31 protein-coding genes are annotated in these 46,338 nt (G+C 70.7%); 25 read left to right on the top strand and 6 right to left on the bottom strand.

Going from position 1 to position 46,338, the window contains the following annotated elements; translation table 11 throughout:
* From ACFYPN_RS32215 to ACFYPN_RS32190, 6 genes are all read right to left on the bottom strand, one after another.
* A partial coding sequence (locus tag ACFYPN_RS32215) for a type I polyketide synthase (protein ID WP_389303252.1) occupies positions 1–1,868 on the bottom strand: 1,868 nt, incomplete at its 3' end.
* 32 nt (positions 1,869–1,900) lie between these two features.
* The gene (locus ACFYPN_RS32210; RefSeq protein ID WP_389303249.1) at positions 1,901–6,514 is read right to left on the bottom strand and encodes an SDR family NAD(P)-dependent oxidoreductase; all 4,614 of its coding nucleotides are present in this window, start codon (positions 6,512–6,514) and stop codon (positions 1,901–1,903) included.
* The gene (locus tag ACFYPN_RS32205) at positions 6,507–9,047 is read right to left on the bottom strand and encodes an amino acid adenylation domain-containing protein (RefSeq protein WP_389303247.1); all 2,541 of its coding nucleotides are present in this window, start codon (positions 9,045–9,047) and stop codon (positions 6,507–6,509) included. The genes ACFYPN_RS32210 and ACFYPN_RS32205 overlap by 8 nt, the downstream gene beginning before the upstream one ends.
* A 65-nt stretch (positions 9,048–9,112) precedes the next feature.
* The gene (locus tag ACFYPN_RS32200) at positions 9,113–9,721 is read right to left on the bottom strand and encodes a class I SAM-dependent methyltransferase (protein ID WP_389303244.1); all 609 of its coding nucleotides are present in this window, start codon (positions 9,719–9,721) and stop codon (positions 9,113–9,115) included.
* A gap of 303 nt (positions 9,722–10,024) precedes the next feature.
* A complete protein-coding gene (locus ACFYPN_RS32195; protein WP_358763792.1) occupies positions 10,025–12,016 on the bottom strand; it encodes a carbamoyltransferase C-terminal domain-containing protein in 1,992 nt (663 codons plus the stop codon).
* Positions 12,017–12,303: 287 nt separating this feature from the next.
* Positions 12,304–12,543 (bottom strand): acyl carrier protein, encoded by a 240-nt coding sequence (locus tag ACFYPN_RS32190; RefSeq protein ID WP_358763794.1) that lies wholly within the window; start codon positions 12,541–12,543, stop codon positions 12,304–12,306.
* A gap of 250 nt (positions 12,544–12,793) precedes the next feature.
* Here ACFYPN_RS32190 and ACFYPN_RS32185 point away from each other — a divergent pair, with 250 nt between their 5' ends.
* The 25 genes from ACFYPN_RS32185 to ACFYPN_RS32065 all read left to right on the top strand — a co-directional run bounded on the left by ACFYPN_RS32185 (position 12,794) and on the right by ACFYPN_RS32065 (position 45,861).
* Complete coding sequence (locus ACFYPN_RS32185; RefSeq protein WP_389303240.1) at positions 12,794–13,729, top strand: TauD/TfdA dioxygenase family protein; 936 nt, start codon at positions 12,794–12,796, stop codon at positions 13,727–13,729.
* Positions 13,730–13,954: 225 nt separating this feature from the next.
* Positions 13,955–15,163 carry a pyridoxal-phosphate dependent enzyme gene (locus tag ACFYPN_RS32180; RefSeq protein WP_358763795.1) on the top strand — a complete coding sequence of 403 codons (1,209 nt, stop codon included), beginning with the start codon at positions 13,955–13,957 and terminating at the stop codon, positions 15,161–15,163.
* A 79-nt stretch (positions 15,164–15,242) separates the two neighbouring features.
* Positions 15,243–16,385: an acyl-CoA dehydrogenase family protein gene (locus ACFYPN_RS32175; RefSeq protein WP_389303238.1), complete on the top strand. Its 1,143-nt coding sequence runs from the start codon at positions 15,243–15,245 to the stop codon at positions 16,383–16,385.
* 20 nt (positions 16,386–16,405) lie between these two features.
* On the top strand, positions 16,406–17,671 hold the full coding sequence (locus ACFYPN_RS32170; RefSeq protein WP_389303235.1) for a condensation domain-containing protein: 1,266 nt from the start codon (positions 16,406–16,408) through the stop codon (positions 17,669–17,671).
* 210 nt (positions 17,672–17,881) lie between these two features.
* Positions 17,882–19,618, top strand: coding sequence for an ABC transporter transmembrane domain-containing protein (locus ACFYPN_RS32165; RefSeq protein ID WP_389303233.1), 1,737 nt, complete (start codon positions 17,882–17,884; stop codon positions 19,616–19,618).
* Positions 19,615–21,372, top strand: coding sequence for an ABC transporter ATP-binding protein (locus tag ACFYPN_RS32160; RefSeq protein WP_389303230.1), 1,758 nt, complete (start codon positions 19,615–19,617; stop codon positions 21,370–21,372). The genes ACFYPN_RS32165 and ACFYPN_RS32160 overlap by 4 nt, the downstream gene beginning before the upstream one ends.
* A 48-nt stretch (positions 21,373–21,420) precedes the next feature.
* Positions 21,421–22,194 (top strand): alpha/beta fold hydrolase, encoded by a 774-nt coding sequence (locus tag ACFYPN_RS32155; protein ID WP_358763805.1) that lies wholly within the window; start codon positions 21,421–21,423, stop codon positions 22,192–22,194.
* 32 nt (positions 22,195–22,226) lie between these two features.
* A complete protein-coding gene (locus tag ACFYPN_RS32150; protein ID WP_389303227.1) occupies positions 22,227–23,891 on the top strand; it encodes a non-ribosomal peptide synthetase in 1,665 nt (554 codons plus the stop codon).
* Positions 23,888–25,900: an alpha/beta fold hydrolase gene (locus tag ACFYPN_RS32145; RefSeq protein WP_389303225.1), complete on the top strand. Its 2,013-nt coding sequence runs from the start codon at positions 23,888–23,890 to the stop codon at positions 25,898–25,900. The genes ACFYPN_RS32150 and ACFYPN_RS32145 overlap by 4 nt, the downstream gene beginning before the upstream one ends.
* Positions 25,901–25,905: 5 nt before the next feature.
* A complete protein-coding gene (locus ACFYPN_RS32140; RefSeq protein WP_389303254.1) occupies positions 25,906–27,093 on the top strand; it encodes a cytochrome P450 in 1,188 nt (395 codons plus the stop codon).
* A 34-nt stretch (positions 27,094–27,127) separates the two neighbouring features.
* Positions 27,128–30,175, top strand: a complete 3,048-nt coding sequence (locus tag ACFYPN_RS32135; RefSeq protein ID WP_389303222.1) for an amino acid adenylation domain-containing protein — start codon at positions 27,128–27,130, stop codon at positions 30,173–30,175.
* Positions 30,175–31,890, top strand: coding sequence for an amino acid adenylation domain-containing protein (locus ACFYPN_RS32130; protein WP_389303221.1), 1,716 nt, complete (start codon positions 30,175–30,177; stop codon positions 31,888–31,890). The genes ACFYPN_RS32135 and ACFYPN_RS32130 overlap by 1 nt, the downstream gene beginning before the upstream one ends.
* Positions 31,890–32,609, top strand: coding sequence for a hypothetical protein (locus ACFYPN_RS32125; RefSeq protein ID WP_389303218.1), 720 nt, complete (start codon positions 31,890–31,892; stop codon positions 32,607–32,609). Before ACFYPN_RS32130 ends, ACFYPN_RS32125 begins: the two co-directional genes overlap by 1 nt.
* Positions 32,594–33,616, top strand: coding sequence for a thioesterase domain-containing protein (locus ACFYPN_RS32120; protein WP_389303216.1), 1,023 nt, complete (start codon positions 32,594–32,596; stop codon positions 33,614–33,616). The genes ACFYPN_RS32125 and ACFYPN_RS32120 overlap by 16 nt, the downstream gene beginning before the upstream one ends.
* Positions 33,613–34,278 (top strand): 4'-phosphopantetheinyl transferase, encoded by a 666-nt coding sequence (locus tag ACFYPN_RS32115; protein WP_389303212.1) that lies wholly within the window; start codon positions 33,613–33,615, stop codon positions 34,276–34,278. The genes ACFYPN_RS32120 and ACFYPN_RS32115 overlap by 4 nt, the downstream gene beginning before the upstream one ends.
* 209 nt (positions 34,279–34,487) lie before the next feature.
* Entirely contained in the window at positions 34,488–35,876 is a 1,389-nt protein-coding gene (locus ACFYPN_RS32110) for a condensation domain-containing protein (RefSeq protein WP_358763820.1), read from the top strand.
* 34 nt (positions 35,877–35,910) lie between these two features.
* Positions 35,911–36,123 carry an MbtH family protein gene (locus ACFYPN_RS32105; RefSeq protein ID WP_389303208.1) on the top strand — a complete coding sequence of 71 codons (213 nt, stop codon included), beginning with the start codon at positions 35,911–35,913 and terminating at the stop codon, positions 36,121–36,123.
* Positions 36,120–36,872: an alpha/beta fold hydrolase gene (locus tag ACFYPN_RS32100; protein WP_358763824.1), complete on the top strand. Its 753-nt coding sequence runs from the start codon at positions 36,120–36,122 to the stop codon at positions 36,870–36,872. Before ACFYPN_RS32105 ends, ACFYPN_RS32100 begins: the two co-directional genes overlap by 4 nt.
* Before the next feature lie 54 nt (positions 36,873–36,926).
* The gene (locus ACFYPN_RS32095) at positions 36,927–40,367 is read left to right on the top strand and encodes an amino acid adenylation domain-containing protein (RefSeq protein ID WP_389303205.1); all 3,441 of its coding nucleotides are present in this window, start codon (positions 36,927–36,929) and stop codon (positions 40,365–40,367) included.
* A 25-nt stretch (positions 40,368–40,392) separates the two neighbouring features.
* Positions 40,393–40,968: a hypothetical protein gene (locus tag ACFYPN_RS32090; protein ID WP_389303202.1), complete on the top strand. Its 576-nt coding sequence runs from the start codon at positions 40,393–40,395 to the stop codon at positions 40,966–40,968.
* 200 nt (positions 40,969–41,168) lie between these two features.
* Positions 41,169–43,844: an amino acid adenylation domain-containing protein gene (locus ACFYPN_RS32085; protein ID WP_389303199.1), complete on the top strand. Its 2,676-nt coding sequence runs from the start codon at positions 41,169–41,171 to the stop codon at positions 43,842–43,844.
* Positions 43,845–44,084: 240 nt separating this feature from the next.
* On the top strand, positions 44,085–44,309 hold the full coding sequence (locus ACFYPN_RS32080) for a hypothetical protein (RefSeq protein WP_358763832.1): 225 nt from the start codon (positions 44,085–44,087) through the stop codon (positions 44,307–44,309).
* Positions 44,310–44,839: 530 nt separating this feature from the next.
* Complete coding sequence (locus ACFYPN_RS32075; RefSeq protein ID WP_389303196.1) at positions 44,840–45,040, top strand: hypothetical protein; 201 nt, start codon at positions 44,840–44,842, stop codon at positions 45,038–45,040.
* A gap of 42 nt (positions 45,041–45,082) precedes the next feature.
* Entirely contained in the window at positions 45,083–45,325 is a 243-nt protein-coding gene (locus ACFYPN_RS32070) for a restriction endonuclease fold toxin-2 domain-containing protein (protein ID WP_389303194.1), read from the top strand.
* A gap of 89 nt (positions 45,326–45,414) precedes the next feature.
* Positions 45,415–45,861, top strand: a complete 447-nt coding sequence (locus ACFYPN_RS32065; RefSeq protein WP_389303191.1) for a hypothetical protein — start codon at positions 45,415–45,417, stop codon at positions 45,859–45,861.
* The last annotated feature ends 477 nt before the right edge of the window (positions 45,862–46,338 follow it).

The following is a 46,338-nucleotide window of genomic DNA, read 5'->3' as shown; positions in this document are numbered from 1 at the left end:
CGGAGGGCGTCGGGGAGGGTGAAGACGCCGGCGAGGCAGGCGGCGGTCCATTCGCCGAGGCTGTGGCCGAGCATGGCGGTGGGGGTGATGCCCCAGGTTTTCCAGAGTTGGGCGAGGGCGTATTCGATGGTGAAGAGGGCGGGTTGGGCCCATTGGGTCTGGTCGAGTCGGGGGTCGTCGGTGAAGACGATGGTGCGGATGTCTTCGCCGAGGTGGGGGGTGAGGAGTTCGGCGCATTCGTCGACGGTGCTGCGGAATGCGGGTTCGTGTTGGTAGAGGTCGTGGGCCATGCGGGTGTGTTGTGAGCCTTGGCCGCTGAAGAGGTAGATCAGTGGTGTGGTGTCGCGGGTGGTGTGGCTGGTGGTGACGTGGGTGGGGTTGCGGGTTTCCAGGGCTGTGGCGATGGTGTCGGGTGTGGTGCCGGTGACGGTGCGGCGGTGGGGGAAGGCGCGGCGTCCGGTGGCGAGGGTATAGGCGGCGTCGGCGAGGTTGGGCTGGGCGCGGCGCAGGTGGGTGGCGAGTTGGTCGGTGGCTTCTTCGAGTGCTTGGGGGGTGCGGGCGGAGAGGATGAGGGTTTCGGTGGGGCGGGTGCTGGGTGGTGAGGGCGGGGTGAGGGGGGCTTCTTCGAGGATGATGTGGGCGTTGCTGCCGCCGAAGCCGAAGGCGCTGATGCCAGCGCGGCGGGTGTGGCCGGGGGTGCGGGGCCATGGGGTGGCGTGGGCTTGGACGTGGAAGGGGCTGTTGGTGAAGTCGATGTCGGGGTTGTCTCGCTGGTAGTTCAGTGAGGGGGGCAGGAGTTCGTGTTCGAGGGCGAGGGTGGTTTTGATCAGGCCTGCGATGCCGGCGGCGGCGTCGAGGTGGCCGATGTTGCCCTTGACCGATCCCAGAGCACAGGAGCCGGTACCGCCGAACGCCCGCGACAACGCCTGCACCTCGATCGGGTCACCCAGCGATGTACCCGTTCCGTGTGCCTCGATGTAGTCGATGTCCTCGGGGGTCAGGCCCGCGCTGCGGAGCGCGGCCGAGATGACGGCGGCCTGACCGGTGACGCTAGGGGCGGTGAAGCCGACCTTGACTCCGCCGTCGTTGTTGATGGCCGAACCCCTGATCACGGCGTGGATGGTGTCGCCGTCCGCCAGCGCGTCCTCCACCCGCTTCAGCACCACCATGCCGACGCCCGTGCCGAAGACCGTGCCCCGGGCATCCGCGTCGAACGGGCGGACGTGCCCGTCCGGAGAGACGAAGGACCCGTCCTGGTGCAGGTATCCCGTGCCCGGGTTCGGGTCGACGTGGACACCGCCCGCCAGAGCGAGGTCGCACTCCCCGGCGAGCAGGCTGCGGCAGGCCGCGTGGGCGGCGAGCAGTGCGGTCGAGCAGGCGGCGCGCAGCGAGACCGCAGGGCCCTTCAGGTCTAGCTTGTACGACACCCGGGAGGCCAGGAAGCCGAGCTCGTTCGCCACCAGGATCTGGGTCTGGCCCAGGGTGTCCACGATCTGCTGGTGCGAGTAGACGTGCTGGACGTAACGGTTGGCCCCCGCACCGCCGAACACGCCGATGCTGCCGTCGTACTGCTCGGCATCGTGGCCGGAGTGCTCCAGCGCCTGCCATGCGGTCTCCAGGAAGAGCCGGTGCTGCGGGTCCATCACCTCGGCCTCGCGGGCGGTGTACCCGAAGAACTCTGCGTCGAACAGGTCGCTGCCGGTGAAGGCCGGCGCGGCCTTGACGTAGTTCGGCTGCTCGTAGACTTCGGCCGGCACCCCGGCCGCCGTCAGTTCCTCGTCGGTGAGCGGAAGGATCGACTCCATACCGTCGCGCAGGTTCGACCAGAACTCCGCCAGGTCCCCCGCGCCGGGGAAGCGCCCCGCCATCCCGACGATCGCAACACCGCCACGCGCCGCCATCACCGGGCCGCCCGGAGGGCGTCGACGAGAGCGCCGAGGGTACGCACGGTGGGGCCCTCGTACACGATGGTCAGCGGTACAGCCACGCTCAGCCCCTGACGCAGTCGGTGGACGACCTGGAGACCGAGCAGGGAACTGCCGCCCAGCTCGAAGAAGTTGTCCTGGGCGCCGACGCTCTCCACGCCGAGCAGCTCCTGCCAGATCTCCGCCACCCGGTGTTCGGTCTCTCCGCTCGGTGCGACGAACGGGTTCCGCAGGTTGGGCCGCTCGTGCCGGGTGACGGGCGTCGCCGCCTCGGCGGACGGGTCGGACCACAGCTCCTGGCGCAGCGCCAGGTCACCCGTTGAGGTGATGATCTGCGCTTGCGGCGCCGCGTCGAGCAGGGCGTCGAAGACCTGCCGCCCCTCGGCCGGGGTGAGCGCCAGGTCGCGTACGGCGGCCCCGAGCTCGGAATCCGCCCGGTCCTCGGAGGAGAAGTACCAGGCCTCCCAGTTGACGCTGGTCCAGGGCAGGTCCGCGCTGTGGTGCTTCTGGGCGAAGGCGTCGAGCACGGCGTTCGCGGCAGCGTAGGCGCCGAAGCCGAGTCCGCCGAGCAGCGAGGCGATCGAGGAGCAGATGAGGGCGAAGTCCAACCGCTGGTCGGCGAGCACCTCGTGCAGCACCTGCGTGCCGTATAGCTTGGGCCCGAAGTGCCAGGATGCCTCCTCCTCGCCCAGGACCGAGACTTCCCGGTGGGCCGCCTTGCCGGTCGTGCCGGCGCAGTGAAGCACGCCGTCGATCGGCCCGAACTCCTCCAGGATGCGCGCCTTCAAGCCGAGCATGGCAGCGCGGTCGGAGACGTCCGTGGCGGTCACCAGTACCTCGGACCCGAGGGCCTCGATCTCCTGGACGGCGCGGACCGCCGACCGGATGGCTTCCGGGTGATGCGGATCGGCCCATTCCTCCCGGGGCGGCAGGCCCGTCCGCCCGAGCAGCACCAGGCGCACCTTCGCCCGGTCCGCGAGGGCGCGGGCCATGAGCAGGCCGATTTTCCCGAGGCCGCCGGTAAGCAGGTACACCCCGCCATCGCGGACCGGTGAGGCGTCTCGTGCAGGCGGCTCACCGGCTGCGTACGCGGGCGCCCAGCGGTGCCGGCCGCGCAGCGCGATCGTGCGCTCGCCCGGCGGGGCAGAGAGGTCTGCCAGCAGCAGTTCGACCAGCCCGGGCACGGACTGCGGGCCCTCGATGCGGAGGTCGAACTGGACGCAGCCGAGCGTGGGGTACTCCTGAGGCAGCACCCGGCACAGGCCCTGGACGGCGGCCTTCGGAGGGCAGAGCGGTTCGTCGCCGAGGACTGAATGGACCTCGGAGGACAACACATCCCAGCGCTGCTGCTGGGTCATGAGTTCGGCTTCGACGGCCTGGGCCCAGTGGACGAGGCTGTCGAAGGAGCGGTGCAGCAGGGCCCGCACGTCCTCGGGCGCCGCGGCCCGGTCCGCGTCGTCGCCGAGGCTCCAGCAGTGCACGACCCGGCCGGGCAGCGGCCCCTCGGCGCGCAGCGCCTCGGCGAGCCGGCCGAAGTGTTCCGCGCGGGCGGGGTCAAGGACATACTCGCGCTCGCCCTCCCGGTGCCAGCCAGCCCCGCAGGAGACCACACGCACGGTGGCGCCGAGGGCCTCGAGGCGGTCGGCGAGGCGGCGGCCCACCCCGGTCTCGTCGGCGAAGACGAGCCAGCGCTCCGCGGCCAGGTCGGCGTCGGCGTACCGGGGTGCGCCCGCCAGCCGCTGCCAGGACGGTGTGTAGAACCACTGGGGCAGGTCGCCGCGCCGCTGCTGGGCCGATCCGCCGCCGGGCTGGGCGGTGCCGGGCGCGAGCCAGTAGGTGCGCCGTTCGAAGGGGTACGTGGGGAGCGGGACCCGCCTGGCGCCGGCCGGGGCGGGAAAGGGGCGCTCCCGTCCGGCCAGCCAGAGGCGGCCAGCGGCGCGCAGGAGTGCGGTGCGGGCGCTCTGCCCGAGCATGGCGTCGGCCAGGGAGGGGACGACGACCCGGTCGGTGCCGGCGGCGGCGGGGTGCTGGAGGGCGCCGGGGGTTAGCGTCGGTGCGGGGCCGATCTCAACGATCGCAATGTCCGGGACGGACCACAGGGTGGCCAGGCCGTCCGCGAACCGAACGCTCTCCCGGACGTGCCGGGCCCAGTACTCGGGGCTGGTGGCCTCGTCCTCGGTGATCCATGTGCCGGTCAGGTTGGAGATGAACGGCACGGCCGGAGCGTTCAGCGGGACCGAGCGGACCAGTTCTGCGTACCGCTCGACGACCGGCTCCATCATGGGGGAGTGGAAGGCGAAGCGGGTGGTCAGCCGGCGGGTGGCGACATCCGCGGCCAGCAGCTCGCCGGCCACCCGCTCGATGCCCTCGACGGTGCCGGAGAGCACACAGGTCAGGGGGCCGTTGACCGCGGCGAGGCAGACGTCTTCGTCCGTGTACCTCGCGGCGGCTTCCTCGGAGAGCGGTACGGCGAGCATCGCGCCCTCGCCCTGCTCCTCGATCAGCCGCGCGCGCTCCACGACCAGGCGCAGGGCGTCGGGCAGCGAGAAGACCCCGGCCACGCAGGCGGCGACGTATTCGCCCAGGCTGTGGCCGATCATCATCTCGGACTCGACGCCCCAGGCGGCCCAGAGCTTGACGAGGGCGTACTCCAGGGCGAACACCGCAGGGTACCCGAAGAGGGGCTGGTCCAGCGGGTGTCCGCTGCGCTCCGGCTGAAGCAGCAGCCTGCGGAAGTCGAACGGCTGCTCGGGCGCGGCCGCGGACTCGCCGGCGGCGAGCAGGAACTCGCGGATGTCCGTGCCGAGCAGCGGCAGCAGCAGCTCGGCGCACTCGTCCAGGGCGGACCTGAACGCGGCCTCCTGGGCGTGGAGCTCGCGGGCCATGCCGGGGAACTGGGTGCCGAACCCGGTGAACATGAACGCCACAGGACGGTGCGCGGCCTTGGGCGCGGTCCCGGTCAGCAGCCGTCCGTCGTCGCGGGCGTCGAGCGCCGCCACCGCTTCCTCGCTGCTGCCGGCGACCAGCGTGCGCCGGTACGGGAAGGCCCGGCGGCCTCGCTGGAGGGTGAAGGCGACATCGGCGAGTTCGAGGTCGGGGTGGGCACGGAGATGGTCGTGCAGCTGGTCGGTGGCCGCCTCCAGGGCCTCCGGGCTCTTGGCGGAGAGCACCAGCAGCTGCTCGGTGCCGTCGGCCAGCCGGGGTTCGCGCGGCACCTGCGGGGCCTGTTCGAGAATGACGTGGGCATTGGTGCCGCCGAGCCCGAAGGAGCTGACCCCTGCGCGGCGCGGGCCGTCGCCCTCGGGCCAGGACAGCAGCTCGGTGTTGACGTAGAACGGACTGCCGTCCAGGGCGATGCGCGGGTTGGGCTTCTCGAAGTGCAGGGTGGGCGGAAGCTGCCCGTGCTCGACTGCCAGCACTGCCTTGATCAGGCCCGCGACGCCTGCGGCCGAGTCGAGGTGGCCGATGTTGGTCTTGACGGATCCGAGGGCGCAGCTGTGCTCCGGGACCCCGGAGTAGGCCGAGGCCAGCGCGGAGAACTCGATCGGGTCCCCGAGGATGGTGGCCGTCCCGTGTAGCTCGATGTAGCCGATGCTCTCGATGGGGACGTCCGCGTTGGCCAGCGCCGTGGAGATGACGGCGGCCTGAGTGGCCGCGCTGGGCGCGCTGAAGCCGGCCCGCCGGGAGCCGTCGTTGTTGAGCGCCGAGCCCTTGATGACCGCATGGATGTGGTCGTTGTCGGTGATCGCGTCCTTGAGGCGCTTGAGTACCACCATGCCGACGCCGTCGCCGCCAACCGTGCCCTGGGCGCGGGCGTCGAAGGTACGGCAGTGGCCGTCCGGCGAGAAGATGCCGTCCGGGCGGTAGACGTAGCCCTTGTTCCTGGACCCGTCGATGGCGACGCCGCCGGCCAGCGCGGTATCGCACTGGTAGGCCAGCAGCGCCTGGCATGCCTCGACCACGGAGGCCAGCGAGGTGGAGCAGGCGGACTGGATGTTGAGGGCGGGGCCCTCCAGCCCGAGCTTGTAGGAGACGCGGCTGGCGAGGAAGTCCGGCCGGTTGCCGATCACCGTCTGCTTGTCGCCGAGGATCTGCGCGGCGCCGGGTTGGGTGGCGATGTTGTGGATCAGGTAGGTGTTGTTGCCGGCGCCCGCGTAGACGCCGACGAGGCCGTCGTGGCGTTCGGCGTCGTACCCGGAGCTCTCCAGTGCCGCCCAGGCGCATTCGAGCAGTACCCGGTGCTGCGGGTCCATGAGCTCGGCCTCGCGCGGGGAGTAGCCGAAGAAGGCGGCGTCGAACTTCTCGCTGTCGGCCATGACGTAGCTCGCGCCGACGAAGTTCGGATCGGCCAGGGTGGCGGCGTCGACGCCGCGCGCCGCGAGTTCCTCCTCGCCGAAGCGGGTGAGGGAGGAGACGCCCGCCTTGAGGTTGCTCCAGTACTCATCGACCGTACGGGCGCCGGGGAAGCGGCCGGCCATGCCGACGATGGCGATGTCGAGGCCGTCTTCGTACTCGGCGAAGCCGTCGGCGGGCTCGGGGCCGGGCCGGACGCCCATGGCGGGATCGACTTCGGGGGAGTGCTCACTCATGGTGACCTCGCTTCGCTTGCAACTGCTGCTGACGGCGCCTGAGCAGGGCGTTCTGTTGAGCTCCTCTGCCGCGGGCGGTGCCAGGGGCTGTGCCCTGCTTCTGCTGCGAGAGCAGGTCGGCCTGGGCTCGGACGGTGGTGTGCTGGAACAGGTCGAGCAGTTCGATTTCCCGGCCAATCGCCATCTGGAGCCGGTGGTGCAGCTCGACCATGAGCAGGGAGTGGCCGCCCAGGTCGAAGAAGTTCTGGTCGGTGCCGACCGCCTCGGTGCGGAAGAGCTCCTGCCACACCTGGGCCACCAGCCGCTCAAGCTCGTTCCGCGGTTGCAGCGGTGCGGTGGCGGGTTCCACGGGCCGGGGCAGCCTGCTCCGGTCGACCTTGCCGTGCCCGCTGAGCGGCAGCCGGTCGAGCATCACCAGCGCCTGCGGCACCATGTGGGGGGAGAGCCGTTCCCGCAGGTGGCCCTCCAGCTCGGCGGTGGCGGTCCCGGTGTCGTGCGGCTCGACGTAGGCGACCACCCGCCGGTCGCCAGCCACGTCCTCGCGTACGACGGCGATGGCGTGGCGCACAGTGGGATGGCTCTTCAGCACGGCCTCGATCTCTCCCAGCGCGACCCGGAAGCCGCGGACCTTGATCTGGTCGTCGCGCCGGCCGAGGAAAGCGATCGTGCCGTCGGCCAGGCGGCGGACGATGTCGCCGGTGCGGTAGAGGCGGGAGCCGGGCCCGCCGCCGAGGGTGTCGGGGACGAATGCAGCGGCGGTGAGGTCGTCGCGGCGGTGGTAGCCGCGGGCGAGGGTGGCACCGCCGATCAGCAGTTCCCCGGCCACGCCGACGGGCGTGGGGCGGCCTTCGGGGTCCACGACGTGGGCCTGGGTCCCCGGGAGTGGCGCGCCGATCGGCGCGGTCTCCCACTTCGCTTCCGGATGGTCGGCCACGGCGAGGGTCAGCACGCCGACGGTGGTCTCGGTCGGGCCGTAGTGGTTGAAGACCCGGCAGTGGGGGACGAGGCGCTGCAGGGCGCGCAGCCAGCGCCAGTCGGACGCCTCGCCGCCGATGACCAGCAGGCGGCGCGGCAGGAGCTCGGCGAAGCGCGGGGAGGACTGCAGGGCGCGCAGGTGCGAGGGGGCGATCTTCAGGCAGTCGACCCTCCAGGTCTGCACCCAGTCGGCCAGCTTCCCGGCGTCCAGTACGACGTCCCGCGAGATCAGCTGTACTTCGCCGCCCGTGCACAGCGGCGGGGCGAAGGCGGTGACGCTGGAGTCCACGGTCAGCGGCTGCACCATCGCGAAGCTGAGCGGCCTGTCGATGCCGAGCCGCCGTACGATGGCACGGGTGTAGGCGACGAGCTGGCTGTGCTCGATCACGACGCCCTTGGGCTTGCCGGTGGAGCCGGAGGTGTAGAGCAGGTACGCGGCGTCCCCGCAGGCCGAGTGCTCGGGGGGCGGGTTCTCCGCCGGGCGGCCTGCCAGCACCTGCCACTCAGCATCGAGCTCGATCACCCGATGCCCGGTGTCGAGCGGTGCCGTCGCCACCACGGCGTGCACGGCTGCGTCGCCCAGGATGCCCTCCCGCCGCTCGACGGGGTCGTTGGGGTCCACCGGTACGTACGCGCCGCCCGCTTTGAGGATGCCCAGCACGGCGACCATCAGCCGTACGTCGCGATCGGCGCAGAGGCCCACGGTCACCTCAGGGCCGACGCCGACCTCGCGGAGCAGGTGGGCCAGCTGGTTGGCACGCGAGTTGAGCTCGCGGTAGCTGAGAGAGGTGCCCTCGGACCGGACCGCGACCGCCTCGGGGGTGCGGCGTACCTGGTCCTCGAAGAGCCGGTGGAAGCTCGGGCCGGCCGGCTCGCCCGCCACGTCGTTCAGCGCGGCGATGGTGCGCTCCTCCTCGGTGGTGAGCAGGGGCAGTTCGGCCACCGCTCGGTCCGGATCGGCCGTCGCGCCTTTGAGGAGCCGGAGCAGGTGGTCCACCGCGCGGCGGGCGGTGGAGGCATCGAGGACGTCTGTCGCGAACACCAGCTGCCCGGTCAGTTCGCCGTTGCACCATGAGAGTTGCAGGTCCAGGTCGCAGTACGTGGCCTCGGGCGCGGCACGCGGCGCGGACAGACAGGAGAAGCCAGGCCACAGGTGCGCCGGTGCGGCGTCGCCGGACTGCGCGGCCTGCGCGAGCCGGGTGCCCGCCGAGCGGACCAGCTCGCGGAAGTTGCCTCCGGCCTCGACGCTGACGGGCGTGGCCGATCCGGAGCCGTCCGCGACCTCGACCGTGAACTCGGACTGCCCGCCGTACCGGTGCAGCAGTGCCAGGTAGAGAGCGAAGGCCGCCGCGGGGAGGTCCGCCCCGCAGGCCTCGGCCAGCTGGTTCAGCGCGGCCGTTGCGGCGGCGGGGACGGTGAAGGGGACGGAGCCGGGCCGGTGTTCGCGCCGGGTCGGACGGGGCCGGTCCATGGGAAGCTCCGGAGCGGCGGGCAGCTCGGCCAGGTGCCCGCCAGCTTCCGGATCGGGCACGGGCGTTGCGGGGTGCGCGATTATCATGAGGGATGCCTTGAGGAGTTCGGACGGAGGACGTACGTCATCCGTCCTGCGGGAGCGGGCCACGGCTACGCGGAGCGCTTGGTACAGAGATAGATCTGGTTCCGGCGGTGGTCGGCGGGGACGTCGATGACCTCGACGGACTCCGAGAGGGAGTGCAGCAGTGCCTCGAACGGGCCGGCGGCGTAGCGGTTGAGCCAGATGTAGCCGTTGGCGGTCTCCCGCCGCAGCAGTACCTCGGACTCCTCCGGCACCTGGAACATACAGATCACCACGGTGCGGCGGGCGACCCGGAACAGCTCACGGACGGCGGTTTCGTAGTAGGGGAGGTGCTCGAGCACGTGACGGCAGTTCACCACGTCGAACGAGCCGTCGCGGAAGGCGAGGTCCGTGATGCTCATCTGCTGCCACCGCGCCTCGGGGTACAGCCTGCGGCAGTCGGTGATGGCGCCCTCGCCGATGTCGATGCCGGTGTAGTCCACCTCCAGGCCCGCCGTCAGCAGGTGGCGGTAGGTGACTCCGGAGATGACACCGCAGTCGAGCATCTCGAACGGCGCCCCCGGGTGCAGCGCTGCGATCCACTCGGTCACGGCCGTGTGCGAGGGGTGCGCGGCCCTGTACTCCTCACCCATGTGGGTCACATCCGAGGTCTGCGCCCAGAGCGATCCCGTGTTCACTGTGTCGATCCCCCCGTACTGCTGAAGCGAAGCCGGTCATGACAGGCACGGCCGTCATCCGGCTGAAGGCTGGTGTGTCGGAGAGCGGGACGCGTGCCGGAGTCCGCCCGTATGAAAGGGTCTGACGGCGGTTCGGTCGATCGGCAGGCGCGGAGAGCGGTTTGAATGACCGGTCCAGGGCTCCTCAACTGTGGTCCTAGGCATTCCATGACCTCCGGACCAGGGAAAACTGCGCAACTCGGCGGTGTCGGGGCGGACCTGCTGTCGAACGGGCCGCCCCGGGCGCCGTGCACCGGTGCCGCCTCAGAACACCGATCCCTCCGCGGATTCGATGTCGAAGACGGCGGCCGGCCCGAACATCCTGGCGTGCTTCGCCGCGGCGAGGGCGAGCGTGCCGCTCGCGTCTCGGGCGCTCGCGACCTCGGCCAGCTGGTTGACCATGGTGGGCTTCGCCAGCGACTGGTCGCGCAGCTCGGGGGAGCGGGACATCAGCACCATGGCCGCGGTGGTGTAGCCCGAATCGACCCAGGCGGCCCAGATCGCGTCGCGGTCCTCTTCCTGGTCCGCGAACAGGTCCTCGCGCCGTTCGTGCCGACGGGTGGGAACCGGGGGCCGGCCCTCGGCCTCCGTGCGCAGGGCAACCCGGCGGCCCGCGATGTAGGCGACGGCGGCGCCCTTGCGGATGGCGAAGTTCAGGGCCTGCGCCGCCGTGTCCACAACCGGCTCGCCCTTGTCGTTCAGCGAGGTGTTGCACACCATCGGCACGCCCGTGGCCTGCCGGAACGCTTCGATCGCCCGGTGGAGCAGGGGGTTGGTCCCGGCGGACAGGGTCTGGCGGCGGGCCGAATTGTCGAGGTGGAGGATGGCCGGGACCAGTTCGCGCTTGGACTCGACCACGTACGCCGTCTCGAGCATGTAGGGCGAGGGCCAGGGGTCCTCGAACCACTCGCCGCTGTACTCCTCCAGGACGATCGGGGCGACGGGGCGCCACCACTGCCTGCTCTTCCAGTCGTTGAGCAGCTCCTTCGACCGGGCCGAGCGGGGATCCGCGAGAATGCTCCGGTGGCCCAGCGCACGCGGGCCGATCTCGGCCGCACCGTCCGCCCACACCACCGGTCCGGCGGAGAGGTCCGCCACGAACCGGGCCTCGGAGAAGTCCTGGACGTCCTCGATGAAGTCCGCGAAGTGCCGCAGCGCGCTCTCGATGTCGGTCAGCTCGGCGCCGTGGTAGGCGGACTCAAGCCGGAAGCTGCCGTCCGGGAGCAGACCCTCCCCGAGCAGGCCGAGGAGGCCGATCCCGAGCGACTGGCCGGAGTCGTTCGCGCTCGGCGGAGTGAGCAGGCCCTTGAATCCGTAGCGGCGCAGGAGGAAGGAGTTGGTCGGACAGTTGAGGGCGAAGCCCCCGCTCATGGAGAGGTACGCCTGGGTCGGGTCCACCCCGGATGACTCGAGGAGCCGGTCGACGTTGCGCACCACGACGAGTTCGCAGGCCGTCTGGACGATCTTCATGACCGCGGACTGCAGGTGCTCCTGCTCGCTGAAGCGGCTGTCCAGTTCCATGGCGGGCAGCTGCGACTCCGCTGCGCGGATTACGGCCTGGACGAAGGGGAGCGTGTCGACCAGCGGTACCCGCCGGCCGCCGAACAGCTCCAGCTCCCGCACCGCCGCCTCGGTGTCGAAGGCGATCTCCGTGGGGCAGGCCGAAGCCAGGGCCATCAGGGTGCCCGGCTCCTTGTCGAACTCCGAGGAAGCGGCGTCGTAGATGGGGGCCGGCGACTCGACCGGGGCGAACTCGACATCGCCCCTGGTGGACACGCAGCCGGTGTACCAGTACTTCTTGCCCGTCTGGTCGAGGCCGAAGTCGGGCCGGCCGTCCAGGGCCAGTCCGATGATCGTCTCGTTGCGGAAGGCCTCGGAGTCGAGCAGCAGTCCGCTGTAGAGGTGGACGAGGCTGTGGATCGGGAAGTCCTCGGCGCCCGCCGGCACCTTGATGTCAGCGTGGTGCGGCAGACCGGGGGTGCCCCAGGACAGGCTCACGTCATCCATGGAAAGTCCCTCGGCCGCAAGCAGCTCGTTCAGGACCTTGGTGTACCGGTCGACGGTGAACAATGGCCAGAAGTGGTGCTTCTGGCCGCTGAAGCGCTCGAGCTCCCAGACTCTGACCAGTTCGACCCGCGAGTCGTGACTGCGCCAGAGTGCGATGTTCTGGTCATGGCGCGGTGCTATCACGGACAGGCCGCCGGGCGTGGAGATGTAGTTCGACAGGAAGTACTGCGCGGCTGGGTACGCGGTCACGATGTCTCTTTCGGCGGTGGGACAGTGGCTGCACTGGTTCCTTGGGCAGACGGTCCGGTGCCGTCCGCTCGGGCGGATCGCCGGGGTCGGTGCGACCAGGACTCGGGTGTCCACTGGTAGGGAGCGCTCGGGCCTCGGGCCGGAATGCCGGCGGGCGCGCATGCACGGGACTTCGGCCGTCTGCGAGGGCCTCGGGGTGGGAACGGCGGGGACGCATTCAGTTCCCCAGCGGTAGCAGCCGGCCCCGAGGCGAGCGAGGAGATCGCTCGGGTCCGTCCGTACCGGAACTACTTCGAAGCGGGAATCCGCTCCTCGACGAGCTGGACCAGTTCACCGACGTTGGTCACGGTGAACATGTCGACGACGTCGAGATCGACGTCGAACGTGCTCTGGATCGAGACCATCAAGCGGAGCAGCGACACGGAGGTGGCTCCGAGTTCGTCGAAAGTGCTCGCCAACGTGAATTCAAGCGGAGCGAATACTTCGGAAATCACCGACAGCAAGTCGCCGGGCTGCTCGTTAGACATTTTTTGTCCCCAGGTCTCTTATTTGTCAAGCCCTATCGGGTAATTAACCCTATGGCGCTGGTGAAGCAGAGTCAAGACCCTTTCCCAGGGCGGCAGTTGAGGGTGTCCGAGTTGGTCTCTTTCGCAACGAGATGGATGGAGTCGGGGTTGCTGCGTCGCAAAGTTCGCCCAGTTTGGGGCTCGACAAGTCGCACCTACCCTGGGGTATGGTGCTCGAAGTTTCATCGTACAGTGACAGTTCACGGGGGTAGTGGTGTCAGAAATAAGGATTCGGCCTCTCACGCCAGTAACAGGCGCGGAAGTTGAAGGCGTCGATCTCACCTCGGACCTGTCTCCAGCTGTCGTCGCCCGCGTTCGCGAAGCTCTGCTGCGCCACAAAGTCCTTGTCTTTCGGAATCAGTCGATGGATGATGAGCGGCACGTCGAACTCACCAATGCCTTCGGCGGAGCCACCGCAGCGCACCCAATCGTGAACGGCCTTCATGGGAACCCGGCTGTGCTGCGGACCGCGCTGTCCGAGGAGCGGAAGGCGCTCATCGAGACCGAGGCCGGCTTCAGTTATCCCTTGAAGGAGCGGACGCTGCGGCGCCTGCGGACCGAATGGCACGTCGACAGCACTTTCGTTGTGAATCCCAACGCCATTACCATTCTGCGGGGTGTTGAAATTCCGCCGACTGGAGGTGATACTCTCTTCGCCAATCTGGAAGCGCTCTACGAGGGGCTGTCGCCATCCCTCCGCGGATACCTCGACACCTTGCAGGCAATACACTCCCGGCACGCTCCGTTGGCGCCGCCCCGGTCCGATGGCAAGCCGGCCAGCCCCTTCGCGGCCGTCCATCCGCTGGTTCAGGTGCACCCCGAGACGGGTGCGCGCAGCCTGCTCGTCAGTGCCGTCTTCCTTCAGGCCATCCGCGGTCTCAAGCCCCGGGAGAGCGCAGCCCTGCTCGACTTCCTCCTCGACGAGCTCGCCGGGCGGGACGAGATCCACGCCCGGGTCCGCTGGGAGCAGGACATGCTGGTCATGTGGGACAACCGCGCCGTGGCGCATGCCGGGCCGGTGGACGGGCTGATGTTCGAGGAGGAGCGGATCGTGCACCGCACGACCGTCGTCGGCGACGTGCCCTGCGGGCCCAACGGCTTCAAGTCGCGCGCTCTCATGGGGGGCCGGTTCGAGGCGCTGGCCTGACCGGCCGCGCCATGACGCCACAGCCGCCGCGCGGGCCCGGATTCCTGTACCGGGCCGACCCGGAACGGATTCCGCGAAGACCATGCGGAATAAAGTTTCCTATGTGCCGCCAGGCAGTCCATATACAGTAAACCCGGTCGTATGCAGATGTGCTGGCGTTGTGGGTCCGACATGGATTCGGGTCAGTCGGTTCATTCTCCGGGACCTTCTGTGGGGAAGGGTAAAATGCCGGTCGTCAATCAGCGTGAAAAAGCCAAGGCGCCACCCAAGTACCACCTTTCCTGTATCGATTGCGGCTGGGAGTCCGATCCCGAATTCAGGCTCCGATGTCCCCGGTGTTCGGGTGCCCTCGATCCCAGCATCAACCTGGAGCACGCCACCGAGCGTGACAGCGGCCGGCCTGAGCTGGCCTACCTGGACTTTCTCCCCGTCGAATCCGAGCACTTCCTCGACGCCGACATCAGTGTGCGGACCCCCTGCCGACCGGCCCCGCACCTCGGAGCGGTCATCGGTCTGCCCCGTCTCTGGGTGAAGGACGAGTCCCGGCAGCCGACCGGGACCACCAAGGACCGGCTGGCCTCCGTGGCCCTGGCGGTGTTCCGGCAGTTCGGGATTAACGAGTTCGTCGCCTCCAGCACCGGAAACAGCTCCACCGCCCTGGCGCGCGCCGTGCAGCGCGACCCCTCGATGCGGGCACACTTCTTCTGCGGCCGAGACTTCACCGGCGACCACGACATCGAGACCGGCGACCGGGTGTCCCTCACCGTGGTGGACGGCAACTACGCGCAGGCCACCCAGGCGGCCCAGGAGTTCGCAGCCCGCAACGGCCTGGTCTGGGAGGGCGGGTTCTTCAACTGGGCCCGGCGCGAGGGGCTGAAGCTCACCTACCTGGAAGCGTTCGACGCCATGAACGACAAGCCTGACGTCGTCGTCCAGGCCATCAGCAGCGGGATGGGGATGATGGCCGTGCGCAAGGGCGTGGCCGAGTATCTCGCCTGCGGCCGACTCACCTCCGCGCCCCGCCTCCTGATGGTCCAGCAGGACACCTGCGCGCCCATGGCCGCGGCTTGGAGCGAGGGACGGGCCGAGCTGACCGAGGACGATGTCATCGAGCGCCCCACCGGCCTGGCGCGCGCGATCCTGCTCGGCGACGGCCGGGCCACGTACCCCTACATGCGGGACATCGCCGCCGAGAGCGGCGGCGCCATTGTTTCGGTGAGCCAGGACGAGCTGGTCCAGGCCCGTACGATGCTCCGCGAGCTGGAGGGGCTGGACGTCTGCCACTCCTCGGCCGCGACCATCGCCGCGCTGCGCAACGAGGCCGCAGCACGCCGGATCACCCCGGACAAGGTCGTACTCGTGAACCTGACCGGCCGCGAGCGGTACACCGCCTCCGGCGCCGGACCGGCTCTCGCCGCCACCACCGCCGGCTGAGCCCCCTGCTCCCCGGGCCGGATGCCTTCGCTCCCACCGGAGCGCCGCGCCCGCCCGCCCCCACTTTGCAAGGATTCCGTTGATACTCAGTCACCTCTCCCCGAAGCAGGCCGGGCGCCACGCCGAGTTCCGAGCCTTCGCCGACCGCTCCCTGGTGCCGCAGGCGGACCGCTTCGACCGTGAGCAGTCGATCTCCCGGGACGCCGTCGCTGACCTCGCCGGACAGGGCTACCTCGGTGCGCTGATCCCCAAGGCGTTCGGCGGCCTCGGCATGGACTGGATCGAATATGGGCTGCTCACCGAGGAGTTGGGCCGCGGCTGCCAGTCGATCCGCAATTTCGTGGCCGTGGACGACATGGTCGCCCACTCGATCCACAAGTGGGGGACGGAGGAGCAGAAGCAGCACTGGCTCCCTCGGATCACCTCGGGCAGCACACTGGCCGCCTTCGCCCTGACCGAGCCGGAGGTCGGCAGCGACGCCGCCGCGGTCCAGACCACGGCCACGGCCGACGGCACGGACATCGTCCTCCGCGGCACCAAGAAGTGGATCAGCTTCGCGCAGATCGCGGACCTTTTCCTCGTCTTCGCCCGGTTCGAGGGGCAGCACACGGCCTTCCTGGTGGAGCGGGACACCCCCGGTCTGACGGTGGAGGCGCTCGACGGCCTGCTCGGCCTGCGCGGCTCGATGCTCGGCCGGATCACCTTCGACGACTGCCGGATTCCCGCCGCCAACCTGGTCGGGCGTCCCGGCCTCGGCCTCACCTTCGTCGCCTCCAGTGCGCTCGACCTCGGCCGCTACAGCACCGCTTGGGGCTCGGTCGGTCTGGCCCAGGTGTGTCTGGAGGCGTCCACGGAGTACGCGGGCCGCCGTGCCCAGTACGGCACCGAGATCCGCAACCACCAGCTGATCCAGCAGCTGCTGGCCGACATGCTCACCGATACCGTCACGGCCCGCCTGCTCTGCCACCACGCCGGGGTGAGCAAGGAGCGGGGCGAGATGGAGGCCGTCAACCACACCCTGCTGGCGAAGTACCGGGCCTCCACGGTCGCCGTCAAGGCCGCCGCCGACGCGGTGCAGATCCACGGCGCCCAGGGCATCGGTGCGGAGACGTCCGTCCAGCGCCACTACCGGGACGCCAAGGTGATGGAGATCATCGAGGGCACCTCGCAGATCCAGCAGACCATGCTCGGCCAGTTCGCCGTCCGGGCGGCCGGGCTGTGAGCGCGGTCCGGACCGGGCCGGTGACCTACGGCCAGCTGTCGGTACTGCGTTCACTGGAGACGCACGGCCCCGGTCACCGGTCGGTCGCCAATCTGGTCAGCGTCTGGGAGGTGCCGTTCGGCGTCGGCGCGGCCCAGGTGATGGACGCATGGCTGCACCTGGTGGTGGCGCACGAGTCACTGCGCACCACCTACGATCTGAGCGGCCCGACGCCGGTCCAGAAGGTCCACCCCCACCGCCCGTCCCGCGTGCCGGCGGTGGAGCTCGCGGAGGACAGCTTCGCGGCGGCCCTGCGGCTGGGCGCCGAAGCGGCCGGCGAGCCGATCGACATCGAGACTGCACTGCCCTGGCGCGCGTTCGTCACCACCTACCAGGGGGACGCGCTCCACCTGGTCACGGTGATCCACCACGTGGCGGCGGACAACGGCGCCCTGCGGGTGCTGGAGGAGCAGCTCGGCCTCCTCCTGGAGGGCGGGATGCTCGGCCCGGTGGTGCAACCGCTGGAGATGGCGCAGGAGCAGCAGGAGGAGCCGAACACGCGCAGTGTCCGGCACTGGACCGAGACGTGGGGGCGTATCGTTCCGGCGGACCGCGACCCGGGGGACTCCACCGAGCGGCGCCGGGCGTCGCTCTACAGCGTGGACGGGCTGGCCGCCGCACAGGAGCTCTCCGGCCGACTGAAGGTCTCCGTCCAGTCGGTGGTGCTCGGCGTCGGCGCGCTCGCGCTGTCCCGGCTCAAGGGCACCGGGCAGATGACCTTCGCGCTGATGGCGGCCAACCGGCTCACGCCCCGCTGGGTGCCGCTGGTCGGCTCGCTCAACCAGTTCGTCCCGGTGACCGTCGCGGTCGACGAGGAAACCCATCCGATGGAGTACCTGAGGGCCTGCTACGTCCAGTCCATGACGGCGTACCTGCACGGCTGCTACGACGTCGACGCGCTCAAGGACAGTCTCCGCGAGGCCGGCGTGCCCGAGGAGGACGCCACTGCCTTCGCCAAGCACTACAACTTCCTGGGTGACCTGGACGTTGAGCCGGCCGCCGGGTCCGCCCTGCGCACCGGGATTGAGTGGCGACCGTCCAGCCAGAGGTCGGGACCGAATTTCCACCTGGCCGTGGCCACAGGGAAGGGAATCCTCATCGGAGTGGGCGGGAGCCAGGACTACCTCGGAGGAAATCTCCCAGCCGTTCTTGCGGCCTCGATCGAGGCAGGTCTCATCAATATGTCCAATGGCTCCGAGAGCTCGCTGGCTGATGTTTCGCTTGAAAATACGTGGCGGGTTTTCTGACCAGAAGCAGAATGCGGGGGAAGATGTCCTCCCCACCGCATTCTGCCTCAGGTGGCTAGGCGAAGCCGGTTCTAGAAGCCGGCGCAGATACCGCGAAGCTGCTTCTGCATGATGAACACCTCCTTTGTTCGTGGTGACTATAACCGCGGGCGACCGGGGGTGGAAGAAAGATCTGGATAAAGCCCAGGAAAGACGGTTAAGGTTTCACTCATGACAGATTCGAATGCCGACCCGGGAACTCCGGATCACCGAAGTGCCGCCCGCTATCTGTGGTGGCTGACCATGAGTCAGCGGGGGCGGGTGGCGGGTGGCGCAGTGATCGGCACCCTCTGGATGGTCTGTCTCCTGTTGCCGCCCTATCTCATGCAGCGTGCGGTCGATGACGGACTCCAGTCGGGGAACACCGGCACCCTGGTCGCCTGGGTGGCCGCACTGGTCGGCGCCGCGCTGCTCAACGCCTGGCTCGGTATCATGCGCCACCGCATCATGACGCGGGTCCGCATGGACGCCACCTTCCGGACCATCAAGGTCGTGGTCGCGCACTCCGTGCGGCTGGGCGCCGAACTGCCGCGTCGCGTGACGACCGGCGAGGTGGCCAGCATCGGTGTGGGCGACGTCGCGCAGATGAGCCAGACGCTGACGATCACCGGCCCGGGTGTCGGCGCGGTCGTCGCCTACCTGGTAGCGGCTGCCCTCCTGCTGTCGGTCTCCGTCCCGCTTGCCCTCGTGGTCCTCCTCGGGGTGCCCCTGCTCGTGGTGGTGGTCGGTCCGCTGCTGGAGCGCCTCCAGGGCGCGGAGTCCAAGTACCGTGAACAGCAGGGAAAGCTGACGGCCCGGCTCGGGGACATCGTCGGCGGCATGCGCGTGCTCAACGGCATCGGCGGTAAGGAGATGATGGCCGACCGCTACCGGCGCGGCTCGCAGGACCTGCAGGCCGAGGGTTACCGGGTCGGCGCCGTCACCAGCTGGATTCAGGCGCTCTCCGTGGGCCTGCCCGCCCTCTTCCTCGCGCTGGTGACCTGGCTCGCAGCACGGATGGCCGCCGAGGGCACTATCACCATCGGCACGCTGGTCGCCGTCTACGGCTACGTTGCCGTCCTGGTGGTCCCCGTCTCCAACTTCATCGAAGGCGGATACGACCTCACCAGGGGCCTGGTGGCCGCACGGCGAGTGATCCGGGTGCTCGCTCTGAAGCCCGCCGTCGAGGACGCCTCGACGCTCCGGCCGGCCCCGGGGGAGCCGTCGACCCTGCGTGACGCCGACTCCGGTGTGGAACTGGCCCCGGGCCGGATGACGGCGATCGTGAGCGCCCGACCGGCCGATTCCGCGGCCGTGGTCGACCGGCTCGGCCTGTACAGCGCATCCGCGGCGACCTGGGGCGGCGTGCCGCTCACCGACGTCGCCCTGGCGGAGGTCCGCAGCCGCATCGTGGTGGCCGACAACGACGCCGACTTCTTCTCCGGGCCGCTGCGCAGCGTGATCGGCGGCCGCCTGGAGCACACCGGCCCACCCGTCGCCCAGGCATTCAAGGACGCCGCGGCGGAGGACATCGTCCAGGCGATGCCCGACGGCCTCGACACCCCGATCCAGGCCCAGGGCAGCAACCTTTCCGGTGGCCAGCGCCAGCGACTGCGGCTGGTTCGCGCCCTGCTGGCGGATCCCGAGGTGCTCCTGCTGGTTGAGCCCACCTCCGCCGTGGACGCCCACACCGAGGCCGCCATGGCCGCCGGCCTGCGTCGGGCGCGGGCCGGCCGCACCACCGCCCTCACCTCGACGTCCCCCCTCCTGCTGGAGCGGGCCGACACCGTCGCCTACCTCGTCGACGGCCGTCTGGCGGCGGCCGGCCCGCACCAGGAGTTGCTCGCCTCGGAGCCCGGATACCGCGCGCTGGTGGCCCGCGGCGAAACCGATACCGAGTCCATGTCCGCCGAGGAGGCCGTCCGATGACAGCGAAGACCGAGACCGCCCCGGCGGGGCTCCCGATCGCCGGTCCCGCCGAGGTCCGCAAGGCCGCCGTGGGCCTGATGGGCCAGGACCGTCGTGCGGTCGCCGTGATGCTGACCCTCAACGGGCTGGCCGCCGCCGCGGGCCTGGGCGGTCCCTGGCTGCTCGGCAAAATCATCGACGACGTCCGGGGTGGCGCCGGCGTCGGACACGTCGACCGGCTCGCCATCGGCATCCTCTGTTTCGCCCTTGCACAGCTGCTCCTCGGCCGATTCGCCCGCTACGCAGCCCACCGCTTCGGCGAGCGCACCCTGGCGCAGATCCGCGAGCGGTTCGTCGAACGCTCCCTCGCGCTGCCCGCGTCGGTCGTCGAACGTGCGGGCACCGGTGATCTGCTGACGCGGGGCACCTCCGACGTCGCCACTGTCGGCACCACCCTGCGCGACGCCGGGCCTGAGGTCTCAGTGGCGCTCGTCCAGATCCTCCTGATCCTGGCCGCCATGCTCGCGGTCAACCCGCTCCTCGGTGTCTCCGGGCTGCTGTGCCTCTCCGGGATCTGGTTCGCCACCCGCTGGTACCTGCGCCGTGCCCACGCGGGCTACCTTAAGGAGGGAGCCGCCAACTCCGTGCTCATCGAGATCCTCACCTCCACCGCCGCAGGGGCCCGCACCGTCGAGGCCCTGGGCCTCCAGGAGCAGCGGATCACCGCCACCGCCGAGGCCGTAGAGCACTGTCGGGCCACCCGCACCTACACCCTGAACCTGCGCACCGTGATCTTCCCCACGGTCGAGTTCTCGTACGTCGCCCCTGTCGCCGTCATCCTGCTGCTCGGCACCGTCCTGCGCGACACCAGCACCGTCACCACCGGTGCGGTGGTCGCCTGCGCCCTCTACTTCTGGAAGCTCTCCGAGCCGATGGACAAGATCCTGCTCTGGCTCGACCAGATCCAGCGCGGCAACGCCTCGTTCGCCCGGGTCGAGGGCATCGGCCAGGTGGACGCCCCGCCCGTGAGGGGCGGCGGCCAGCCCGAGGACGACCAGCTCGACGTGGTCGACGTCCGCTACGCCTACCAGGGCGAGCGGGACGTCTTGCACGGCGTCGACCTCACCGTCCGCCCGGGCGAGCGGCTGGCGGTGGTCGGCCCGTCCGGGGCGGGCAAGTCCACCCTGGGTCGGCTGCTGGCCGGCGCTGAGCGGCCCCGCACCGGGCGGGTGACGGTGGGCCAGGTCCCGGTCGCCGAGCTCGATCCGGCCCAGCTGCGCCAACACGTCGTCCTGGTCACCCAGGAGCACCACGTCTTCCTCGGCACCGTCCGCGACAACCTTCTGATCGCCGACCCGTCCGCGACTGACGAAGACCTGCGCGCGGTGCTGGCCGCCGTCGACATCGACTGGGTGGACGAGCTCCCGGGCGGGCTGGACACCGAGCTCGGCTCCGGGGGACTCCGCCTGGACGCCCAGCAGGCCCAGCAGCTCGCCCTGGCCCGGGTGGTCCTCGCCGATCCGCACACGCTGATCCTGGACGAGGCGACCTCCCTGCTCGATCCGGCCACGGCACGGCACACCGAGCGTGCGTTGGCGGGCGTGCTCAAGGGACGCACCGTGATCGCCATCGCCCACCGCCTGCACACCGCCCACGACGCGGACCGCGTCGCGGTCATGGACGGCGGCCGGATGACCGAGTTGGGCAGCCACGAAGAACTGCTGGCGGCCGGCGGCGGCTACGCCGCGCTGTGGAAGTCCTGGCACGGCGCTTGAGCGGCCCCCACACTTCTCGACCCTCTCGACCCGTAGGAGCGGAACTCCATGCACTCGGCACCACCGCAGAAGGCACAGAGCTGGGTCCGGCCGATTCCCGGCCGGACCGACCCCGGCGCCCTCCGGCTCTTCTGCTTCCCGTACGCCGGGGCCGGCGCCTCGGTCTTCCGGGAATGGGGAGCCGATCTGCCGGAGAGCGTCCAGGCGTTCGCCGTGCAGCTGCCGGGCAGGGAGGACCGGTTTTTCGACCCGGCGATCGCCGATCTCGACGAGCTGCTGGACGGCCTCCTCCCGGCCCTGCTCCCGTACCTGGACCGGCCTTTCGCCTTTTTCGGCCACAGCATGGGCGCGATCGTCAGCTGGGAGCTCTCCCGCAGGCTCCAGCGCGAGCAGGGGCTGGAGCCGGTCCGCGTCATCGTGTCCGGCTGCCGGGCTCTGCCGGCCCACGAGTCCCGGAAGCTGAGCGACCTCGACCTTTCCGACGAAGAGCTGATCAACGAGCTCCGCCGGCTCAACGGCACACCGGAGGAGCTGCTGCAGAACCCGGACTTCGCCACCTTTATCCTGCCGACCTTCCGGGCCGACCTCTCGCTGTTCGCCGGCTACGTCTACCGGCCCGGCGAGCTGCTGTCCTGCTCCGTGACGGCGTTCGGCGGCGAGTCGGACCCGCGGGTCGCCGAGGAGCACCTCAAGGGTTGGGCCGAGCTGACCACCGGTCCGACCGAGGTGGAGGTGTTCCCCGGCGGCCACCTCTTCCTCAACGACGAGCGCAAAGCCGTGCTCCGGAGTGTTTCCGGGGCTCTCCCGGCCGTCGGCCACTGACCAGTATCTTCTTCGAACTCCAGGAGGCGTGTGTGGAGACAGTCTGGAACGTCGTCCGGGCACAGGTGGAGCGGACGCCCGATGCTGTGGCCGCACGGTCCGCACGGACCTACACCTACCGCGACGTCGCGGCACTGGCCGAAGAGCTCGGCCGGCGAATCGTGGCGGAGGTCCGGCCGGGCTCCCTGGTGGCACTCGACGCATCCAACCTGTTCAACGGGGCCGTCGCCATCCTCGCAGCGGCCGCCGCGGGCTGCGCCGTGCTGCCGCTCGACCGGCAGAGCCCGCCGCCCAGACGGGCCCGGGTCCTCAGCGACGCCCGCCCCGCCCTGCTCCTGCGCGAGCTGGCCGAGGGCGAGTTCGCCCTGGAGGTGCATGGTCTCCCGGCACCGTCGAGGGAACCGGACCTGGACGCCATCGCCTACACCCTGTACACCTCCGGGTCGACCGGGCAGCCCAAGGGCGTCATGGTCGGGCACGAGGCCCTGATCGACCGCCTCGCGGGCCTGGCCGAGCGGCCGGGGCTGGCGGCCGGCGAGAGCGTTCTGGCGATGACCGCACTGTCCTTCGACATCTCGCTGGCAGAGCTGCTCCTCCCACTGACCGTCGGGGCATCCTTCACGGTCGTCCCGGAGGAGGCCCGGGCCGATCCACTAGCCTTCGCGGAGTTCCTGGACGAGGCCCGACCGGACCTTGTCCAGGCCACCCCCAGCTTCTGGCGGATGCTGACGGCCTCCGGCTGGACGGGTGAACCCCGCAGCCGGCTGTGGACCGGCGGGGAGCCGCTCACTCCGAGCCTCGCCCGGGAGCTGCTGCCGCGGTGCGCCGAGCTGTGGAACGTGTACGGCCCGACCGAGGCCGTCATCTGGGCCACGGCCGCGCGGGTGGTCTCGGCCGACCGCATCTCGATCGGCGAGCCGCTGTCCGGGACGGGCATGCTCACTGACGGGAACGGTGAACTCCTGCTCTACGGAACGGGGCTGGCGCACGGCTACCTTGACCGGGAGGAGCTGACGGCCGAGCGCTTCCCACTGGGTGACACAGCCGACGGCCCGTGCCGCCTCTACCGCACCGGCGACAGGGTCAAACCCGGGCCGGACGGAGCGCTGGAGTTTCTCGGCCGCCTGGACAGCCAGGTCAAGTTGCGCGGACACCGGATCGAGCTGGGCGAGGTGGAGGCCGTCCTGGAGGAGCACCCGGACGTCTCGCAGGCCGTCGTGCTGGTCCAGGACGCCGACCGGCCCGACGCCGCGGCGCTGGTGGCCTTCGTGGTGCAGCGGGCCGAGGCCGACCTCCAGGCCTGGGTGAAGGCCCGGCTGCCGGCGAGCCACCACCCCGCCAGGATCACCGCCCTGCCCGCCCTGCCCCGCACCAGCACCGGAAAGGCGGACCGTGTCGGGCTCGCGGCGAGCCTGGCCGCCGCCGGTGGCGACCGGCCGGCGACGCTTGCCGGGCCGGTGCCGCCGGGGGACGTACGGGAGGCGGTCGCCGAGGCATGGCGGCGGACCCTCGCCACGGCCACCGTCGGCGAGCACACCAACTTCTTCGACGCTGGCGGGAACTCGGCCCTCCTGGCGGTGCTGCAGAAACGGCTCACCGAAGGCCTCGGTATCCGGGTGCCGATCAGGGAGATCTTCCGGAATCCGACCGCCAGCGGGCTGGCGGACCACATCATCCGTACGAAGGTGCCGAAGTGAACCTCTACTGCATTCCCTACGCCGGCTGCTCGGCACGCGTCTACGACTCCTGGCAGCAGCACCTGCCGGACCACGTCACCGTCGTGCCCCTGGAACTCCCCGGACGCGGCTCCCGCTGTATAGAGGAGCCCATCGATGAGCTCCCGGCGCTGCTCGAGGACCTGTACCGGCAGCTCGACACCGGTACGCCGTATGCACTGTTCGGCCACAGCTACGGCGCCCTGATCGCCTTTGAGCTGGCCAGACTGCCCCGCTCCGAAGGAGTCCGCCGGCCGTCGGCGCTCCTGCTCTCGGCCAGCTGCGCCCCCCGGATCCCCGCCGCCGACGCGGACAGCCACCGTCTCTCGGACGCCGAACTCGTCGAGCGGCTCGCCGCACTGGGCGGAACTCCGAAGGAACTGCTGGAGAACGAGGAGCTGATGGAGATCTACCTACCCGTCATCCGTGCCGACTACCGGATTCTCGGCGCGTACGGCACGGGCACCCCGGGCACGGTCGACTGCCCCATCACGGCGTTCTACGGGGACGCGGACGACGAGGCGGACCTGCCCTCGGTGGAGGCGTGGGCGGACTATACGAACGGCCCCTTCCGCGTGGAGCGGATCCCAGGCGACCACTTCTTCCTGCACTCGGCCGAGCGGGAGCTCGTGGCCGCCGTCGAGGCGGCCTGCACGCAAGAGGGTGCTGTCGTGACCCCGACCGCCGCGCCCGTGACCTTCGGCCAGCTGTCGGTCATCCGCGACCTGGAACTGTCCGTCCCGGACGAGCAGAGCGACGGGAACCTGACCGCGGTGTACACACTGCCCGCCGGGACCACCACCGCCGAGGCCGAGGCAGCCTGGTCGGCGCTGGTCGAGCGACACGAGGCGCTGCGCACGGTCTACGACCGGTCCCCGGCCGAACCCCTGCAGATCGTCCACCCCTTCCGACCGGTCCGCCTCGACCGGGTTGAGCTCCCGGACGGGACGGCGGAGGCTGCCGAAGCCCTCGCCGCGGACATGGCCGAGCGCGAGATCCGGGTGGAGTCCGAGCACTCCTGGCGTGCGGTGATCGCGACGCACGCCGGCGAGCCCCGCCACCTGGTCTGCATCCTGCACCACCTGGCCGTCGACGCCACCGCCTGCGCCCTGCTGGAGAAGGAGTTCCGGACCCTGGTGGCAGGCGGTTCACTCGGGCCGGGGCCGGTGCCCCAGCCGGTGCAGCTCGCCCTGGCCCAACGAGCGCAGGAGCGGCAGCACCGCCGGACCGTTGAGTACTGGCTCAAGGCATGGGAAGGCTTCGTCGAGGAGGACCGGCAGGCCGGGGACACCAGCTTCCGCGTCAGGGCGGCCCTGTACTCGGAAGCGGCCATGGCGGCCGCCGTCCGGGTCTCCGAGCGGCTGGGCACCTCCGTGCAGTCCGTCGTTCTGGGCGCCTCGGCACTTGCCCTGTTCCGGCTGAAAGGCCGGGAGCGGGCCACCTTCGCCTTGGTGGCCGGGAACCGGACCGACCCGCGCTGGGACACCCTCGTCAGCAGCATGAACCAGCTGGCGCCGATGACCGTCGCGGCCGGCCGCGGAACCCGCCCGGAGGCCCTGTTGCGCGCGGTCTACCAGAGCGGCCTGGAACGCCTCCTGCACGGAAGCTACAGTCTCGACGAACTGCGGGAGCAGCTGACCGCGGCGGGACACCCGAACCCCGACCCGCTGCTGTTCGGCTGCTACTTCAACTTCCTCGGCGAGATCGCCGAGCCCCCGGAGCCCGGGTCGCCGCTCCTCGACGGCATCGAATGGGCCGCGACCGCCTGGCAGGCGAGCCCGGGCTTCAACCTTCGCGCCGCGACTGGCTCCGGACTCCACCTGTCGCTCACCGCCAGCCGTGACTACCTGCCCCCTGATCTCGTCGGCCTGTACCTGGCGACCGTCGAGGCCGTCCTGGCCGGCCTAGCGGACGGGGCGCCGAGCACCCTGGACGAGATCGATTACGCCCCGACGCGCCGGGTCGACCAGTACCCGGAGATAGCCGAGTGAATGTGATGCAGGCCGCACGCTGCCCGTACCGCAACGGCGACCAGCCGGCCGCCGACCCCTGCACGGACTACCTCCCCCTGCGGGAGGAGGAGTCGGTCCGCTGGGACGAGGACCTGGAGGTGTGGATCGTCTCCGGGTTCCGCGAGGTGACCGCCCTGCTGCGGCACCCCGCCCTGTCGGCTGCCTGGCCGCAGCGGGGTGCCACCCCCCTGCACCGGGAGGGCGAGGGCGGGGAGCGGGCAGCAGAGATCGTGCGCAGGTGGTTCATGTTCAACGACGGCAACGAACACGCGGCCACCCGCCGGATCGTCGCGCCGCTCTTCGCGGCCGACCGGCTCGCCGCGATGCGCCCCGTCGTGGATGAGCTGGTCGATGAGCTGCTGGCCGGACGCACGGACGGGGTGGAGGTCATGGCGGACCTTGCCGTCCCACTCTCCAGCCGCGTCATCTGCCGGATCCTGGGCCTGCCCGACGACGTAGCGCCCCGGCTGGACCACTGGGCGCCCGACATCGCGGCGCTGCTGATCGCGGACTACTTGCCGGAGGTAAGGACCAGGGGGCACCGGGCCCTGCGGGAGATCGCGGACGTGGTGGAAGAGGCACTGCGCTCGGAGGTCCGCGAGGGCACCGGCCTGTGGCTGCTGGACAAGGCCCGCAGGGAGGGCGCCATCGAGGCATCCGACATCTGGGCCACCGCCAGCCTGCTCATCTACGCCGGGTTCGAGACCACTTCGACCTTCATCGGGAAGGCCGTACGGGCTGCGTTGCACGCCGGTGCCTGGGCCAGCGTGCAAGGGCGTGAACCGGCCGCGGTGGTCGACGAACTGCTGCGCTTCGACACCTCTGTCCAGCAGGTGGCCCGCGTCGCCGCCGCGCCGGTGGAGGCGGCCGGACACCTGATCGCCGAAGGGGACCTCGTCCTGCTGATGCTCGGCGTGGCCAACCGTGATCCGGTCGTTTTCGCTGGCCCGGACCTCCTGGACTACGACCGGGAGATCAGGAGGCACCTCACCTTCGGCTTCGGTGCGCACTACTGCCTCGGGGCGGGGCTGGCGCGGATGGAGTCCGAGATCGTACTGGAGCGCCTCGTCGGCCGGTGGCCGGATCTGGCCCTCGACGGGCCACCGGTGACGAGGCAGCACTTCGGCATCACCGTCCTGGAACGCCTGGCCGTGCGTGGCACGGGCCGCTGACGGCCGACCGCCCAACCCTGAAACGAGAATTGGGATGACACGAGTGACGAGCAGGTCTCCGGAGCCTGCGGACCGCGGGTTGATCCACGACGCGGTGGCCCGGCAGGCCCGGCGGCACCCCGAGCGGATCGCCCTGCGGCAGGGCGACGCCGAGGTGACCTACCGAGAGCTGCACCTGGCGAGCGACGAGCTCGTCGCCGACCTCCACGCGGCGGGCGTCGGCCCGGGCGCCCTGGTCCCGGTGCTGATACCGCGTTCCCCCCGGCTCGTGGCGACCCTCCTCGCCATCCTCAAGTGCGGTGCTGGGTACGCTGTGCTGGACTCGTCCTGGCCCGAGGAACGGCTCCGCTCGATCATCGGCCGCCTGGCCCCGCCGGTGCTGGTGGCGCAGTCCCCCGTGGACCTGGGCCTCCCGTGCTGGACCGGTGCGGACGCCCCGATCGAGGAGCTGGCCCGGCGCGGCCGTCCGGCTCCCGAGTTGCCGTGCGCCTCTGGATCGGCCGCCATCGTCTTCTTCACCTCCGGCAGCACCGGCATGCCGAAGGGAGTGGTCGCCCCGCACCGGGCGGTGCTCCGGCTGTTCGGCCCCGGCACCTTCGCCGACCTCGGCCCCGGCCGCACCATGATGGCCGCCACCTCCCCGTACTGGGACGTCATGGCCCTGGAGGTGTGGGGCCCGCTGGTGAGCGGGGGTACGGTCGCGCTGGCCGAGGACGAGTACCTGATGCCCGCCGGCCTGGCCGAACTCGTACGCGACCGTGGCGTCGGCACCGCCTGGCTCACCACGTCCCTGTTCAACATGTTCGTGGACGAGGACCTCTCCTGCTTCGAGGGGCTCGGAGAGCTGCTCATCGGCGGGGAGCGGGTCTCGCAGCACCACGTCCGCAAGTTCCTCACCCGCCACCCCGGGATCCGGCTGACCAACGGCTACGGCCCGGCCGAGGCCTGTGTCTTCACCACGACCCACCCGATCACTCTGGAGGACACCGAGCACCCGCACGGCGTTCCGATCGGCCGGCCCGTGCCGCAGACCGGGGTCCATCTGCTGGACGGCGACGCGCTCTGCGGCCCGGGGGAGACCGGCGAGGTCTGCATCTCCGGCGCCGGCCTGGCCAACGAATACCTGGGACAGCCGGAGGAGACCCGCGCCTGCTTTACCACGGTCGAGCTGGACGGCGTGCCGACCCGCGTCTACCGGACGGGCGACCTGGGCTTCGAGGGGCCTGACGGTCTCCTGTATTACCGGGGGCGCACCGACCGGCAGGTGAAGATTCGCGGCTACCGGATCGAGCCCCTGGAGATCGAGAACGCCTGTCTCGCGCTGCCCTCGGTAGAGCGGGCGGTGGCGGTGCCGGTGCCCGACGAGGATGGTGCCCTCTCCCGGATGGCGCTGTTCTACGTGCGCGGGGCCAGCACGGAACCGCTCGCCGAGGAAACCGTCCGGGCCCGGCTCACCGAATCGCTGCCCGCGCACTGCATGCCCGCCGAACTCCGTGAGCTCGCGGCCATCCCGCTCACCCCCAACGGCAAGGCCGACAGCCACGCCCTGCTCGAAACCCTCACGCGGGCGCCCGCTTCGGCGGACGTCGCCACGGCCGACAACGGCCACCAGGACATCGCCCGCGAGGAGTACGCCCGGATCGTCGGCCCGGACGCCGACCCGGACACCTCGTTCGCGGCCCTGGGCGGAACTTCCCTGGACGCGCTGCGGCTCTGCGCGCGGACGTCGGACCGGATCGGCCGCCGGATCTCGGCCGGCGATTTCCTGCGGACCCCGACCCTGGCCGGCCTGCTGGCCCTCGTCGAGTCGGCTGCCGCGGTGCCGGCGGGCAACACGGCCGAGGAGACCGGCCCCATCTCGCTCAGCGGCGTCCAGGCGAACTTCTGCCTCCAGCACGAACTGCTGCCGGACGACCCGTCGGCCGTCTGCCAGGTGGCCTGGCGGGTTTCCGGACCGCTGCAGCTCCCGGTCCTGGAAGCCGCACTGAACGACCTCCACCGGCGTCACGAGGGCCTCCGCGCGGTCTACCGCGTCGACGACGCACCGGTGGCCGTCCTGCCCGGGCCGGTCGACGCCATCCGGGTGGAGACGGTGGCCGAGGAGCACTTCGACGAGGCGCTCGGCTGGCCGCTGCGGATCGAGAAGGGCGAGGTCTGGCGCTGCGTGGTGACCGAGACCGGGCTGCTGGGGCTCGCCGTGCACCACGTGTCGTTTGACGGCTGGTCCCAGGGGATCCTGGTGGCCGAGCTGGCGCAGGCCTACGCGGCCCGAGTCCGCGGAGCGGCACCGCGGTTCGCCGCGGAGCCCCCCGGCCTGCGGCGGCTGGCCGAGGAGGAGGCGGCCCTGCATGGCCCGGACGGGCACCCGGAACAGCTGCGCTACTGGTCCTCGGCACTGGCCGGTCTGCCCGAGCTCGACTTCCCGCAGCCGACCGGAGCCCCGGAGGCGCGGGAGTCGGCGCAGCCCGTCATCTTCACCGTCGGGCCGGAGAGGGTCGGCGCACTCTCCGCGCTGGCCCAGCGGTCCGGCGCCACGCTCTTCGTCCCGCTGGTGGCCTGCTACGGCGCCGCCCTGACCCGGGTGCTGGGGCAGCCGGACTTCGGGATCGGCGTGGCGCTGGCCCGGCGGTTCGGCAACGAGGCGGCCCGGGCGGTCTCCTGTCTTGTGGACGCCCTCTGCCTGCGCCTGCCGGACCTGGACGGGTGCCGGACCCCCGAGGACGCCCTCGCCGCCGCCCTGCCGGTGGTGACGGCGGGCCTGGCCCGCCAGGACCTGCGGTTCGCGGACGTGGTCCGGGAGGTGCGCCCGCCGCGGACCGGACGGAACCCGCTCTACCAGACGCTGTTCGCCTACCAGGGAAACGAGGAGCCGCGGCTCGAACTGCCGGGGTGCACTGTCCGGCCGTACACACCGGCTGCCGTGCCCGCCATGAACGAACTCGTCTGCGAGGTCTGGCCGCTGCCCGACGGAGGACTGCGCGTGGACCTCACCCACCGGGGCCACCGAGTCGGCAGGAACGTGGTGGAGCGTGTCGCCTGGGCGTACCAGGAACTTCTTGTTGGGGATAGGAGTGGTCTTTGATGCAGGGCACTGTGAAGGCATGGACGGCGGTCGGGATGCTCCGCGAAATCGCCGACGCGCATCCGGTCGCGGTCGCGGTCGAGTGCGGCGGCCGGAAGCTGACCTACCGCGAACTGTGGGACGAGGCCGTCTCGGTGGCCGGGCGCATCCGGCAGGCCGAGGGCCACCGCGACGGCAGCCTCGTGGGCGTGCTCTTCGACCGCGGCATCGACGGCGTCGTGGCCCAAATCGGAGCCTGGCTCGCGGGCTCCGCCTACCTGCCGCTCGACCCGGCACTCCCGGGTGGCCGACTCGAGTCGATCCTGCAGGACGCCCGGCCGGCCGCCGTGCTCGTGCAGCGCGGGCTCGCCGCGCGGGTGCCCGCCGGCATTCCGGTGCTCGACGGCACCGGCCCCGGCGCAGCCCCGGTGCCGGTGATCCCGGCCGAACCGGCCTACGTTATCTACACCTCTGGTTCGACCGGTACACCCAAGGGCGTCGAGGTCGGCCACACGGGCCTGGCGAACCTGATGTCCTGGCACCGGAAGACCTACGGCACCCGCCCCGGAGTGCGGGTCGGAGCCTTCGCCGGGCTGGGGTTCGACGCCACGGTCTGGGAGGTCTGGGCCGCGCTCACGAGCGGCGCGACGCTAGTGCTGCCGACCGAGCGGATGCTCGTCGACATCGCGGCGATCGCCGCTTTCATCGAGCAGAACGCCATCACGCACTGCTTCCTGAGCACCCCGCTTGCCGAGCAGCTGTTCGCCCTCCCGGCACCGCCCGCGGGCCTGGCCGTTCTGCTGACCGGCGGCGACCGCCTCCGGGTGGGCCCGCCGGCCGGCTTCCCCGCCGCGGTCTTCAACCACTACGGCCCGACCGAGGCCACTGTGGTGACCACCGCCAGCGGGGACATGCGCCGCGGCTCCACCGGCGGCGCGCCGGTGATCGGACGCCCCATCACCGGTGCGAAGGTCCGGCTGGTCGATGCGGGCGGGGCCGAGATCACCGAGCCAGGTGTGCCCGGGACGCTGCTGATCGGGGGCGACGTCCTGGCTCTCGGCTACCGGGGCGACCCAGAGCTCACCGGCCGCCAGTTTGCCGCCGACCAGGACGGGAACCGCTGGTACGACTCCGGTGACATCTGCCGCTGGACGGCCGGCGGCGAGCTGGAGTTCGTGGAGCGGCGGGACGCCCAGGTCAGCATCCGCGGGCACCGCGTGGAGCTGTCCGAGATCGAGCGGGAGATGCTGGCCGTTCCGGGCGTCCAGCAGGCGGCCGTCGTCCACGTGCCGGACGAGGACGGCGGATCGCTGCGCGCCTTCCACTGCGGCGAGGTTGAGCCGGCCGGCATCCGTACCGCGCTGACCGACCGGCTGCCCGCGTACATGCTCCCCGCCGTGCTGAGCCGGCTGGACGCGATGCCGCTGACGCCCAACGGCAAGATTGACGTCAAGGCCCTGCTGGACGTCCCGGCCGAAGCCGCGGCAACCGAACACGTCCCGCTCGGCGCCACCGAGGCGCGGATCGCCGAGATCTGGTACGAGCTGACCGGGAACCGGCCCCGTCCAGAGGACAGTTTCTTCGAGATCGGCGGGCACTCGCTGATCGCCGCCCGGGCCGTGTCCCGGACGCGTGAGCTGTTCGACGTCAAGATCGGGCTTCAGGTCATCTTCAACAACCCCTGCCTCGCGGCCTTCTCCGCCAAGGTCGACGAAGCCGTCAGGAGCGCCGAGTGATGCAATCTCTCCTCGTGATCATGGAATTCGGGAACGAGGTCCCCCGGAGGACGTTCGCCGGGATCCTGCCCGACGGTTGGCAGGAGCGGACCCTCAGGATCGACCCCCTGCACCACCCCGGACTCGCCGACGGAGTGGTCGGGACCGCCGAACAGGCCGCGTACTGGGCCGCGCGGATCACCGCCGCCGGACCGCCCCCGGCCGCCGTGCTGGCCTACTGCTCGGCCGTCGGCCTGGCCTCGGCGCTCGTGGAGGCGCTGCCCGGCCCGGACGTCCCGCTCATCGTGCTCGACCCGGCACCGGCCGACCCCGAGGCCCCGCAGGAACTGCTGGAAGAGCTCGTCCAGGCCATGGACGAATCCGCCGAGGTGCCTGCGATCACCGGCCTGCCGGCCAGTGAGGCGCTCGCACTGGGCAGTTCCTGCCTCCTCTCAGCGGTCGTCGCATGCTCGCCCGGGCTCGACGAGGACATCCTCGTCGAACTGACCGGGGGGCAGCGGGCCTGGCTGAGCTTCACCTTGACCGCGGCGGAACCTGCGCAGACCCCTCCGGCCCCCGCGCACGTCCTGCTGAGCGAGGGGCTCGACTGGCCGGGCTCTGGGCAGGTGCACCGGGTCGGCGTGACGGCGGAGGATCTGTTCCGCGCCCCTGGGGCGAAGGAACTGCTCACCGGCCTGCTGGCCACCGGGAGGAAGGAAGAGGCATGCCTGCCGTCATAGAGCGAGACGCTGTCGACGCGCTGCTGGCCGCCCAGTGGTCCCGCATCCTCGGCGAGCGGCCAGCCGATCCCGATGCGGACTTCTTCGCCTCCGGCGGCACGTCCCTGAAGGCGGCCCAGCTGGCCGGCGCCGTGCGGAGCGCCTCCGGCGTCAAGATGTCCCTCCAGCGGATCTACGAGCTGCGGACCTTCTGCGGCATCGGCTCCGCCCTCCGCGAGAGCACCGACACCGCCCACCGGCGGCTCGTCATCCTCAACACGGCCGGCGCCGGCACACCGTTGCTGCTGGTGCCCTCCGCCAGCGGCAGCGTCGTCGGGCTGCACCGCCTCGGCGGCAGCCTGGCCGACCGGCCCGTGCACGGCCTCCAGGCGCGCGGCCTGAACGTCCAGGACGGTCCGCCGAGCAGTGATCTCGCCGAGCAGGTGGCGGACTTCGCCGAGGTGCTGGAGGCATCGGGGCTGCCGTCCCGCCTGCACCTGGCCGGCTACTGCGTCGGCGGCATCGTGGCGTACGAGCTGGCCCGGGCCCTGCACGCCCGGGGTTGGGAGATCGGCTCGCTGCTGCTGCTCAACACCTCCCTCTACTGCCCGCCGCTCACCGTCGAACAGGCCATGCAGGAGAAGCTCCGGCAGCTCGTAGCCGAGGCCGGGTTGCCGGCCGAGGTGGCGGATCGTGGGGCCGGGGAGGTGCTCCGGGAGCTCGGTTCGGCCGAGGATCCGGCCGACTTCGACGCCCGGGTGCGCGTCTTCGGCTCGGTCGGTGCCGCGGTCTCCGGCTTCGTCCCGCAGCCGGTCGTCTTCCCGGTCCGGCTGTTCTCCACCGAGGATCGGGACGACCCCGCCGACATCGCCGCGACCCCGGGACCGGTGGTCGACTGGCCGGATCTCGGCCTGCCAGACTTCCGCCAGTACGCGGTTCCCGTCGACCACTTCGAGATGGTCGAGCACGTTCCCACCCTCGAGGCAGTGGAAGCCGTGATGACCGAACTCGACGAGGCCGCTTCGTGATCACCCTCCTGCCGCCCGGCGTGGAGGTCGAGGAGGCGTACGGCGATGTGCCCGGCGCTCCGCTGCAGCCGGGGGAGGCCGACGCGGTCGCCCGGTCGCCGGTCGCCAGACGCCAGGAGTTCGCCACCGTCCGGCACTGCGCCCGAACCGCCCTCAAGCGGCTCGGCATCCCGCCGGCCCCGATCCCCCGGGGTGCGGCGGGGGCACCGCAGTGGCCGCCCGGCGTGGTCGGCAGTATGACCCACTGCTCGGGCTACCGGGCGGCCGTGGTCGCCCGGGCGGAAGCATTCCGCTCACTCGGTATCGATGCGGAGGTTCACCAGCCGCTGCCGGACGGAGGCCTGCGCCTGATCTCCTCCCTGGCCGAACGGCGCCACCTCGCGGAACTCGTCGCCAGGAACGCCCAGGTGCACTGGGACACGCTGCTCTTCGCCGTCAAGGAGAGCGTCTACAAGGCGTGGTACCCCCTGGGTGGCGTGATGCTCGACTTCGTCGACGCCGAAGTCGAACTCGACCCGGACAGCGAGACCTTCACCGCGCGGCTGTCGCCGCCGGAGACGACGGCCGAGAGGGACAGCCCGGTCTTCTTCGAAGGGCGGTGGCAGGTAGTGGACGGGATGGTCCAGGCCGCGAGCGCCGTTCCGAGCCGGGCCCGCACCTAGGGCGGATTTGTGAATTCCGGTAAATCAGAATCTTGACAGAATGAAGGACGGCGAAAGAATGGATGGGCCGCGGCGTTTAAATCGAGTCGGCCATCTGTTGGGCGGCGCCCGCGTCGCAGAAAATCCCTGGAGAAATGGCAAGTTTCCCTTGGCGGGGTTCGTCGGCCCAGGCCCCTTGCAAACCGTTGACGTGAAGATTGGCTGGCCAAGTGGAAAATCCCCACGATTTCGAGGACGATCAGGTCTGGCTCGAGCTGTGGAACGGCCAGACGGGGCTGTGGCTCCAGCACCAGATGGACGACGGGAGGGCTGACTCCAACCTTCCGTACTGGCACCACCTGCAGGAGGCCGTGGACATCGCCGGCGTGCGCCGCGCGGCAGCCCTTCTGGTGGAACGCCACCAAGCGCTGAGGCTCTCCTTCCGGGATACGCCCGACGGTCCGCGCCAGCGTGTCCTGCCCGATTTCCGGCCGGATGTACCGCTCGTCGACCTGACTGGTGCGGCCGACCCGACGGCCGAACTGAACCGGCGCATCCGGACCGAGAGCGCGACCCCCTTCGAGGATCTCGCCACCCCGCCGGTGCGGATCAAGGTGTTCAAGCTGGCCAACGACCACCAGTGCCTTTACGTGAACGTGCACCACATCGTCGCGGACGGCACCAGCATGGGCATCTTCGTACGCGAGCTGCTGCTCTGCATCGAGGCCTTCGCCGCGGGCGGAGAACCGGAACTGCCCCCGCTCCCGACCACCTACGACGCGTTCGTACGAGGCCGCCGGGAGTGGCTGGCGAGCGACCAGAGCAAGGCCGTGGAGGCGTACTGGCTCGACCAGCTGGCGGCCCCGCTGCCGCGCCTGCGCATCGGGGACTACGACGCGCCCGCCGAGGAGGTCGTGAACGAGACGCTGGAGTTCGGCGTCGAGGCCGCCACGGCATCAGGGCTGGCCGCCCTGGCCCGGAAGCTGCGTGTCACACTGCACATCCTGCTGCTCAGCGCCTACGCCGTGGCGCTGCGCGGCATCAGCGCTGACGACGACATCGTGGTCTGCGTCCCGTTCTCCGGGCGGGACACCAAGGAGCTGGACGGCATGTTCGGCTGCTTCCTCAACCCGCTCTCCGTCCGGGTGCGTATGTCGGGCGGGGATCCCTTCGAGGAGGTCGTGCGCCGGACCAGGGCCGTGAGCATCGGCGCCTACGCGAACAGCCGCTACCCGTTCACGTCGCTGCTCGAGAAGCTCGACGCCGCGTCCCGGCCCGGCCGTAACCCCGTCTTCTCGACCTCCTTCCAGTTCACTGACTTCCTGCCGCCAGCCCGGCAGACCTCGCAGCTCGACCTCTGCCTGTTCGGCAAGCCGGACGGCGACCGGCTCGTCCTGCGGCTGAACTACAACACCCGGCGGCTGGCGAAGGTCGAGGCCGAGGAAGTGCGGTTGTCCTTCCTCGCCGTCCTGCGGACGGTCGTCCAGGACGCGGCGGTTGCGCTGGACGCCCTGGCGGAGCCGCTGTCGCAGGCTCGGCGGGCGGCGCGGACCGCACCCGCCGGCCGCCGTCGGCTGGGGGCCCTGCGCGCCTCCCGGCCCGGAGCGCCGAGCGCCTGAGCCGTATCCCGCCACCCACTGAAAGGAAACACCCATGGATGGACGGCGCGACCACGGCTTTGTCGTGGTGGTCAACTCCGAGGAGCAGTACTCCGTTTGGCCACAGGGCCGCGAGCTGCCCGCCGGCTGGCGGGAGACCGGCGAGCTGGGGTCCAGGGAATCCTGCCTCGCGCACATCGACGACGTGTGGACCGACATGCGTCCGCTGGCCCTGCGTCGGGAGATGGCGGACGGGACCGGCCGATGAGGGTGATGGTCAGGCCGCTCGCCGACCGGCCGCATGCGGCCACACAGCTGTTCTGCTTCCCGTACGCCGGCGGCGGCGCCTCGGTGTTCCGCGACTGGGCCGCCGCCCTGCCCGCCGACATCGAGCCGTGGACCGTCCAGCTGCCTGGCAGGGAGGACCAGCTGGGGGCGCCGCTGCTCGACCGGATGGGCGATGTGCTCAACGCCTTGGTGCCCGCGGTCATCCCGCACCTGAACCGGCCGTTCGCGTTCTTCGGGCACAGCATGGGCGGCCTGGTCGCCTGGAGCCTCACCCGCACTCTTCAGCGGATGGAGGCCGGCTCGCCCACCCGGCTGTTCGTCTCGGGGTGCATGCCGCCCCAGGCCCGGGAGGAGACCGAGTACCACGCGGAGCCGGAGGAGGAGCTGGTGAAGAAACTGCGCTCCTGGGCTGCGACACCGGAGGAGGTGCTGGCGGACCCGGAACTGATGCGCCTGCTGCTCCCGGTGATCCGGGCGGACCTGGCGGTGGTCGAGACCTGCCGGTTCACCGACGGACCGCTGCTGACCTGCCCGGTCACGGCCTTCGCAGGGACCGAGGACGACCCAGCAGGCACTGCGGCGATGCCGCGCTGGGGCGAACTCACGGCCGGCGGCTTCGACCTGCGGATGTTCCCCGGCGGCCACTTCTTCCTGCACTCCGCCCGTCCGGCCGTGCTCGCCGAGATCTCCGGGCGGCTCGCCGCCGTTCCCCGGCACGGCGGTCCCTGACCCGAAGCCCTTCGCAACAACCATGCTCACGATTGACGGATTAGGTGGAACGACATGTCGCAGCGGTCCGTGATGGACGTGGTCTCGGATGTGTGGACGGCTGTCCTGCGCACCGAGATATCTGGTCCTGGCGCGAATTTCTTCGCCCTGGGGGGAAATTCGCTGCAGGGTGCCAAAGTAATCAGCCAATTGCGCCAGGAACTGGGAATACGGATTCCGCTCAGTGCGCTCTTCGAGGCCCAGACCCTCGCCGAGCTGACCGCGGCCATCGAGTCCATGCGGGAGGAGGAGCCCGGCGCGACACAGACCATCCGACCGTTCGAAGGGCGCTCGGGCGAGGTCTTCCACGCGCCCACCTCGTTCACCCAGCAGCGACTGTGGGTCGACGAGCACATCCAAGGGCCCAGCTCCCGCTACAACATCCCGGTGGCGAACGAGCTCGTGGGCCCGCTCGACACCGCTGCCCTGCAGCAGGCCGTCCAGGCACTGGTCGACCGGCACGAGGTCTTCCGCACCACCATCAAGGCGGTCGACGGCATCCCCGAGCAGGTCATCCGCGCCGACGCCGAACTGCCGCTGACCGTCGTCGACCTCAGGGACGAGCCGGAGGAGAAGCAGGAGCAGGTCCTGGCCGGTCTCCTCCTCGAATCCGCCCAGCGGCCGTTCGACCTGGAACAGGGGCCCCTGCTCCGGGTCGAGCTCTACCGGCTGGACAAGGAGTGGCACGTCCTGCTCATCAACCTGCACCACATCATCACCGACGTGTACTCCTTCGAACTCGCCATGGCCGAGCTGCTCGAGCTGTACGCCGAAGCCGCCGCCAGCCGGGCCCCGGCCGACGCGAAGCCGCCGGTACAGTACGCCGACTACGCCGCATGGCAGCGGCGCACGGTCACCGGGGTCACGCTCGAACGCCAGCTGGACTACTGGAAGGACCGGCTGCGCGGACCGCTGCCCGTGCTGGACCTCCCGACCGACCTGCCGCCCCGCGAGACCGCCACGAGCCACGGGGCGTCGGTGGACATCGAGCTGCCCCGCGCGGTGTCGCGTCGCCTTCGCGAGCTGTCCAAGGACCACAACGCCACCCCCTTCATGACCGTGTTCACGTTGCTCAACGTGCTGCTCAGCCGTTACAGCGGCCAGACGGACATCGTGGTCGGCATTCCCAGCGCCAACCGCGACCTGCCGGAGCTCGAGTCCATGCTCGGGTGCTTCCTCAACACCCTCGCGGTCCGCAGCGACCTCTCCGGCGACCCGACGTTCGCAGAGGCGCTCGGCCGGGTACGGTCCCGTATGCCCGAGGACTTCGCCCACCAGGACGTCCCCTACGAGCGGGTGGTCAACGCGGTGTCGACCGGCCGCTCCTCCCGGCAGGGCCCGTTCCGCGTCATGCTGGCCTACCAGCACGAGGTCCCGGCCCCGGACCTGGCCGGGATCACCGTCAACGACGTCGAACTCGGCCTGAACCTCAAGGCGGTCAAGTTCGACCTCGTGTTCAGGGTCGTCGAGACCGAATTCACCTACCGCCTCGCGGTCGACTACAACACCGACCTTTTCGTCGAGGAAAAAGCCTGGCGCATCCTCGACCACCTGGCCGTGCTCGCGGCCGACGCCGTCGCCGCCCCCGGCAAGCGCCTCTCCGAGCTCACCATCCTCCCCGAGGAGGAGCGCCGCCGGCTCGAGAAGTGGTCCACCGCCGAGTGCGGCCCCTACTGCACGGATCTCTTCCTGCACCGCCTGTTCGAGGAGCAGGCGCTCAGGACCCCCGACGCGGACGCGGTCGAGAGCGGCGACGGGTGCGTCACCTACCGCGAACTCGACGGCAGGGCCACCCGCCTGGCCGAAGAGCTGACGGCACGCGGCATCGGCACCGACGACCTGGTCGGCCTGTGCGCGGAGCCGTCGGTCGACCTTATCGTCGGCATCCTCGGCATCCTGAAGTCCGGTGCCGCCTACGTGCCGATCGATCCGCTCTCCCCCGCCGACCGTATGTCGTACGTCGTCGCGGACAGCGGGATGAAGATTTTGGTCCTCACACCGCAGCTGCGCGACCAGCTCCCGACGCCGGTCCTGGACAGCGTGGACGTCGTGGCCACCGCGCAGGACGGCTCGCAGGGCGGCGCCCCCGGAGCCGCCCTGCACCCCTCGCAGCTGGTGTACCTGATGTACACGTCCGGAACTACCGGCCGGCCCAAGGGCGTCGGCCTCCCGCACACCGCGATCACCCCTTGGATCCAGTGGGCCCAGGACACCCGTCCGATCGGCCCCGGCACCCGGGTGGCGCACAACCTCTCGTACCACTTCGACTGGTCCGTCGAGCAGATGTTCCACGCGCTGACCGCAGGCGCCTGCCTGGTCATGCTCCCGCGCGAGGTCAAGGCCGACGGCCGGGCCACCGCCCGGTTCATCAACGACAAGTCGATCCACATGCTGTACCTGACGCCGACCCAGATGCGCGCCATCACCGATGCCGACATCGCCATGCCGACGCTGCGGCACGTGTCCATGGGCGGTGAGAACCTGGACGCCGACCTCGTGGCGCGGACCCGCGCGGTCGTCTCCGCCGAGTGCGAGATCTGGAACGAGTACGGGCCGACGGAGACCGCCGGCGCCGCCCTCGTCGGCCGGATGGGCGACGAGCCGCTGGAGCGCAGCTCCATGCCTCTGGGCGAGTTGATCGCCAACGCCTCCTGCGCGGTGGTCGACCGCTGGGGGAACATCCAGCCCATCGGCGTGCCCGGCGAGCTCTGGATCGGCGGTGACGGAGTCGCCCGCGGCTACCGCAACCAGCCCGCCCTGACCGCCGACCGGTTCGCTCCCGACCCGACCCGCCCCGGCCGCCGCCTCTACCGCACGGGCGACCTGGTGCGCCGCCTGCCCAACGGGGAGATCGAATTCCTGGGCCGCGTCGACAGCCAGGTCAAGATCCGCGGCGTGCGGGTCGAACTGGAGGAGATCGAATCGGTGCTGCGTGGCCACCCGGAGGTGGCGAACGCCGTGGTAACCCTGGAGCCCGACCAGCGGCTGGTCGCCCACGTGGTCAGGACCCCGGACAGCGGACTCGACGAGGCCGCGCTCCGTGCCCACCTCGCCCCGAAGCTGCCCATCGTCATGCAGCCGGCCGTGTTTACGTGGCTCAACACCATGCCGCTCTCCCCGACCGGCAAGGTGGACCGCGGGCAGCTGCCCCGGCCCGAGCCGGTTCCGGTGCTGCTGGCAGCCGTCACGCCGCCAGGCACCAAGACGGAGCGCACCGTCGCGGCCGCCTGGACGGAAGTGCTCGGGCTCGCCGAGGTGGATGTGCGGACCAACTTCTTCGAGGCCGGCGGGGACTCCTTCTCCCTGCTGACGGTCGCGAGCCGGCTGCGGGCCGAATTCCGACTGGACATCCCGGTGCGCGCCCTCGTCGACGCTCCGACCGTCGAGTCGCTGGCCGGGTACATCGAGGCGCTGCGCGAGGCGCCCGTCAGCCCGGCCGCTGCGACCCAACCGTAGCCGACCGTGAGAAAGGACGATCTGCGTGAACGGACACACCGAGAGCAGGACCGCCCCGCCGCCGTTGGCCCCGCTTGTCACCGACATCCGAGCGGCGGTGCGCACGGGGGGCGCCGACAACCCCGCGCACACCGCCCGCGGCGTCGCGAGGGCCGTCGCCCCCCACCTCGGGGGCGAAGGACTGCTGACGCCGGAACAGCTGGAGCCGGACCGGCGGTCCTACCGGCAGCACGTCCTCCACGCGGAGCCCGACGGCTCGTTCTCGATCGTCGCACTGGTGTGGATGCCGGGGCAGCGGACCGCCATACACGACCATCTCGCCTGGTGCGTGACCGGCATCCACCTCGGGGCCGAGGAGGAAATCCACTACCGCCTGGCGGCGGACGGAGACCGGGCCCACCTGGTCCCCGTCGAGGCCACCGTGCACGAGGCCGGCGCCGTGGACTTCCTCCTTCCGCCGGGGGACATCCACGAGGTCCGCAACGCAGCCGACCACACCAGCGTGTCCATCCACGTGTACGGAGCCGACCTCCGCAGGAGCGGTTCCAGTATCAGGCGCACCTACGACCTCCCGGTGCGGGCGGCGGAGCTCACCGGCTGACGAGGAGGGGGCCGCGGAAGCGGCCCGGGTCGGCCTCCGTAGGGGCCGGGCACTGCGCTGCGCCCCGGTGAAGCCGCACCCGAAGATGTCCGCCTCCGGCAGCGCAACCCGGCCGATCCGCTCTCCGGCCCTGCCCCCCCGGCCTCGTCGGTGCCGTCCCCGGTCCGACGCCCAGTTCGACAATGATGGGAAGTGACGTCATGAGCGACACAGTGGCTCACGGCATGGCGGCAGAGACCCTGCCCGATCTGTTCGCGGCCCAGGCGGCCCGTACGCCTGACGCCGTCGCACTCGTCTGCGCCGATGCATCGCTCACGTACGCCGAACTGGACGCCAAGGCCGGGCGGCTGGCGCGGCTGCTCGCGGCCAAGGGGGTGGGACCCGACACGATCGTGGCGGTCGCCGTGCCGCGATCCGTGGAGCTGCTGGTCGCCCTCTACGCAGTGCACAGGACCGGCGCCGCATACCTCCCCATCGATCCGCTGCTGCCCGCCGAGCGGATACGAGAGATGACCGAGGACGCACAGCCCGTACTGACGCTGGACGGCAAGGACGTCCGGCGGATGTCGGAACAGGAAGGGCCGGCGGCCGACGGGACGGAGTGGCCCCCGCCTCACCCGTCGAACACCGCCTACGTCATCTACACCTCGGGATCCACCGGCCGGCCCAAGGGGGTGGCCGTGTCCCACGAGGCCATCGTCAACCGCCTGCGCTGGATGCAGGCCGAGTACCCGCTCGGCCCCGACGACCGCGTCCTGCAGAAGACGCCCGCCGGATTCGACGTGTCGGTGTGGGAGTTCTTCTGGCCGCTGTGCGTCGGCGCCCGCCTCGTCCTGGCCGGCCCCGACGACCACCGCGATCCCGCCCGGATCGCCGAGCTGATCCGGACGGAGCACATCACCACCGTGCACTTCGTCCCGTCCATGCTGCGCCTCTTCCTCGAGGAGCCGACGGCGGCCCGCTGCGATCAACTGCGCAGGGTGTTCGTGAGCGGCGAGGCGCTTTCGGCCGACCTGCGCTCATGGTCCTTCCGCGTCCTGGACGCCGAACTGCACAACCTCTACGGACCCACCGAAGCAGCGGTGGACGTGTCCTACTGGCGGTGCGGCCCGGGCGACCCGCCCGGCCCGGTGCCGATCGGCATGCCGGCGTGGAACACCCGGCTGTACGTTCTGGACGAGCAGCTCGACCACGTCCCGCCCGGGGCCGTCGGCGAGCTCCACATCGCGGGCGTCCAGTTGGCCCGGGGATACGTCAACCGGCCGGGGCTGACGGCGGACCGCTTCATCCCCGACCCCCACGGTCCCGCAGGCAGCCGGATGTACCGGACGGGGGACCTCGCCCGGCTGGACACCGACGGGGTCCTGCACTACCTGGGCCGCAACGACCACCAGGTAAAGGTGGGAGGCGTGCGCATCGAGCTCGGGGAGATCGAAGCGACGCTGGTCCGGCACACGGCGGTCGCCGAGGCCGTGGTGCTGGCAAGGCCCGACGAGGCTGGGGAGACGCGGATGACGGCCTACCTCGTACCCGACTCCGCCGAGGCCGCCGTGCTGCGCAACCTGTGCCGCCTCGAGAAGGCCGGGCTTCTCGACCGGAGCGACCTGCGGACCCTGCCGAACGGCATGGCCGTCGTCGCGCCCAACCAGGCGGAGGCGAACTTCCTGTACCGCGAGATCTTCGAGCAGGGCGAGTACCTGCGGCACGGGATCGTGCTGCCCGAAACCGGGGCATGCGTCTTCGACGTCGGCGCACACATCGGGTTCTTCTCGCTCGCGGTGGCCCGCTCCCGCCCGGGCAGCGTGATCCATTCGTTCGAGCCGATCCCCCAGCTGTTCCGCATGCTCGAATCCAACACCCGGCTCCATGGAGTCGACGCCAGGCTGTACCCCTGCGGGCTCGCCGAAGACGCGGGCACGGCCTCGTTCACCTACTACCCGCAGCTTTCGATCATGTCGGGACGATTCGGCGATCCCGCCGAGGAGCGCGGTGTACTGGAGGCATTCATCCGCAACGAGCAGCCAGAGCGGGGGGCCCTGCCGCAGGACGGCGCGGATGACCTCGACAGTCTGCTCACCGAGCGGCTCCGGCACACCGACGTGGCATGCGAGCTGCGCACGCTGTCGGACGTCATCGATGAGTCCGGTGTGGAGCGGATCGACCTGCTCAAGATCGATGCGGAGAAGAGCGAACGCGAGGTGCTGCTCGGGCTCCGTGAGGAGCACTGGCGCCTGGTCTGCCAGCTGGTCATCGAAGTGCACAACGTACCGGGCCGGATCGACTGGATCCGTGGCCATCTGGAGGCGCGGGGGTACCAGGTCGACATCGACGGGCTGGCCATGCTCTCGGAGACCGGTTTGGTCACCGTCTACGCGGTCCGCGGCGGGCGGCCCACACCCGGTGGCGCGGAGGGCGCCGCACCGGCGCACCGAAGAGCGGGCTGGTCTTCTGTGGACCTGTACGTGGAGGACGTGCGGCGGGAGGCGCAGCTCCGGCTCCCGCCCCAGATGATGCCGGACCACTTCGTGATCGTGGACGAACTGCCCTTGACGGCCAACGGCAAGCTCGACCGGGCGGCACTGCCGGAGCCCCGGCGCCGGCCGACCGGGGGGCCCGCCGCACCACGGGACACGACCGAGGCACTGCTGTGCTCCCTGTTCGCCGACGCGCTCGCCGCCCCTGGCATGGGGATCCACGACGACTTCTTCCGCCTGGGCGGCAACTCCTTCGACGCCATCCGCCTCGTGGCCCGGATCCGTGGCGCGCTCGGCGTCGCCGTGACCGTCCCGAGCCTGTTCAAGGCCCCGACGGTGGCCTCCTTCGCCGAGCTCCTGGCCCGGGGAGGGGGCGGTGATCCGTCCTCGGCCAACACGTGACCCTGCCACGCGCCGACGCCGGTCGAGGCGCTCGTCCCGGCGGAACAGCTGAGCCTGGAACGCTTTACACCGACAGCCGTGGAATGCGCACTCGACTCGGCGTTCGAGATCGAACTGGCCCGATCCGGGAGGGTACTGACCGTACCGGTCGACCAGTCGAGCGGCCGCCGCCCGACGCCGCCGGGCCGCCGAGCAGCGGGCCCTGGACCGCCAGACCGATCTTCAGGACGGCAGGCCGAGATGCAGCGGCTGACGGGATTCTTCCAGCGCACCGGGTTCGACCTCGCGGCCTGGGACGCCTTCACCCGGCTCATCCGCTCCGCCTCCGGCAAGGCGATCGCGTACGGGGAGCAGAACCCCGCTACGGCAGCGGCCTGCTGGTCCACGCCCGGCCCCCGGGGGAGCGCGCAGGGGCACACCCTGGCAGCCGTCGTCTGCCCCGACCCGCACGCGCTCACCCGATAGCCGGAGAAGCTCGACATCCTGGTCCCCGACCACACCTGGCTCGCCCGCATCCGGGCTGCTGCCAGGGTCCCGCTGCGGGTCGCCTTACTGAACCCCTGCACCGGGCGCAGCGCGGCGCGACGTCGGGAAACGGGCCCCGGGGGTGATCCCCGGGGCCCGTGGCGTACCGGGTTTACCAGTAGCAGCGGGTGAGGCCCGGTTCCTGGGGGCGGGCAGCAGCACGCTTCTCATCCGCGATTTCGCTGCTGGCCGCGCCGCAGGGCGTCCGCGCGGGCGTTGGGAGTCGGCGAGTTCCTCTGGCCGTGGGAGCAGCCCCGGTTCGGCGGCAACGGCAGCGACGGCGGCCTGAACGAACTCATCGCGGGGCCCGCGGATCGCGTCCCTGGACAAGATCCCGCCCGCCCTGGACAGCTCGAAGTCCCGGGTCCCGATGCCCCAACCGGACAACAACGGTGGTCTCCTGCCCGGGCTCCCGCCGTTCCTGGCACCCCTGATCCGGGTCCCCACCCTGGTACCGGTGGTCTACACCGGTGGTCTACCGGCCCCCGAACGGGCCCCGCGTCCAGCCGATCGCTCCGGCCACCCCGCCCGATCCGCGCTTCCCGCCCCTCACCTCTGGCCAGCAGCACCACTTCCAGACCTGGCTGGACTCCCTGCGCGAAGGAGATGTCTCCGGGGGCAGGTCCGCTGAGATCGGCTACCAGAAACGGGTCGCCGGCTACCCGGAGTAGGAAGTCCGCGTACCGCCCGGACTCAGCGCGAACAGCACCCTGATGGTGGACGGCTTCCGCAGTACCGACGGCATGGCCGTCGAAGTGAAGTACGTCAACAAACCCAACCAGCGCTGCTACCGCTCCCTGGAAGAGCTCCGCACCAACCACGCCACCGGGAAGAAGGACTTCTTCTATGCCTCCGACCGCACCGAGCTCGCCAAGTACGCGGCCGCGCTCAACGACCCCAGGAACAAGGAGATGCGGGGAGTCGAGACCGTCACCAACAACCAGGATTCCGTTTAGTACTGGCGCATCATGATGGCCGCCTACGGCGTCAAGGGCACCGCCCCCTACGTCCCCTGACACCCCGCACAGAGAGCACACCAGGATCCATGGAACCGGACGAGCTCGCCGAACTGCGCACCATGTACATCTTCATCCCGCCCGACGGACAGACCTGGAACCTGACCTTCCCGGGCCTGGAAGCCATCCTGCGCCGACGCGAACCCGACGCGTTCATCCGTATCGACGAGGGCACCCACGGCCCCGTCACCGGGACGTCGATGGACTTCGAGATCACCCTCGACGACGAACTGCTGGAAGGCATGGCCCTGCTCTCGCCCGAGGGCGTCACCGTCAAGGACGCCACCGCCCGCTCCGCCGCCACCTTCGCCCTCTGGCTGCGCAACAACGCGGTCCCCGCGGGCATGGCCATGGTGTTCAACACCGCATGGGGCGTGGAGGACGACCTCCCCGACACGCCCGTCCCGGACGCCACCCGCCCCCGCATCGCGGCCGCCTTCATGGCCCACCTCGTCGAAGCCGGCGATCTCGACTGACTCCGGCTTCCTCGCCCTCCGCGTTCTGCCCACGGGTCTGCCCCGGCAGCTGCGCGGCCTTCCCGTCGCCTCGGTCGTCGGCTGCGGTGCCACCCGGGCCGATCACCTCACACCGCGGGCTGTGCCGCTTCGATCCCGGTTCTGTAACACGGTCAGCGGCGGGTGCCGACCGGTTCGTAAGGTGATCGTCTGCCGGGCCCGCACCGGGGGGTTGCCCGGCTCTGATCAGGAGGGATGCACATGTTCCCTACCTGCACCATGGCCGCCGCAACGATCGAGACGGCCGCCGCCGGTCCCCTGGCCCTGCCCGCTCCCGCACAGGCAGCCGGCTCCGTACACGTGTCCAAGATCTTCTATGACAGCCCTGGCTCGGACACCCGCCTTAGAGGTCATCTCATTTGGGCGAACTCGGTATTCTGTGAGTCATGGTGGGGATCGTTGAGCGGTTGGTGCCGGACGAGTTGTGGAGGTTGTTCC

The sequence above is a fragment of the Streptomyces sp. NPDC005576 genome (assembly GCF_042871745.1).
In the GTDB taxonomy this organism is placed as follows: Bacteria; Actinomycetota; Actinomycetes; order Streptomycetales; family Streptomycetaceae; genus Streptomyces.
The sequence above is the reverse complement of the archived record's forward strand: the minus strand, read 5'-3'. Positions and strand labels throughout refer to the sequence as shown.

What these genes read in the sequence shown, in the direction of transcription:
- ACFYPN_RS32210 (WP_389303249.1), bottom strand. Translation starts at nt 6,514, where the DNA reads ATGAGTGAGCACTCCCCCGAAGTCGATCCCGCCATGGGCGTCCGGCCC.
- ACFYPN_RS32205 (WP_389303247.1), bottom strand. Translation starts at nt 9,047, where the DNA reads ATGATAATCGCGCACCCCGCAACGCCCGTGCCCGATCCGGAAGCTGGC.
- ACFYPN_RS32190 (WP_358763794.1), bottom strand. Translation starts at nt 12,543, where the DNA reads ATGTCTAACGAGCAGCCCGGCGACTTGCTGTCGGTGATTTCCGAAGTA.
- ACFYPN_RS32180 (WP_358763795.1), top strand. Translation starts at nt 13,955, where the DNA reads ATGCCGGTCGTCAATCAGCGTGAAAAAGCCAAGGCGCCACCCAAGTAC.
- ACFYPN_RS32165 (WP_389303233.1), top strand. Translation starts at nt 17,882, where the DNA reads ATGACAGATTCGAATGCCGACCCGGGAACTCCGGATCACCGAAGTGCC.
- ACFYPN_RS32160 (WP_389303230.1), top strand. Translation starts at nt 19,615, where the DNA reads ATGACAGCGAAGACCGAGACCGCCCCGGCGGGGCTCCCGATCGCCGGT.
- ACFYPN_RS32155 (WP_358763805.1), top strand. Translation starts at nt 21,421, where the DNA reads ATGCACTCGGCACCACCGCAGAAGGCACAGAGCTGGGTCCGGCCGATT.
- ACFYPN_RS32140 (WP_389303254.1), top strand. Translation starts at nt 25,906, where the DNA reads ATGCAGGCCGCACGCTGCCCGTACCGCAACGGCGACCAGCCGGCCGCC.
- ACFYPN_RS32135 (WP_389303222.1), top strand. Translation starts at nt 27,128, where the DNA reads ATGACACGAGTGACGAGCAGGTCTCCGGAGCCTGCGGACCGCGGGTTG.
- ACFYPN_RS32130 (WP_389303221.1), top strand. Translation starts at nt 30,175, where the DNA reads ATGCAGGGCACTGTGAAGGCATGGACGGCGGTCGGGATGCTCCGCGAA.
- ACFYPN_RS32125 (WP_389303218.1), top strand. Translation starts at nt 31,890, where the DNA reads ATGCAATCTCTCCTCGTGATCATGGAATTCGGGAACGAGGTCCCCCGG.
- ACFYPN_RS32120 (WP_389303216.1), top strand. Translation starts at nt 32,594, where the DNA reads ATGCCTGCCGTCATAGAGCGAGACGCTGTCGACGCGCTGCTGGCCGCC.
- ACFYPN_RS32105 (WP_389303208.1), top strand. Translation starts at nt 35,911, where the DNA reads ATGGATGGACGGCGCGACCACGGCTTTGTCGTGGTGGTCAACTCCGAG.
- ACFYPN_RS32100 (WP_358763824.1), top strand. Translation starts at nt 36,120, where the DNA reads ATGAGGGTGATGGTCAGGCCGCTCGCCGACCGGCCGCATGCGGCCACA.
- ACFYPN_RS32095 (WP_389303205.1), top strand. Translation starts at nt 36,927, where the DNA reads ATGTCGCAGCGGTCCGTGATGGACGTGGTCTCGGATGTGTGGACGGCT.
- ACFYPN_RS32085 (WP_389303199.1), top strand. Translation starts at nt 41,169, where the DNA reads ATGAGCGACACAGTGGCTCACGGCATGGCGGCAGAGACCCTGCCCGAT.
- ACFYPN_RS32080 (WP_358763832.1), top strand. Translation starts at nt 44,085, where the DNA reads ATGCAGCGGCTGACGGGATTCTTCCAGCGCACCGGGTTCGACCTCGCG.
- ACFYPN_RS32070 (WP_389303194.1), top strand. Translation starts at nt 45,083, where the DNA reads ATGGTGGACGGCTTCCGCAGTACCGACGGCATGGCCGTCGAAGTGAAG.
- ACFYPN_RS32065 (WP_389303191.1), top strand. Translation starts at nt 45,415, where the DNA reads ATGGAACCGGACGAGCTCGCCGAACTGCGCACCATGTACATCTTCATC.